Annotated in this window: 52 protein-coding genes and 1 tRNA gene (2 of these 53 cut by a window edge); 19 read left to right on the forward strand and 34 right to left on the reverse strand. The window is 60.6% G+C overall.

Annotated features, from left to right (window positions below):
• The 3 genes in view from AC4CWH_RS08210 to coaD are tightly spaced (at most 32 nt apart) and all read right to left on the reverse strand, a layout consistent with a single transcriptional unit that may run on beyond the window.
• Positions 1-130 carry the beginning of a peptidylprolyl isomerase gene (locus AC4CWH_RS08210; protein ID WP_491321162.1) on the reverse strand. It extends 380 nt beyond the left edge of the window, so 130 of the gene's 510 nt are visible here — the first part of the coding sequence; it begins with the start codon at positions 128-130; the stop codon falls past the left edge of the window.
• A 32-nt stretch (positions 131-162) separates the two neighbouring features.
• Positions 163-729, reverse strand: coding sequence for a peptidylprolyl isomerase (locus AC4CWH_RS08215; RefSeq protein ID WP_491281581.1), 567 nt, complete (start codon positions 727-729; stop codon positions 163-165).
• 29 nt (positions 730-758) lie between these two features.
• Entirely contained in the window at positions 759-1,253 is a 495-nt protein-coding gene (coaD, locus tag AC4CWH_RS08220) for a pantetheine-phosphate adenylyltransferase (protein WP_491281582.1), read from the reverse strand.
• Positions 1,254-1,645: 392 nt separating this feature from the next.
• Here coaD and AC4CWH_RS08225 point away from each other — a divergent pair, with 392 nt between their 5' ends.
• A complete protein-coding gene (locus AC4CWH_RS08225; protein ID WP_491281583.1) occupies positions 1,646-1,825 on the forward strand; it encodes a hypothetical protein in 180 nt (59 codons plus the stop codon).
• Positions 1,826-1,858: 33 nt separating this feature from the next.
• Positions 1,859-1,987: a hypothetical protein gene (locus tag AC4CWH_RS08230; protein WP_491321482.1), complete on the forward strand. Its 129-nt coding sequence runs from the start codon at positions 1,859-1,861 to the stop codon at positions 1,985-1,987.
• A gap of 238 nt (positions 1,988-2,225) precedes the next feature.
• On the opposite strand, the gene gyrA is transcribed toward AC4CWH_RS08230, so the two are convergent.
• Positions 2,226-5,075: a DNA gyrase subunit A gene (gene gyrA / locus AC4CWH_RS08235; RefSeq protein WP_491321163.1), complete on the reverse strand. Its 2,850-nt coding sequence runs from the start codon at positions 5,073-5,075 to the stop codon at positions 2,226-2,228.
• A gap of 207 nt (positions 5,076-5,282) precedes the next feature.
• Here gyrA and AC4CWH_RS08240 point away from each other — a divergent pair, with 207 nt between their 5' ends.
• On the forward strand, positions 5,283-5,912 hold the full coding sequence (locus AC4CWH_RS08240; RefSeq protein ID WP_491281586.1) for a MarC family protein: 630 nt from the start codon (positions 5,283-5,285) through the stop codon (positions 5,910-5,912).
• Positions 5,913-6,027: 115 nt separating this feature from the next.
• Positions 6,028-7,203, forward strand: coding sequence for an HPP family protein (locus AC4CWH_RS08245; RefSeq protein ID WP_491321164.1), 1,176 nt, complete (start codon positions 6,028-6,030; stop codon positions 7,201-7,203).
• An 18-nt stretch (positions 7,204-7,221) separates the two neighbouring features.
• On the opposite strand, the gene AC4CWH_RS08250 is transcribed toward AC4CWH_RS08245, so the two are convergent.
• Complete coding sequence (locus AC4CWH_RS08250; RefSeq protein ID WP_491321165.1) at positions 7,222-7,773, reverse strand: single-stranded DNA-binding protein; 552 nt, start codon at positions 7,771-7,773, stop codon at positions 7,222-7,224.
• 266 nt (positions 7,774-8,039) lie between these two features.
• Between AC4CWH_RS08250 and uvrA the strand changes: the two genes are divergently transcribed.
• From uvrA to AC4CWH_RS08265, 3 genes are read left to right on the forward strand one after another with little or no spacing between them, the layout of a single operon-like run.
• Positions 8,040-10,961, forward strand: a complete 2,922-nt coding sequence (gene uvrA, locus AC4CWH_RS08255; protein WP_491321166.1) for an excinuclease ABC subunit UvrA — start codon at positions 8,040-8,042, stop codon at positions 10,959-10,961.
• Positions 10,962-11,006: 45 nt separating this feature from the next.
• On the forward strand, positions 11,007-11,813 hold the full coding sequence (locus AC4CWH_RS08260) for a DUF72 domain-containing protein (protein WP_491321167.1): 807 nt from the start codon (positions 11,007-11,009) through the stop codon (positions 11,811-11,813).
• Positions 11,810-12,352, forward strand: a complete 543-nt coding sequence (locus tag AC4CWH_RS08265; protein WP_491321168.1) for a GNAT family N-acetyltransferase — start codon at positions 11,810-11,812, stop codon at positions 12,350-12,352. Before AC4CWH_RS08260 ends, AC4CWH_RS08265 begins: the two co-directional genes overlap by 4 nt.
• An 8-nt stretch (positions 12,353-12,360) precedes the next feature.
• Here the strand turns inward: AC4CWH_RS08265 and AC4CWH_RS08270 are convergent, their stop codons facing one another.
• The gene (locus AC4CWH_RS08270) at positions 12,361-13,884 is read right to left on the reverse strand and encodes an NAD(P)H-hydrate dehydratase (RefSeq protein WP_491321169.1); all 1,524 of its coding nucleotides are present in this window, start codon (positions 13,882-13,884) and stop codon (positions 12,361-12,363) included.
• A 329-nt stretch (positions 13,885-14,213) separates the two neighbouring features.
• Between AC4CWH_RS08270 and AC4CWH_RS08275 the strand changes: the two genes are divergently transcribed.
• The 3 genes from AC4CWH_RS08275 (at position 14,214) to hspQ (ending at position 16,562) form a co-directional block, all read left to right on the forward strand.
• Positions 14,214-14,552 (forward strand): P-II family nitrogen regulator, encoded by a 339-nt coding sequence (locus AC4CWH_RS08275; protein WP_062554525.1) that lies wholly within the window; start codon positions 14,214-14,216, stop codon positions 14,550-14,552.
• 67 nt (positions 14,553-14,619) lie between these two features.
• Complete coding sequence (gene glnA / locus AC4CWH_RS08280; RefSeq protein ID WP_491281593.1) at positions 14,620-16,029, forward strand: type I glutamate--ammonia ligase; 1,410 nt, start codon at positions 14,620-14,622, stop codon at positions 16,027-16,029.
• 203 nt (positions 16,030-16,232) lie between these two features.
• A complete protein-coding gene (gene hspQ, locus AC4CWH_RS08285) occupies positions 16,233-16,562 on the forward strand; it encodes a heat shock protein HspQ (RefSeq protein ID WP_491281594.1) in 330 nt (109 codons plus the stop codon).
• A gap of 104 nt (positions 16,563-16,666) precedes the next feature.
• Here the strand turns inward: hspQ and AC4CWH_RS08290 are convergent, their stop codons facing one another.
• Positions 16,667-17,302, reverse strand: coding sequence for an invasion associated locus B family protein (locus AC4CWH_RS08290; RefSeq protein WP_491281595.1), 636 nt, complete (start codon positions 17,300-17,302; stop codon positions 16,667-16,669).
• A gap of 262 nt (positions 17,303-17,564) precedes the next feature.
• Between AC4CWH_RS08290 and AC4CWH_RS08295 the strand changes: the two genes are divergently transcribed.
• The 3 genes from AC4CWH_RS08295 to AC4CWH_RS08305 all read left to right on the forward strand — a co-directional run bounded on the left by AC4CWH_RS08295 (position 17,565) and on the right by AC4CWH_RS08305 (position 21,145).
• The gene (locus AC4CWH_RS08295; RefSeq protein WP_491321170.1) at positions 17,565-19,388 is read left to right on the forward strand and encodes an extracellular solute-binding protein; all 1,824 of its coding nucleotides are present in this window, start codon (positions 17,565-17,567) and stop codon (positions 19,386-19,388) included.
• 37 nt (positions 19,389-19,425) lie between these two features.
• Positions 19,426-20,097 carry a DsbA family oxidoreductase gene (locus AC4CWH_RS08300; RefSeq protein ID WP_491321171.1) on the forward strand — a complete coding sequence of 224 codons (672 nt, stop codon included), beginning with the start codon at positions 19,426-19,428 and terminating at the stop codon, positions 20,095-20,097.
• A 103-nt stretch (positions 20,098-20,200) separates the two neighbouring features.
• On the forward strand, positions 20,201-21,145 hold the full coding sequence (locus AC4CWH_RS08305) for a DMT family transporter (protein ID WP_491321172.1): 945 nt from the start codon (positions 20,201-20,203) through the stop codon (positions 21,143-21,145).
• Between the two features lie 9 nt (positions 21,146-21,154).
• Here the strand turns inward: AC4CWH_RS08305 and mfd are convergent, their stop codons facing one another.
• Positions 21,155-24,676 carry a transcription-repair coupling factor gene (gene mfd, locus AC4CWH_RS08310; RefSeq protein WP_491321173.1) on the reverse strand — a complete coding sequence of 1,174 codons (3,522 nt, stop codon included), beginning with the start codon at positions 24,674-24,676 and terminating at the stop codon, positions 21,155-21,157.
• Positions 24,673-25,002 carry a succinate dehydrogenase assembly factor 2 gene (locus AC4CWH_RS08315; RefSeq protein WP_491321174.1) on the reverse strand — a complete coding sequence of 110 codons (330 nt, stop codon included), beginning with the start codon at positions 25,000-25,002 and terminating at the stop codon, positions 24,673-24,675. The genes mfd and AC4CWH_RS08315 overlap by 4 nt, the downstream gene beginning before the upstream one ends.
• A 94-nt stretch (positions 25,003-25,096) precedes the next feature.
• On the opposite strand from AC4CWH_RS08315, the gene recG reads away from it, so the two are divergent.
• Both recG and AC4CWH_RS08325 read left to right on the forward strand, forming a co-directional pair.
• A complete protein-coding gene (gene recG, locus AC4CWH_RS08320) occupies positions 25,097-27,211 on the forward strand; it encodes an ATP-dependent DNA helicase RecG (RefSeq protein ID WP_491321175.1) in 2,115 nt (704 codons plus the stop codon).
• 167 nt (positions 27,212-27,378) lie between these two features.
• Positions 27,379-29,670 (forward strand): FdhF/YdeP family oxidoreductase, encoded by a 2,292-nt coding sequence (locus AC4CWH_RS08325; RefSeq protein ID WP_491321176.1) that lies wholly within the window; start codon positions 27,379-27,381, stop codon positions 29,668-29,670.
• A gap of 66 nt (positions 29,671-29,736) precedes the next feature.
• Here the strand turns inward: AC4CWH_RS08325 and AC4CWH_RS08330 are convergent, their stop codons facing one another.
• The 9 genes from AC4CWH_RS08330 to pcsA form a co-directional block, all read right to left on the reverse strand.
• Positions 29,737-31,185 (reverse strand): esterase-like activity of phytase family protein, encoded by a 1,449-nt coding sequence (locus AC4CWH_RS08330; protein ID WP_491321387.1) that lies wholly within the window; start codon positions 31,183-31,185, stop codon positions 29,737-29,739.
• Between the two features lie 206 nt (positions 31,186-31,391).
• Positions 31,392-32,090: a DUF502 domain-containing protein gene (locus tag AC4CWH_RS08335; RefSeq protein ID WP_491321177.1), complete on the reverse strand. Its 699-nt coding sequence runs from the start codon at positions 32,088-32,090 to the stop codon at positions 31,392-31,394.
• Positions 32,091-32,247: 157 nt separating this feature from the next.
• Positions 32,248-34,074, reverse strand: a complete 1,827-nt coding sequence (glmS, locus tag AC4CWH_RS08340; protein WP_491321178.1) for a glutamine--fructose-6-phosphate transaminase (isomerizing) — start codon at positions 34,072-34,074, stop codon at positions 32,248-32,250.
• A 106-nt stretch (positions 34,075-34,180) separates the two neighbouring features.
• The gene (gene glmU, locus AC4CWH_RS08345; RefSeq protein WP_491321179.1) at positions 34,181-35,542 is read right to left on the reverse strand and encodes a bifunctional UDP-N-acetylglucosamine diphosphorylase/glucosamine-1-phosphate N-acetyltransferase GlmU; all 1,362 of its coding nucleotides are present in this window, start codon (positions 35,540-35,542) and stop codon (positions 34,181-34,183) included.
• A gap of 187 nt (positions 35,543-35,729) precedes the next feature.
• Positions 35,730-36,803, reverse strand: coding sequence for a BMP family ABC transporter substrate-binding protein (locus AC4CWH_RS08350; protein WP_491281607.1), 1,074 nt, complete (start codon positions 36,801-36,803; stop codon positions 35,730-35,732).
• 47 nt (positions 36,804-36,850) lie between these two features.
• On the reverse strand, positions 36,851-37,771 hold the full coding sequence (locus tag AC4CWH_RS08355; protein WP_491321388.1) for an ABC transporter permease: 921 nt from the start codon (positions 37,769-37,771) through the stop codon (positions 36,851-36,853).
• The gene (locus AC4CWH_RS08360) at positions 37,768-38,958 is read right to left on the reverse strand and encodes an ABC transporter permease (RefSeq protein ID WP_491321180.1); all 1,191 of its coding nucleotides are present in this window, start codon (positions 38,956-38,958) and stop codon (positions 37,768-37,770) included. The genes AC4CWH_RS08355 and AC4CWH_RS08360 overlap by 4 nt, the downstream gene beginning before the upstream one ends.
• A complete protein-coding gene (locus AC4CWH_RS08365; protein WP_491321181.1) occupies positions 38,948-40,522 on the reverse strand; it encodes an ABC transporter ATP-binding protein in 1,575 nt (524 codons plus the stop codon). Before AC4CWH_RS08365 ends, AC4CWH_RS08360 begins: the two co-directional genes overlap by 11 nt.
• Before the next feature lie 151 nt (positions 40,523-40,673).
• Positions 40,674-41,408 carry a phosphatidylcholine synthase gene (pcsA, locus tag AC4CWH_RS08370; protein WP_491281610.1) on the reverse strand — a complete coding sequence of 245 codons (735 nt, stop codon included), beginning with the start codon at positions 41,406-41,408 and terminating at the stop codon, positions 40,674-40,676.
• A gap of 209 nt (positions 41,409-41,617) precedes the next feature.
• Here pcsA and AC4CWH_RS08375 point away from each other — a divergent pair, with 209 nt between their 5' ends.
• Positions 41,618-42,832, forward strand: coding sequence for a UbiH/UbiF family hydroxylase (locus AC4CWH_RS08375; protein ID WP_491321389.1), 1,215 nt, complete (start codon positions 41,618-41,620; stop codon positions 42,830-42,832).
• Here the strand turns inward: AC4CWH_RS08375 and AC4CWH_RS08380 are convergent.
• The 5 genes from AC4CWH_RS08380 to AC4CWH_RS08400 form a co-directional block, all read right to left on the reverse strand.
• Positions 42,797-43,759, reverse strand: a complete 963-nt coding sequence (locus AC4CWH_RS08380; protein ID WP_491321182.1) for an AEC family transporter — start codon at positions 43,757-43,759, stop codon at positions 42,797-42,799. The genes AC4CWH_RS08375 and AC4CWH_RS08380 overlap by 36 nt on opposite strands.
• A 45-nt stretch (positions 43,760-43,804) precedes the next feature.
• Positions 43,805-44,551, reverse strand: a complete 747-nt coding sequence (locus AC4CWH_RS08385) for a cytochrome c biogenesis CcdA family protein (RefSeq protein ID WP_491321183.1) — start codon at positions 44,549-44,551, stop codon at positions 43,805-43,807.
• A 157-nt stretch (positions 44,552-44,708) separates the two neighbouring features.
• Positions 44,709-44,861, reverse strand: a complete 153-nt coding sequence (locus tag AC4CWH_RS08390) for a hypothetical protein (RefSeq protein ID WP_491321184.1) — start codon at positions 44,859-44,861, stop codon at positions 44,709-44,711.
• 143 nt (positions 44,862-45,004) lie between these two features.
• Positions 45,005-45,080: transfer RNA gene (locus tag AC4CWH_RS08395), tRNA-Lys, on the reverse strand.
• Positions 45,081-45,190: 110 nt separating this feature from the next.
• On the reverse strand, positions 45,191-45,451 hold the full coding sequence (locus AC4CWH_RS08400; protein ID WP_491281614.1) for a DUF2171 domain-containing protein: 261 nt from the start codon (positions 45,449-45,451) through the stop codon (positions 45,191-45,193).
• 278 nt (positions 45,452-45,729) lie between these two features.
• Here AC4CWH_RS08400 and AC4CWH_RS08405 point away from each other — a divergent pair, with 278 nt between their 5' ends.
• The gene (locus AC4CWH_RS08405; RefSeq protein ID WP_491321185.1) at positions 45,730-46,371 is read left to right on the forward strand and encodes a GntR family transcriptional regulator; all 642 of its coding nucleotides are present in this window, start codon (positions 45,730-45,732) and stop codon (positions 46,369-46,371) included.
• Between the two features lie 88 nt (positions 46,372-46,459).
• On the opposite strand, the gene sufA is transcribed toward AC4CWH_RS08405, so the two are convergent.
• From sufA to AC4CWH_RS08455, 10 genes are all read right to left on the reverse strand, one after another.
• A complete protein-coding gene (gene sufA / locus AC4CWH_RS08410) occupies positions 46,460-46,852 on the reverse strand; it encodes a Fe-S cluster assembly scaffold SufA (RefSeq protein WP_491321186.1) in 393 nt (130 codons plus the stop codon).
• A 109-nt stretch (positions 46,853-46,961) separates the two neighbouring features.
• On the reverse strand, positions 46,962-47,249 hold the full coding sequence (locus AC4CWH_RS08415; RefSeq protein ID WP_491321187.1) for a type II toxin-antitoxin system RelE/ParE family toxin: 288 nt from the start codon (positions 47,247-47,249) through the stop codon (positions 46,962-46,964).
• Positions 47,249-47,527: a ribbon-helix-helix domain-containing protein gene (locus AC4CWH_RS08420; protein WP_491321188.1), complete on the reverse strand. Its 279-nt coding sequence runs from the start codon at positions 47,525-47,527 to the stop codon at positions 47,249-47,251. The genes AC4CWH_RS08415 and AC4CWH_RS08420 overlap by 1 nt, the downstream gene beginning before the upstream one ends.
• 45 nt (positions 47,528-47,572) lie before the next feature.
• A complete protein-coding gene (locus tag AC4CWH_RS08425) occupies positions 47,573-47,953 on the reverse strand; it encodes an SUF system Fe-S cluster assembly protein (RefSeq protein WP_491321189.1) in 381 nt (126 codons plus the stop codon).
• Between the two features lie 10 nt (positions 47,954-47,963).
• Positions 47,964-49,184 (reverse strand): cysteine desulfurase, encoded by a 1,221-nt coding sequence (locus AC4CWH_RS08430; RefSeq protein WP_491321190.1) that lies wholly within the window; start codon positions 49,182-49,184, stop codon positions 47,964-47,966.
• Positions 49,185-49,294: 110 nt separating this feature from the next.
• Entirely contained in the window at positions 49,295-50,569 is a 1,275-nt protein-coding gene (sufD, locus tag AC4CWH_RS08435; protein WP_491321191.1) for a Fe-S cluster assembly protein SufD, read from the reverse strand.
• Between the two features lie 24 nt (positions 50,570-50,593).
• The gene (sufC, locus tag AC4CWH_RS08440; protein ID WP_491321192.1) at positions 50,594-51,349 is read right to left on the reverse strand and encodes a Fe-S cluster assembly ATPase SufC; all 756 of its coding nucleotides are present in this window, start codon (positions 51,347-51,349) and stop codon (positions 50,594-50,596) included.
• A gap of 108 nt (positions 51,350-51,457) precedes the next feature.
• Positions 51,458-51,799 carry a GIY-YIG nuclease family protein gene (locus tag AC4CWH_RS08445; RefSeq protein ID WP_491321193.1) on the reverse strand — a complete coding sequence of 114 codons (342 nt, stop codon included), beginning with the start codon at positions 51,797-51,799 and terminating at the stop codon, positions 51,458-51,460.
• A gap of 157 nt (positions 51,800-51,956) precedes the next feature.
• Positions 51,957-53,426: a Fe-S cluster assembly protein SufB gene (gene sufB, locus AC4CWH_RS08450; RefSeq protein WP_491321194.1), complete on the reverse strand. Its 1,470-nt coding sequence runs from the start codon at positions 53,424-53,426 to the stop codon at positions 51,957-51,959.
• Between the two features lie 163 nt (positions 53,427-53,589).
• Positions 53,590-54,756: a cysteine desulfurase family protein gene (locus AC4CWH_RS08455; RefSeq protein WP_491321195.1), complete on the reverse strand. Its 1,167-nt coding sequence runs from the start codon at positions 54,754-54,756 to the stop codon at positions 53,590-53,592.
• A gap of 211 nt (positions 54,757-54,967) precedes the next feature.
• On the opposite strand from AC4CWH_RS08455, the gene AC4CWH_RS08460 reads away from it, so the two are divergent.
• A complete protein-coding gene (locus AC4CWH_RS08460; RefSeq protein ID WP_491281626.1) occupies positions 54,968-55,645 on the forward strand; it encodes an alpha/beta hydrolase in 678 nt (225 codons plus the stop codon).
• Between the two features lie 72 nt (positions 55,646-55,717).
• On the opposite strand, the gene AC4CWH_RS08465 is transcribed toward AC4CWH_RS08460, so the two are convergent.
• On the reverse strand, positions 55,718-56,893 hold the full coding sequence (locus AC4CWH_RS08465; protein ID WP_491321196.1) for a GGDEF domain-containing protein: 1,176 nt from the start codon (positions 56,891-56,893) through the stop codon (positions 55,718-55,720).
• A 409-nt stretch (positions 56,894-57,302) separates the two neighbouring features.
• Here AC4CWH_RS08465 and tyrS point away from each other — a divergent pair, with 409 nt between their 5' ends.
• A protein-coding gene (gene tyrS / locus AC4CWH_RS08470; protein ID WP_491321197.1) for a tyrosine--tRNA ligase crosses the window boundary here: on the forward strand, positions 57,303-57,399 show its start. It continues 1,160 nt past the right edge of the window; the window shows 97 of its 1,257 coding nt (coding positions 1-97); the start codon lies at positions 57,303-57,305; the stop codon falls past the right edge of the window.

The following is a 57,399-nucleotide window of genomic DNA, read 5'->3' on the forward strand; positions in this document are numbered from 1 at the left end:
CGCCTTCGCGTGCCAGTTCCTTGATGCGGGCGACATGGCCAGGTGCCAGGTCCGGCATCAGGGCGATAACGACCTGGCCCTTGGTGGTTTCCAGGATGATGGTGTTTTCCGGATCCTTGATCTCGGCCATGTTTCTCTCCTTCTTGACGGGCGTTGCGCCCTTTACTTTCCGACGGTGACCTTGATCATCCGGTCGGGGCTTGAAACTTCTCCATTGCCGCCCTGCCCGCGCTTGATCTTGTCGACATTTTCCATGCCCGACACGACCTTGCCGACGACGGTATATTGTCCGTTGAGGAACGAGCCCTGGTCGAACATGATGAAGAACTGCGAATTGGCGGAATTGGGATCCTGCGACCGCGCCATGCCGACGGTGCCGCGCTCAAACGGAACCTTGGAAAACTCGGCGGGAATGTTGGGCAGGTCGGACTGGCCGGTGCCGGCACGGCGGGCGTCAAAACCCTTTTCCATATTGCCGAACTGCACGTCGCCGGTCTGCGCCATGAAGCCGTCGATGACGCGGTGGAAGGCGACATTGTTGTATTTGCCTTCCGTGGCGAGCTTCTTGATCTGCGCCACATGCTTGGGCGCGACCTCCGGCATCAGCTGCACGACGACGGGGCCGCTCTTCAGCTGGATGGTGAGGAAATCATCGGCTGCCGCCAGCGCCGTCGAGGCAAAGGATACGGCGGCCATGGCGCCGGCAAAGGCAAGGGTGAGAAGTTTCATCGGGTGAACTCCGTGTTGGACTTGGCGCCTCAGCGCTTGAACTTCCTGGAAAGGGCATCGAGAACGGGGGCCGGCACAAAGGCCTTTACATCTCCGCCCATGGCCGCGATCTGACGAACCAATGTGGCCGTAATAGGCCGCGAAGCCGTACCGGCCGGCAGGAAGACGGTCTGGATGTCAGGCGCCATCGCCGCATTCATGCCCGCCATCTGCATTTCGTAATCGAAATCGCTGCCATCGCGCAGCCCGCGGATCAAAAGGGTGGCACCCTTCTGGCGCGCGGCTTCCACCACAAGACCGTCGAAGGCCACCACGGTCAGCTGGGCTGCCCGCTCCGGCAGCACCTCTTGCAGCGAAAGACGAATAAGCTCCGCCCTCTCCTCGAAGCTGAACGTCGGCGCTTTGCCCGGATGCACGCCAATCGCCACCGTGACCGCATCGGCAACATTCAGCGCCTGGATGAGAACATCCAGATGACCATTCGTCATGGGGTCGAAAGATCCCGGATAGAAGGCTGTCCGCATTGCACCTCGCCTGGCGATTTGACGCCTTGTGTCATGGAAGACGCCTGTTCGCAAGCGTCCACCCGGATGAACGGCAGATGAACGCGGCGTTCAAGACCGTTTCAGGCGATCTATGATTATCTGTCACCATTCAAACGGCGCGATAGAAGGTTGCGTCCCGAAGATGAACAAAAACAAGGCTGGCGAGCCTGATGACCGGCAAAACCCTTCCGCATTCTGCGGTTGACGTTCTTTCGATCAACGCCAGCAAGGGTCGAACCTTAACGAATTCTGAACGCCAGATGAACGGCGCCTTCAGGCAGGCTTCAGAGGCCACACGTTAGGGTCTCTTCATAATCGGGTGGAACCCATGAGCGCGATGCGCGTTCTGGTCAACGAAAAGGAAGTTGGAAATGTTTGCCAAGAAAAAGACGGCCATGCCGGACACCATCACCATGATCAATGTGGTGTGGACGGCGGTGATTGCAGTGATGATGACTGCAACGGTCACGCTTTATCAGGGGAAGTCCAACGTCAATGAAGTCAATTATACTCAGATGACGGGCAGCTACGTGGAGCAGCCGTACTACTGAGTTTCATCCGTCAAGGAAGGAATGCATATGTACGTGACGATGATTGTTCTTGCTGGCCTGATCAGCACCATGTTCGTGGCAACTGTGACTTCCACCGTGACGGAACTTCGGCGTGAACACGCCAACCTGCGCGATTTTGCCAAACGCCACAGCGCGTTCTAAGGCAAACGCCTGCGGAACGGATGGAGAGGTCAAAACCGCTCATCCGGAATAAAAACTTAATCCCAAGACTGACAAGCCGGGTTCACCCGGTCCTGAAAAAAGCCGGTGGCGAAAGCCCCGGCTTTTTTCATGCGCGCTTTTTTTTTGCACAGTCCTGTTCTCCATCATTCTTTGAGAGCAACAAAAAGGCCGGGCGATGAAGTTGCCCGGCCTTTCAAATTCATCAGAGAGAGAGGCCTTACTCGGGCTGCCCCTCGCCGCCTTCGCCGGACGCGCCGTCTTGCGACGGTGCAGCTGCCCCGAGATCACCGGTTTCGGCCAGAACCTCTTCCGGCAGACCTGCGGTATCCTCGTCACCTTCCGGTTCGCTGATCCGTTCCACCGACACGACCTTCTCATCCTTGGCGGTGGAGAATATGGTGACCCCCTTGGTGGCGCGGCTGGCGATGCGGATGCCATCAACAGGCACGCGGATCAGCTGGCCACCATCGGAGACGAGCATGATCTGGTCCTTGACCTCGACCGGGAAGGCGGCGACCAGCTGGCCGATTTCCGCCGTCTTGGAGGTATCGGTGGCGCGGATGCCTTTGCCACCGCGACCGGAGGTGCGGAAATCATAGGTGGAGGACCGCTTGCCAATACCCTTTTCGGAAATCGTCAGCACGAACTGCTCGCGTGCCTTCAGTTCCTGGTAACGCTCGTCCTTGAGTTCGCCGACTTCGCCGACCTCTTCACCGACAAGCGCGATATCCTCCTCGTCGACACCGCTGGCGCGGCGCTCGGCAGCAGAGCGCTTCAGATAGGCGGCGCGCTCCCACGGCTCGGCATCCACATGGCCAACGATCGTCATCGAGATGATGCGGTCGCCGGATGCAAGGGTGATGCCGCGCACACCGATGGAATTGCGGCCGGCAAAGACACGCACTTCATCGACGGGGAAGCGGATGGCCTGGCCAAGTGCCGTCGTCAGCAGCACGTCGTCACCTGCGTCGTTGTCGGCAGCGCCCGCACCATTGCAGGTCTCGACGGAGAGGATTTCATCGCCCTCTTCCTCGAGTTTCATGGCGATCTTGCCGTTGCGGTTGACCTGGATGAAGTCCGACAGCTTGTTACGGCGCACGGTTCCGCGCGTCGTGGAGAACATCACGTCGAGGTTCTCCCAGCTCTTTTCATCCTCGGGCAGTGGCATGATGGTGGTGATACGTTCACCCGGCTCGAGCGGCAGCATGTTGATGAGCGCCTTGCCGCGAGACTGCGGCGTGCCGATCGGCAGGCGCCAGACCTTTTCCTTGTAGACGATGCCACGCGAGGAAAAGAACAGAACCGGCGTATGGGTATTGGCAACAAATAGCCGGGTAACGAAATCCGTATCCCGGGTAGCCATTCCCGACCGTCCCTTGCCGCCACGGCGCTGGGCGCGGTAGGTGGTAAGCGGAACGCGCTTGATGTAACCCAGATGCGACACGGTGACGACCATGTCCTCGCGGGCAATCAGGTCCTCGTCGTCCATGTCGGGGCCGCCATCCATGATGACGGTGCGGCGCGGCGTGCCAAACTCGTCGCGCACGGCGATGAGTTCATCCTTGACGATGGTCTGGATGCGCAGGCGCGATGACAGGATATCGAGATAATCGCTGATTTCGGCGCCGATCTTGTTCAGCTCGTCGCCGATTTCATCACGACCGAGCGCCGTGAGGCGTGCCAGGCGCAGTTCGAGAATGGCCCGCGCCTGCTCTTCCGAGAGGTTATACGTGCCGTCCTCGTTGATGCGATGGCGCGGATCGTCGATTAGACGGATCAACGCTTCGACATCCATGGCCGGCCAGCGGCGGGTCATCAGCTGCTCGCGCGCCGTCTGCGGATCGGGCGCACGGCGGATGAGACTGATGATCTCGTCGATATTGGCGACCGAGATCGCAAGGCCGACCAACACATGGGCGCGATCACGCGCCTTGCGCAGAAGGTACTTGGTTCGCCGGCTAACCACTTCCTCGCGGAAGACGGCAAAGGCGCGCAGCATGTCGAGCAGCGTCAGCTGTTCCGGCTTGCCGCCGTTCAGCGCCACCATGTTGCAGCCGAACGAGGTCTGCAGCGGGGTGTAACGATAGAGCTGGTTGAGGATCACATCGGCATTGGCATCGCGCTTCAACTCGATGACGACGCGGTAACCCTGGCGGTCGCTTTCGTCGCGCAGATCCGAAATGCCCTCGATGCGCTTGTCACGCACCAGTTCGGCGATCTTTTCGATCATCGTCGCCTTGTTCACCTGAAAGGGAACCTCGTCGATGATAATCTGCTCGCGGTCGCCGCGCATCGGCTCGATACGGGCGCGTCCGCGCATGATGACAGACCCGCGGCCGGTCTCATAGGCCGAGCGGATACCGGAACGGCCAAGAATCAGCGCGCCGGTCGGAAAGTCCGGGCCGGGAATGATCTGCATCAGTTCCGGAAGTTCGATGGCCGGATTATCGATGAGGGCGATGACCCCATCGATCACTTCCACCAGGTTGTGCGGCGGAATGTTGGTCGCCATGCCGACGGCAATGCCGCCCGCACCGTTAACCAGCAGGTTCGGGAACTTTGCGGGAACAACGACCGGCTCCGACATGGTGCCGTCGTAGTTGTCGCGGAAATCCACTGTTTCCTTGTCGAGATCGTCGAGCAGCGCATGCGCCACCTTCTGCAGGCGGCACTCGGTATAACGCTGGGCTGCCGGCGGATCGCCATCGATGGAGCCGAAATTGCCCTGACCATCGATCAGCGGCATGCGCAAAGACCAATCCTGCGCCATGCGGGCCAAGGCGTCATAGATCGCGGAGTCGCCGTGCGGATGGTATTTACCCATCACGTCACCGGTCACGCGCGCCGACTTGACGTATTTCTTGTTCCAGTCCAGCCCAAGTTCATTCATCCCGTAAAGGATGCGTCGATGGACCGGCTTCAAACCGTCACGCACGTCAGGCAGCGCGCGGCTCACGATAACGCTCATGGCGTAGTCGAGATAAGACCGCTGCATCTCCTCCATGATGGAAATAGGTTCGATGCCGGGAGGCAGCTTTCCGCCGCCGGGGGTGCTCTGCTCAGTCAAATCGGATACGATCTCTGTTCGGAATCAGTTGGTTCTGTATAGCCGAAAGGCCGGTTCAACGCCAATTTACCGGCAGGTTTTGAACAGGCTTTTGCGACGTTTGCGGGGCAAATGCACGAAAGTCAGTGCATCTGGAACTTTCCTCGCCCGCAGAACTGTCCTAACAATGTTAACGGGCCGCCGCAAGCGGCGTCAGGGGGAAGACGGATGGCGAGCGCAGATACCATCATGAGCGCGTTCACGACGCTGCTGGTCACCCTTGATCCGCCGGGGTTGGCGCCGATCTTTCTCGGCCTGACAGCGGGGCTCACACGGGCGCAGCGACGCCAGGTGGCCTGGCGCGGCTCGGTGATCGCCTTTTTCATTCTTGCGGTGTTTGCCCTCTTCGGTGCTGGCATCCTGTCGCTGCTCGGCATTTCAATGGGCGCGTTTCGGATTTCCGGCGGTCTGCTGCTGTTCTGGATTGCCTTCGAGATGATTTTCCAGAAGCGCAACGACCGCAAGGAAGAGACGTCCAAGACTGCCATCACCATCGACCACATCCAGAATATCGCCATTTTTCCGCTGGCGCTGCCACTGATTGCCGGCCCCGGCGCCATTTCGGCCACTGTGCTGCTCGCCGGCTCCTTTGCCGAACCGCTCGACCGGGCGCTGCTCATCCTGATGCTGGCGATTGCCATGGCAACCGTACTGATCGCGCTGATGATTGCCGACCGGCTCGACCAGTATCTCGGCGTCTCCGGCCGCGCGCTTCTAACGCGTCTCCTCGGCGTGCTGCTCGCCGCCCTCTCGGCGCAGTTTGTCGTCGATGGCGTCAAATCCGCTTTTGCGCTCTGACTGTTCTGTCGACACACGCCTCCTCCCGATGCAGCGCTGTGAGCGCGTTGCTGCTTCCTCTGCTGCCGGAAAGAGGGTCTTCACACCGCCTTCTTCCGCACCCCAGGCCCATGACATGAAACCCATTTTCGACCTCCGCCGCTTTCTGCCCACGCCGCCGCCGCTCAGCCTCAAGGAACGCATCCGCGCGCCGATGGGCGCGCTTGTCGGAATTGCCGTCACGGCTGTTGCAAGCCTTCTTGCCCTGAAGCTCGGCCTTGCCGCCCCCGCGCTGATTGCCCCCATGGGTGCCTCGGCCGTGCTGCTGTTTGCCGTGCCCTCCAGCCCGCTGGCGCAGCCCTGGTCGGTGGTCGGCGGGAACGGGCTTTCGGCATTGATGGGTGTGGCAGCGACGGTTCTGGTAGCAGACCCAGTTCTCGCCGCAGCGCTTGCCGTCAGCCTCGCGATCGCTGTGATGACGGCCTGCCGCTGCCTGCACCCTCCGGGCGGCGCCGTGGCGCTGACGGCCGTCGTTGGCGGTGCTGCCGTTCACGATCTGGGGTTCGGTTTCGTGTTATGGCCGGTTCTTGGCAATTCGCTGCTGCTGCTTGCAAGCGCGCTTGTCTTTCACCGTCTGACCGGAGGCATCTATCCGCACCGCCTGCAGCCTTTTTCCCGCGTAACGGCCGATCCAGCGCCGCTCTCGCGTATCGGATTTCTGACGGAAGATCTGGACGAGGTGCTGAAGGACTATGACCGGTTTCTGGATATCGACCGCGGCGACCTCGAAACCATTTTGCGGCGCACCGAACTGCGCTCTTATCGCCGCCGCGCGCAGCATGCCGATTGCGCCAGCATCATGTCACGCGATGTCGTGGCGGTGGCGCCCGATACCAGTCTTCGCGAAGCCTATGCCCTGATGCATCGATACCGGTTTCATGCGCTCCCCGTGACCAACGACCGGGCAGAAGTTATCGGCATCGTCACGCAGAGCGATTTCCTGCACAAGCCGCGCTGGGTGGCGGGGCGTCCGCGCATCGCGTTCAGACAACGGCTGAGCCTGATCCTGTCCGGCGCGTCGGCGCCGAACGATACGGTCAAGGACATCATGACGGCGCCCGTGCGCACGGTGCGGGGAGACACGCCCATCGCCGAGGCTATCATCGCCTTTGCCGAAGGTGGCCTGCATCACCTGCCGGTGGTGCGCGAGGGCAACCGACTGACCGGCATCATCTCGCAATCCGACGCGTTGGTCGCCATGCTCGAAGACAAAACGGCCGGCGAAACATCCGCTTCGCCGGCCGCATCCTGAACGATAGCTATAGAAGAATCAGAATGGGATGTCGTCATCGAGATCGCGGGCAAAACCGCCGCCGGCAGCGCCACCGGAAGGCTGGCCGCCGCGGCTGGACGATGCCGGCGCGCGATCATAATCGTCGCCATAGCCGCCACCGAAATCACCACCGCCAGCCGGCTGGCCGCCGGATCTGCCGCCGCCAAAGCCAGCGCCCTGCCCGCCGCCGCCTTCACCACGACCACCCAGCATGGTCAGCGTGGAGTTAAAACCCTGCAGCACGACTTCGGTGGAGTAACGGTCATTGCCGGTCTGGTCCTGCCACTTGCGGGTCTGCAGCTGGCCTTCGATATAAACCGTGGCGCCCTTTTTCAGGTACTGCTCGGCCACCTTGCAGAGACCCTCATTGAAGATCACCACACTGTGCCATTCGGTCTTTTCCTTGCGCTCGCCGCTGTTGCGGTCGCGCCAGGTTTCAGACGTTGCGATGCGCAGGTTGGCAATCGGCCGGCCGTCCTGCGTCCGACGGATTTCCGGGTCGGCGCCGAGATTGCCGATCAAAATTACCTTGTTGACGCTGCCAGCCATTTTTTCACCTTGTCTGCTGCCGCATGCGGCGCGCGAATTTTAAAAACCTTTCCCACTCTACCCCATTGCCGGCGGCGAATGGGTTTTGGAGATCGGTAATCCACAAGCAAATTTGTTCTTTCTTTGTTCTAGTATTCCGCTATGATCCTGTCAACGCCCGGATGCGTAGGACGAATCGAAAAGCCACTCGGCAACGCCTTTCGCCTCGACACCAGCCGTTGGATCACTAGATAAGGGACTTGTCCTCCCACAGAGCCTTTTTCACGATGAGCGAACTCAAGACGATTTCCATTCGCGGTGCCCGCGAGCACAATCTCAAGGGCATCGATCTCGACCTGCCCCGCAACAGCCTGATCGTGATGACCGGCCTGTCCGGATCGGGAAAATCATCCCTGGCCTTTGACACCATCTATGCGGAAGGCCAGCGGCGTTATGTCGAAAGCCTTTCGGCCTATGCGCGCCAGTTCCTGGAAATGATGCAGAAGCCGGATGTCGACCAGATCGACGGCCTGTCGCCGGCTATTTCCATCGAGCAGAAAACCACCTCGAAAAACCCGCGCTCGACGGTTGGCACCGTCACCGAGATCTACGACTACATGCGCCTTCTGTTTGCGCGCGTCGGCGTTCCCTATTCGCCAGCCACCGGCCTTCCTATCGAAAGCCAGACGGTGAGCCAGATGGTGGACCGGGTTCTGGCCTTCGAGGAAGGCACCCGCCTCTATATCTTGGCGCCCCTCGTGCGCGGCCGCAAGGGCGAGTACAAGAAGGAACTCGCCGACCTCATGAAGAAAGGTTTTCAGCGCGTGAAGGTGGATGGCACCTTTTACGAGATCGCCGAAGCCCCGACGCTCGACAAGAAATACAAGCACGATATCGATGTGGTGGTTGACCGCGTCGTGGTGCGCTCCGATATAGGGGCGCGTCTGGCCGACAGTCTGGAAACCTGCCTGCGGTTGGCGGATGGTCTGGCGATTGCCGAATTTGCCGACAAGCCGTTGCCGCCGGAGGAAACCTCTGCCGGCGGTTCGGCCAACAAATCGCTCAACGAGACCCATGAACGGGTGCTGTTTTCGGAAAAATTCGCCTGCCCCGTCTCCGGCTTCACCATTCCGGAAATCGAGCCGCGGTTGTTTTCCTTCAACAATCCCTTCGGTGCCTGCCCGACCTGCGACGGTCTGGGGTCGCAGCAGAAGGTCGATGAAGCGCTCATCATCCCGGAGACGGAGCGCACACTGAAGGATGGCGCCATCGCGCCCTGGGCCAAATCCTCCTCGCCCTACTACAACCAGACGCTGGAAGGATTGGGCAAGGTCTATGGCTTCAAGCTGTCGGACCGCTGGGCTAAACTGTCCAAGGAAGCGCAGGGCGCGATCCTCCACGGCACGGACGAAAAGATCGAGTTTCATTACGTCGATGGCGCGCGCGCCTACAAGACGACGAAGAATTTCGAAGGCATCGTGCCCAATCTCGAGCGCCGCTGGAAGGAAACCGACAGCGCCTGGGCGCGCGAGGAAATCGAACGTTACATGTCGGCGGCACCCTGCCCGGCCTGTTCCGGTTTTCGCCTGAAACCGGAAGCGCTGGCGGTCAAGATCGATAAGATGCACATCGGTCAGGTCACGCAGATGTCGATCAAGGTGGCGCGCGACTGGTTTGAGGATCTGCCGGAGCGGCTGAACGCCAAGCAGAACGAGATTGCCGTGCGCATCCTCAAGGAAATTCGCGAGCGGCTGCGCTTCCTCAACGACGTCGGGTTGGATTATTTGAGCCTGTCGCGCAATTCCGGCACGCTGTCGGGCGGAGAAAGCCAGCGCATCCGGCTCGCCTCGCAGATCGGCTCGGGCCTCACCGGCGTGCTCTATGTGCTGGACGAACCGTCGATCGGTCTTCACCAGCGCGACAATGCCCGCCTTCTCGACACGCTGAAACACCTGCGCGACATCGGCAACACGGTGCTGGTGGTCGAGCATGACGAGGACGCGATCCTGTCGGCCGATTATGTGGTCGATATCGGCCCGGCTGCCGGCATTCATGGCGGCGAGGTCATTGCCGCCGGCACGCCGCAGGAGGTGATGGCGCATCCGAAATCGCTGACGGGCAAATACCTCTCCGGCGAACTCGGCGTGCCCGTTCCCGCCGAACGGCGCAAGCCGAAGAAAGGCAAGGAGCTGAAGGTTTTCGGCGCCCGTGGCAACAATCTGAAGAATGTCACGGCCGCCGTGCCGCTTGGCCTGTTCACCGCCGTCACCGGCGTGTCCGGCGGCGGCAAGTCGACCTTCCTGATTGAGACGCTGTACAAGGCCGCCGCACGCCGTGTCATGGGCGCGCGCGAAATTCCGGCCGACCATGACCGCATCGATGGTTTTGAATTCATCGACAAGGTGATCGATATCGACCAGTCGCCGATCGGGCGCACGCCGCGCTCGAACCCCGCCACCTATACCGGCGCGTTTACGCCGATCCGCGACTGGTTTTCCGGCCTGCCGGAGGCAAAAGCGCGCGGTTATCAGCCTGGCCGCTTCTCGTTCAACGTCAAGGGCGGTCGTTGCGAGGCCTGCCAGGGTGATGGTGTCATCAAGATCGAGATGCACTTCCTGCCGGACGTTTATGTCACCTGCGATGTCTGCCACGGCAAGCGCTACAATCGCGAAACGCTGGATGTCACCTTCAAGGGCAAGTCGATTGCCGACGTGCTCGACATGACGGTGGAGGAAGGTGTCGACTTCTTCTCGGCGGTTCCGGCGGTGCGCGACAAGCTGCAGGCGCTGTTCGATGTCGGCCTCGGTTATATCAAGGTCGGCCAGCAGGCCAATACGCTGTCGGGCGGCGAGGCGCAGCGCGTGAAGCTGGCCAAGGAATTGTCAAAACGCTCGACCGGCCGCACGCTCTATATTCTGGATGAACCGACAACCGGGCTGCACTTCCACGATGTCGCAAAACTGCTGGAAATGCTGCATGAACTGGTCAACCAGGGCAATTCGGTCGTCGTCATCGAGCACAATCTGGAAGTCATCAAGACGGCAGACTGGGTCATCGATATCGGCCCGGAAGGTGGCACCGGTGGTGGCGAGATTGTGGCAACAGGAACGCCGGAAGCCATCGTCAAGGAAAAGCGCTCCTATACGGGCCAGTTCCTGAAAGACCTGCTGGAGCGCCGGCCGGTCCGCAAAGTCGAAGCGGCAGAATAAGGCTCTGCCGCCTGCCCTGCCACCATGGATCGAAAGGACCAACGCATGAGCACATCCGGCATAATCCGCACCGGCATCGGTGGCTGGACCTTCGATCCCTGGGAGGGCACATTTTATCCGGAAAAGCTCACCAAGAAGCGTCAACTGGAATTTGCCAGCCGCGAACTGACGGCCATCGAGGTGAACGGCACCTATTATTCCAGCCAGAAGCCGGCCACCTTTGCCAAATGGGCGGCTGAGGTGCCGGAGAGTTTCGTGTTTTCCCTGAAGGCCAGCCGCTACTGCACCAACAGAAAGGTGCTGGCGGAAGCCGGGCCGTCGATCGAAAAGTTTCTCGGCCAGGGCATTGCCGAATTGGGGCCCCATCTCGGACCCATTCTCTGGCAGTTCATGGGAACGAAGAAATTCGAACCGGAAGATTTCGAGGCCTTTCTCCAGCAATTGCCGAAAACGCTCGACGGCCTGCCGCTTCGCCACGTGGTGGAGCCCCGTCATGAGAGTTTCTGCACGCCCGAGTTTGTCGATCTCCTGTCAAAATACCAGGTTGCCGCCGTCTGCGCCGATCATCCCGACTACCCGATGTTTGCCGATGTCACCGCCGATTTCGTCTATGCCCGCCTGCAAAAGGGAACGGACGACACGCCGACCTGCTATCCGCCAGAAGACATCGACCTCTGGGCCGAGCGGTTCAAAAACTATGCGAAAGGCGGCGTGCCAAAGGATCTGCCACGCAATGCACCGGACCATCAGGGGCCGGTAAAACCGCGCGATGTCTTTGCCTTCTTCATCTCCGGCGGCAAGGTGAATGCGCCGAACGGTGCGCGCCATCTGCAAAAATCAGTGGCGCCGTGAAGGCGGTAACGCAAACAGATGCGTTTACGGTTCGCATTGCCGCAGCAGGCAGGGCGGATTTTGAAAGCCTGCGAGCCCTAGAACTTGCCGCCTTTGCCACCCTTCAGGCGGCAGGTGCCGTCACTGGCGAAGCATCAGCAGCCACGTTGGACGAATTGCAGACCTACCTCGATGCGGGCATGCTGGTCGCGGCTTTCCTTGATGCAGAGCCGGTCGGCTATGCCGGTGGTTCTATCGCAGATGGTGATTGGCTGCATATCGGTGAGATGGATGTTCACCCCGACTTCCAGCGCAAGGGCATTGGCCGGCGTCTGGTGCAGGCCCTTCTCCTTGAAGGTCGGTCGCACAAGCTTCAAGGTGCAACGTTGACCACGGATCGGTTCGCCCCATTCAATGCACCATTTTACGCGACGCTTGGCTTTCGCATCGTGGAGAAAGAAGCCTGCACCAAGCGTTTGGCGCACATTCTGGAGGAAGAGGTACGACAGGGGCTTGATCCCGCCCGCCGCGTGGCGATGCTTCTCGACTTTCTGCCGTAAAGGCGGGTTCAGGAAGACGCCTTGCGCAAGGCCTCGATCGGGCGGACGTGTTGGACAAGGGTTTCGGCCGTCAGGCCAAGCCCGGCTCTCATGCCTGCCTCTCCATGCAGGAAAACACCGGCCGCGGCAGCCTCGAAGGCCGGCATGCCCTGCGCGAGAAGCGCCCCGATCAGCCCGGCCAGTACATCGCCGGAACCTGCCGTCGCAAGCCAGGGCGGGGCGTTCTCGTTGATCAGCGCGCGACCGTCCGGATGCGCCACCACCGTGTCTGCTCCCTTGTAGACGATGACGGCATGCGCGCGCAGAGCCGCCGCCCTTGCTTTTTCCATCTTGCCAAGCCTCGCATCGCCGGCAAGATCGGGAAAAAGCCTCCCGAATTCACCTTCGTGCGGCGTCAGCACCAGCCGCGTCTCGCCCCGCTCAAACAGCGAAAACAGGTCCTCGGGCGCTGACCCGCCAGTGCCTGCAGCAAACGAAGTGATGGCATCAGCATCGACCACCACCGGCTTTTCTGCAATCGCGCGCACAAAATCGCGGACTTTCTCGCCAATGCCAAAACCCGGGCCGATAACGAAGGCGGCAAGTTTTCCCGCAGCCAGCCAGTCCTGCAGATCGCCGCTCGTGTCGATCTGTCTGAGCATGACGGCCGTCAGCGCCGGTGCCTGTTCCGACAGCGCCTCGGTGGGCGAGGCAATGGTCACCAGCCCTGCGCCCATGTGGAGGGCTGCGGCTGCCGAAAGGCGGGCGGCGCCTGTGTGACTTTTCCCGCCGCTGAACACGACGAGATGGCCGCGACGGTATTTGTGCGTCTCGCTGCCAAGCGTCGGAGCCGATGCGCGCCATGCAGAGGGAACGTTGACGGCCAGTTGGCCTAAGTTCTGCGCAAGGATGCGTTGGGGAATGCCGATATCGAACACCTCCACCGCGCCGCAGAGCGCCCGTCCCGGCATCAGCAGGTGGCCGGGCTTGCGCGTCATGAAGGTGACCGTGCGCTCCGCCTTAAAGGCAGCACCCAGCACAAGGCCACGGGCGCCGCAGACGCCGGAGGGAAGATCGATCGACAATACGGGGATGCCCGCCTTTTCGACGCGCGCAATGATATCGGCCACGCCGTCTGGCACGTCCCGCGACAGGCCCGCGCCGAAAATGCCGTCGATCACCAGATCGCCCTCTGCCGGTCGATAAAGATGAAGCGGCTGGGGAAAAACAGCGGGCGCTTCGCCCGCATAGAGGTCGAAGGCATGTCTGGCGTCTCCCGTAAGGCACGCCGGGTCTGCCAGCGCATGGATCTCCACCTTTGCTCCGGCGCCGCAAAGCGCACGTGCGGCCACATAGGCATCGCCGCCGTTATTGCCGGGCCCTGCCAGCACGAGGAAGCGCTGCGTGCCGGGATAAAATTTCAGCGCGGCCGCTGCGACCGCCTGCCCTGCCCTCTCCATCAGCGAAAACGACGAAAGGCCGGAGGCGGCCGCCGCCGTATCGACGGCCGCCATCTCGTCCGGTGTGAGCAGAATTGGTGCATTTGGAAACATCGCGCCATTCAAGCCCAGGCAGCCGAAAACGCAACCCCGAAAATTGAACAGAAAATGTCTATATTTTGGGCATTTGAACAAATAAAATCCACATCGAAACAAAGGCAGGCTTTACGCGCGAAAAGCAGGAGGTGAAGTTTCCAGACACCTCTTGCCACCGGCATCGCGAAACCATAGCCTGCCATATGCATACCGGCTGAGCGACCAGGGCTCGGCAACCGGTAAAGGATTTCTGCCAAACTCAGTCCTGGTTTGGCACGATACCTGCATCAACAAGGGCGAGCGGGCAATGGCCTGCTCCCAAGGGAGAAGCGGAGAGACATTTTCTCATGAAAAAGATCGAAGCGATCATCAAGCCTTTCAAACTCGACGAAGTTAAGGAAGCGCTTCAAGAGGTCGGACTGCAGGGGATCACGGTGACGGAGGCCAAGGGCTTCGGACGCCAGAAGGGACATACGGAGCTTTACCGCGGCGCTGAATACGTCGTGGACTTTCTGCCGAAGGTGAAGGTCGAGGTCGTGCTGGCTGACGAGAATGTCGACGCTGTGATCGACGCCATCCGCAACGCGGCCCAGACTGGACGCATCGGCGACGGCAAGATATTCGTATCCAACGTGGAAGAAGTGGTTCGTATCCGCACCGGCGAGACCGGCGTGGACGCCATCTGAACCTGCGTCATAAATCCGGCTGCAAAGAACCGGATAACGCCATTATTTCATATCCAAGGGAGAGACCATGACGACCGCAAGCGACATCATGAAACAGATCAAGGAGAACGACGTCAAGTTCGTCGATCTGCGCTTTACCGACCCCAAAGGCAAGCTGCAGCACGTGACGATGGATGTCGTGGCGGTCGACGAGGACATGTTCGCCGATGGCGTCATGTTCGACGGCTCGTCCATCGGCGGCTGGAAGGCCATCAACGAGTCCGACATGGTGCTGATGCCGGATCCGGCAACCGTCCACATGGACCCGTTTTTTGCCCAGTCGACCATGGTTGTCATGTGCGACATTCTCGACCCGGTGTCCGGCGAAGCCTATAACCGCGATCCGCGCGGCACGGCCAAGAAGGCCGAAGCCTATCTGAAGGCCTCCGGTATCGGCGACACGGTCTTTGTTGGCCCCGAGCCGGAATTTTTCGTCTTCGACGACGTGAAATACAAGGCAGACCCTTACAATACCGGTTTCAAGCTCGATTCGTCGGAACTGCCGTCGAACGATGACACCGACTATGAGACGGGCAATCTTGGCCACCGTCCGCGCGTCAAGGGCGGCTATTTCCCGGTTCCTCCGGTCGACAGCCTGCAGGACATGCGCTCGGAAATGCTGACGGTGCTGACCGAAATGGGCGTCGTCGTCGAAAAGCATCACCACGAAGTGGCATCAGCCCAGCACGAACTCGGCGTCAAGTTCGACACGCTGGTGCGCAATGCCGACAAGATGCAGATCTACAAATATGTCGTGCATCAGGTGGCCAATGCTTATGGCAAGACGGCAACCTTCATGCCGAAGCCGATTTATGGCGACAACGGCTCGGGCATGCACGTGCATCAGTCGATCTGGAAGGACGGCAAGCCGACCTTTGCCGGCGACGAATATGCCGGCCTGTCGGAAACCTGCCTCTATTACATCGGCGGCATCATCAAGCACGCCAAGGCGATCAACGCCTTCACCAACCCGACGACCAATTCCTACAAGCGTCTGGTTCCCGGTTATGAAGCGCCGGTTCTGCTTGCCTATTCGGCTCGCAACCGTTCGGCCTCCTGCCGCATTCCGTTCGGCTCCGGCCCGAAGGCCAAGCGCGTGGAAGTACGCTTCCCCGATCCGGCACAGAACCCCTATCTCGGTTTCGCCGCCATGCTGATGGCCGGTCTCGATGGCATCAAGAACAAGATCCATCCGGGCAAGGCCATGGACAAGGATCTCTACGACCTGCCGCCGAAGGAACTGAAGAAGATCCCGACCGTCTGCGCCAGCCTGCGCGAAGCGCTCGACAGCCTCGACAAGGACCGCAAGTTCCTGACGGCCGGCGGCGTGTTCGATGACGACCAGATCGATGCCTATATCGAACTGAAGATGCAGGAAGTCATGCGTTTCGAAATGACCCCGCATCCGGTCGAATTCGATATGTACTACTCGATCTGATCGACGCTCGATCGCGATCTGGAATTGGAAACCGGCAGGTCTCACCTGCCGGTTTTTTTCATGGACGCGAGAGATCCGCCTGACTGCGCCTTGAGATTGAAAATGCGATTTCCCTTGCAGAACCCTGATTTCTCATGGACCTGCCAGCCACTTGATGTCAGTTTGATGAATAACCACATGTCATGCGAAAGGAAGTTCGCATCATGAAACAGAGAAACGCAAAATTCACGATCGGCGAAGTCGTTCGCCACAAGGTGTTTCCGTTCCGCGGTATTGTGTTCGATGTGGATCCCGAATTCGCCAATACCGAAGAATGGTGGAATTCTATCCCGGCAGAAATCCGTCCGCACAAGGACCAGCCTTTTTACCATCTGCTCGCTGAAAACGACGAGACGGCCTACGTCGCCTATGTCTCGGAGCAGAACCTGATGCATGACGAGAGCGGTGAACCGCTGCGCAATCCGCATGTATCGCAGATCTTTGATCGGGCACCGTCCGGGCAGCTGCGCCCGAAAGCGATACTTGCCCACTGAAGGCAAGCCGGCCGATCGCCCGAAGGGCTCAACAAAAAACGACGCTGCGATGATCCGCAGCGTCGTTTTTCATTGAGACGAATGACCTTTCAGCCAGTCGTTTATCAGTTACCAGCCTTGGCAGCGTTCTGGGCGTCTTCCAGCTTCTTGCGTGCTTCTTCGGCCTTCTTCTGCATGCTTTCCTGCAGGCTGCGCTGGCTTTCAGCCAGCTGCGACTGCGAAATTGCCGGGCCGTCGAAAACGCCGGTGAAGCCGCCGAGAGAAACCTTGATCGGGTTCGGCGCGCGGCGGAAATTGATCGAGGTGAAGACCACCTCATTGCCCTTCTTGAGGCTTGCGATCATTGCATCGCTCAAAGGCACTTCAGCCGTGCAACGGTCGGGAATGCAAAGCACGTAATCGAGCTTCTGGCCCTTGCCGCCATCGATCTGCATCATCACGCCGGGCTGGATGAGCCGAGCGGACGGAACCGAAACCTGCAGGATCTTGCGGTTGACCTTGCCTTCCACGGTGATCAGGCCAACGGCCGTGATGAGCTGGCCGTTCTGCGACAGAAGCACGTTCTGCACGGCGCAGACATCGCTGTCGTCCTGCTTTTCGCACGTCTTGAACCAGCCAAGCGGCGGAGCGCCAGCCGGGGCGGCAGCGTTCTGGGCGAAAGCTGCGACCGGAAGAGCGCCGATGGAAAGTGCGAGAGCGGACATTGCCGTCCGCAGAACGTTGTTTGCCTTAAGCATCATACCAGAATCCGTCTCCTGAAAGCGGTTTTTCGAAGCAGTTGTGCCGCTCCGTGCCGGGGTCGTGGTCCCTCACCTGTCGTTTAAATAAGGCAATTGAATGACCCGCGTGTTCGGCCAAATCTGTTACATCGCAGCGCCTGCGATATCCAGCACTACTTTTGAAATTCGCTCCGCCCTTTCCAAGTTTCGCGGCGCTATATTGGTTTTTGACGGTCCTATGCGTTAGTTTGAGCCGAATCGCGAAGAGATAATGAGGTAGAGGATGCGCCATCTGATCACCCTGTCGCTGGCAGCACTCCTGCTGGCCGGCCCTTCCCTTACGGGTTCTGCAGGTGCCGCCCCCCAGCATGGACTTGCCATGCATGGGCAGCCGGCACTGCCGCCTGGTTTTCAGCATTTCCCTTACGTCAACCCGGCGGTGAAGAAGGGCGGCAGCATTGCCTATGGCGTCGTCGGCACCTTCGACAGCCTCAATCCGTTCAACCTGAAGAGCATCCGCACCACGGCGCGCGGCATCTGGGACAATATCTTCGGCAACCTGATCTACGAAACGCTGATGGTGCGCTCGTCCGACGAACCGTTCACGCTCTACGGGCTTCTGGCGGAAAGCGTCGAGACGGACGAGGCACGCAGTTTCATCCAGTTCAACCTCAATCCCAAAGCACGCTGGTCCGACGGCGAGCCGGTGACGCCGGAAGATGTCATCTTTTCGCTGGAGGTGCTGCGCGACAAGGGCCGCACCCCGTTCAGCAACCGCATGCTGCCGATCGAGAAGATGGAAAAGGTCGGCGAACACGGTGTCCGCATCACCTTCAACGGCAAGGCGGATCGTGAGTTTCCGTTGATATTGGCGACGGGCACGCCGATCCTTCCCAAACATGCCGTGGACGTGGACAGCTTTGACCAGTCTACCTTAAAAATTCCAGTCGCCTCCGGCCCCTATCGCGTCACGTCGGTCCAGCCCGGCCAGAAGATCGTCTACGAGCGGCGCGCCGATTACTGGGGCAAGGACATTCCCTCCAAGGTCGGCTTTGACAATTACGACCAGATTTCGGTCGAATATTTCCTGCAGGAAAACACCCTTTTCGAGGCCTTCAAGAAGGGCGCGATCAACGTCTATCTTGAGGGCAACCCCACCCATTGGTCCCGCGCCTATGATTTTCCGGCCGTGACCAGCGGCGAGGTGGTGAAGGACGTGTTCAAGCCGGAATTGCCGACCGGCATGCTGGGCTTCGTCTTTAACCTGCGCCGTCCGATGTTTGAAAACCCGGATGTGCGTGCAGCGCTGACGCTGGCCTTTGATTTTGAATGGGCCAATCGCAACCTCTTCGATGGCGCCTATACCCGCACGCAAAGCTACTGGCAAAATTCCGAGCTTTCCTCGCTTGGCCATGCCGCCGACGACAAGGAACTGGCGCTGCTCGGCCAGGCGAAGGATCGCATCCCCGCCGACATCCTGGCCGGCAAGACCGTCCTGCCGCAAACCGACGGGTCCGGCGGTGACCGCAAGGTGCTGCGCCAGGTGGTGGAGCGATTGAAGAAGGCCGGCTACAGCATCGACAAGGGCCGCATGGTGGATGGTAGCGGCCGCCCGCTTGCCTTTGAAATCATGACGCAGAGCCAGGACCAGGAAAAAGTCGCCATCGCCTTCCAGCGCACGCTGAAGATGATCGGCGTTGACGCCGCGATCCGCACCGTTGATGACGCGCAGTACCAGAGCCGCTCCGGCAGTTTCGACTATGATGTGATCATGAAGTCCTATCCCTCGTCGCTGTCTCCGGGCATCGAGCAGGTCGGGCGCTGGGCGAGCGATTCGAAAAACCGGCAGGGAAGCTTCAACTTTGCAGGCCTTGGCGATCCCGATGTGGACCGCGTGATCCAGGCCATGCTGAATGCCCGATCGAAAGAGGACTTCACCACCGCCGTGCGCGCCTATGACCGGCTGCTGCTTGCCGGCTTCTACATGGTGCCGCTCTACCATATCCCCGAGCAATGGGTGGCGCGCTGGCGCACCATTGCCCATCCCGACACGGTGCCGCTCTACGGCTACCAGTTGCCAACCTGGTGGGATGTTCGCGCGCAGTAGCGCCAGCCCCACCTCGCCTGACCAAAGGACCTTTGCGATGGAAAAACTGACAATCGACCTCGTTTCGGACGTGGTCTGCCCCTGGTGTTATCTCGGCAAGGCGCGGCTGGAACTGGCCATCGCCGAAGTTCAGGACGAGGTGGGCATCGACATCAACTGGCGCCCCTATCGCCTCAACCCGGACTATCCGGCAGAAGGTGTCGACCAGAAGGCAGCACTGGAGGCAAAGCTCGGCGGCGCAGAAGCCGTCAAGCGCGGCCACGAGATGCTGACCGGGCTTGGCCGTGAAGTCGGCATCGCTTTTGATTTCGATGCGATCCGCATTGGCCCGAACACGCTCGATGCCCATCGGCTGATCCACTGGGCGATGATCGAGGGCCGCGTGATCCAGGACAAGCTGGTCGACCTGCTGTTCAAGGCCAATTTCGAAGAGGGACGCAATGTCGGTGATCACGCAGTCCTGCTTGACATCGCTGAACAGGCGGGGCTCCAGCGTGCCGTCATCGCTCCGCTGCTTCAATCAGACGCAGACAAGGACACGGTGATTGCCGAGATCGAGGCCGCCCAGACGATGGGCGTTAATGGCGTGCCCTTCTTCATCATCGACCAGCAATATGCGGTGAGCGGTGCGCAGACGCCGGATGTGCTGGCCAATGCTTTTCGCGAGATTGCCAAGGCGAAAGCGGAGGCCCGTGCCGGCATGAACTGACCGACACACGGGTGTGCGTCCACCGCGGCATGACATTGCGAATTGACGGACAGGCGCATCGGACCTATCCCGGCAGGACAAGAACCTCGCCGGGATATTTCGTTTGCGTGCTTCCGATTCGACCTTGAAGGGCGTTCTGATCGCCTTTGCCTGTTTTGCCGCCTATTCCTTCAGCGATGCCGCCATCAAGATGGTGGAGGGGCGCGTGCCGCCGTTCCAGGCGGGCTTCCTTGGGACGCTTGTCGGTGTTCTCGCCGTGCCCTTCCTGCTGAAGTCCGGCGATCGCTGGACCGACATGGTGCGCACCACCAACCGGCCGCTCTGGCTGTTGCGGTTTTTCTGCTCGGCCATCGGCACGGTCGGCAGCATCGTCGCCTTCACGCATCTCTCCATGGCAGAAGCCTTCTGCCTGATTTTCCTGCTGCCGTCCTTTGCCACGATCATGTCGGTGATCTTCTTGAAGGACAAGGTCGGGGCAAAGCGCTGGACGGCGGTGGCTGTCGGCTTTCTGGGGGTTCTGGTGGTGCTTCGGCCAGGTTTTCGCGAGCTATCCTTTGCCCACCTGACGGCCCTCGCCTCCGGCTTTACCGGGGCCGTTTCCGTCATCATCTATCGTTATCTCGGCCCCAGCGAAAAGAACATCTCGATGTATGGCGCGGGGCTTCTTGGCGGCCTCATCGTCTGCGCCATCGCCATGCTGCCGAACCTGATGGTGCCTTCAGCCTATGATGTTTTTCTGATCGTTATTTTCGGGCTTCTCGCGGCGGTCGGCACCGTGCTGCTGATGGTCGCCTCCTTTTATGCGCCAGCCGCCATCGTCACACCGATCCAGTACAGCCAGATGCTCTGGGCCATCCTCCTCGGTTATCTGATCTTCGGCGATCACGTGGATCTCTGGATGGGCCTCGGCATTGCCCTCATCGTGGGCTCCGGCCTGCTCACCCTGTCACGTGAACGCATCCGCGGCGTGACGCTTCCTCCACCCGTTGCCGGGCAGAGTGAAGCCACCATTGCCGTGAAGCCGGAGGATGCCGACACGCGGGGCTGAGGCGCGACCTCAGCCCTTCCTTGCAAGCTCCGCCAGCTGCGTCATGATCTGGGCTGCCGTCGTCAGGCGCTTTTCCGGCGTCGGCAGGTCGCGCAGCAGCATGATCGAGTGGTCGGGGCGGATTTTTGCCATCGAGCCCTGTTTGGCGATATAACCGACGAGGCCTGCCGGGTTCGGGAACAGCTTGTCGCGCAATTGCAGCACGATGCCCTTCGGGCCTGCCTCCACCTTTTCGACATTGGCCGTGCGGCAGAGCGACTTGATGTAGACGACCTTCAACAGGTTCTGCACCTCGACCGGCATCGGGCCAAAACGGTCCATCATTTCGGCGCCGAAACCATCGATTTCGGAGAGATCCGTCAACTCGCCAAGGCGGCGATAGAGACCCATGCGCAGGTGAAGATCCGGCACGTAGTTTTCCGGGATCATCACCGTGATGCCGACGGAAATCTGCGGTGACCAGCCGGTGTCGAGAATTTCGTCGTCGCCCTTCACTTCGGCAACCGCTTCCTCCAGCATCTGCTGGTACAGCTCGAAACCGACCTCCTTGATGTGGCCGGACTGTTCTTCGCCCAGAAGATTGCCGGCGCCGCGAATGTCGAGGTCGTGGCTTGCCAGCTGGAAGCCGGCGCCAAGTGTGTCGAGCGATTGCAGCACCTTCAGCCGCCGCTCGGCCGTCGTCGTCAGCGTCTTGTTGACCGGCAGCGTAAAGAGCGCAAAGGCGCGCACCTTGGAGCGCCCGACGCGGCCGCGCAGCTGGTAAAGCTGGGCGAGACCGAACATATCGGCGCGGTGAACGATCAGCGTGTTGGCTGTCGGCACATCAAGGCCCGATTCGACGATGGTGGTCGACAGAAGTACGTCATACTGGCCGTCATAGAAGGCATTCATGATGTCTTCCAGCTCGCCCGCCGCCATCTGACCGTGGGCGATGGCGACCTTCAGTTCGGGAACGTCCGACTGGAGAAAAGCCTGGATTTCCGGCAGGTCGGCGAGACGCGGGCAGACATAAAAACTCTGGCCACCGCGATAATGTTCGCGCATCAGGGTCTCGCGGATGACGAGCGCATCGAACGGCGAGATAAAGGTGCGCACAGCCATGCGGTCAACCGGCGGCGTGGTGATCAGCGACAGTTCGCGCACCCCGGTCATCGCCAGTTGCAGCGTGCGCGGAATGGGCGTCGCCGAGAGCGTCAGCACATGTACGTCGCTCTTCAGTTCCTTGAGCTTTTCCTTGTGCTTGACGCCAAAGTGCTGCTCCTCATCGATGATGAGAAGGCCGAGATTGGCAAACTTGATGCCGGTGCCGAGAAGCGCATGGGTGCCGACGACGATATCCACCTTTCCGTCAGAGATATCCTTCTTGGTCTGGTTCAGCTCCTTGGTGGTGACCAAGCGCGAGGCCTGTTCCACCCGGATCGGCAGCCCGCGAAACCGCTCGCGAAAGGTCTTGAAATGTTGGCGGGCAAGAAGCGTTGTCGGCACGACGACCGCCACCTGTGCGCCATTCATGGCAGCGAAGAATGCGGCGCGCAGCGCCACTTCCGTCTTGCCGAAACCGACGTCGCCGCAGACGAGGCGGTCCATCGGGCGGCCGGCGGCGAGATCGCCGCGCACCGAATCGATGGCGCTCGCCTGATCTTCCGTCTCGTCATAGGGGAAGCGGGCGGCAAATTCGTCGTAGAGCCCTTCCGGCGTTTCGAGAACCGGCGCGCGGCGCGTGATGCGGGTGGCAGCAAGCTTGATCAGGCCATCGGCCATGTCGAGCAGGCGCTTCTTCAGCTTGGCCTTGCGGGCCTGCCAGGCGCCGCCGCCGAGCTTGTCGAGCTGGGCTTCCGCCGCATCCGAACCGTATCGCGACAAAAGATCGATGTTTTCGACCGGCAGGAACAGCTTTGCCTGATCGGCATAATGCAGTTCCAGACAGGCGCGCGGCGCACCGGCTGCCTCGATCGTAATGAGGCCGACGAAACGGCCGATGCCGTGTTCGGCATGCACCACCAGCGACCCCTCGTCGAGGCCCGCCACTTCTGCAATGAAATCGGCACCGCGCTTGCGGCGCTTGGAGCGGCGCACCATGCGGTCGCCAAGAATATCCTGTTCGCCGATGACGACGAGATCGCCCGTCTCAAAGCCGCCCTCGATGCTGAAGACGGCAGAGGCCGCCTCGCCTTTCTGGAGCGTCTTGATATCGGCGAATTTTTCGATCTGACGGATGCGCTTCAGGCCGCGCTCGTCCAGCACCTGCAGAAGGCGGTCGAGCGAACCGGCGGACCAGCCGGTGATGAGAACCTTTGACCCCTCAGCGCGCTTGTCGGCAATATGCTTGACGACGAGATCGAAAACGTTGACGCGCTCTTCGCGGTTTGCCCGCTCCGCTTCGGCCTCAGCCTGCGCCTTTGCCCAGCGCGGCCCGGCATGGGCATCGAGCGTCACGACGCGGCGCGCCTGCCCGTCATGCTCGTTGAACGGCGTCAGGCGCAGAGCGCCGGCGGCATCCAGCAGATCGGCAAAGGCACCGCCCGTCAAGTAAAGCTGGCCCGGCGACACCGGCTTGTAGGGCGCCGATTGCGCCGTCGTGCCCTTGCCTGTGGTCACCGTGTTCTGGCGCGCATCAAAATAGTCGAGGATCAGCTTGGAGCGTTCCTGGGCTGCCTCGCGCGCCGTATGATCGGTGACGATGCGAAACCCCTTGAGATATTCAAAGGCTGTTTCCAGATGCTCGTAGAACAACGGCAGCCAGTGCTCCATGCCGGCATAACGCCGACCTTCGGAGACGGCCTGATAAAGTGCATCGTCGCGGGTCGCCGCGCCAAAGGTGGAGAGGTAGGATTTGCGGAAACGGCTGATCGTATCCGGCGTCAGCGTCACCTCACTCATCGGGTTGAGATCGAGCGAGCGGGCTTGCCCCGTCGTGCGCTGGCTTGCCGGGTCGAAGGTACGGATCGTCTCCAGCGTATCGCCAAAGAAATCGAGCCGCACCGGCTCTTCTGTGCCGGGCACGAAGACATCGAGAATGCCGCCGCGCACGGCAAATTCACCCACTTCGCGCACCGTCGACACCCGGTCGAACCCGTTGCGCTCAAGGCGAGCGGCAATATCGTCCATGCGGATGACGTTGCCGGGACGGGCCGAAAACGCCAGGCTGTCGATCACTTCGGCCGGCGCGATCTTCTGCATCATCGCATTAACGGTGACGAGTACGATGGCCGGATGCGGCTTTTTCGCATGGGCAATGAGGCCAGACAGGGCCGTCAGACGGCGTGCCGAGACATAGGCGCTGGGCGACACACGGTCATAGGGCAGGCAGTCCCAGGCCGGCAGCGTGAGCACCGGAATATCGGGCGCGACGAAAGACAGCATCTGCTCGATATCGGCCATGCGCTGGCCATCGGAGATGACATAGGCCACCGGCTGGCCGGTGCGCGCCAGTTCCGCAAGCAGCAGCGGCTCCATGCCGGCCTGAACATTGGCAATGGTCAGCCCCGCCGCGGAGGCAGCGATCTTCTTCGCGTCGAAACCTGAAATCATTCGCTCAGTCCGTGCTTTGCTTTCAAAGCCTCGACCGTCACGATGTCGAAGTCCGGGCGATAGGCGGCAAGCCGCGCAAACATCATCTGGGGCAAATACTCCGGCACGGGATCCGCGCCGGTGATCCAGCGGTTCAGATCCTGGTCCTCTTCCGCCATGATCGTCTCGAACTCGTCGAGTTCGGTGTCCGACAGCTCGGAAATATTGTTCTCGGCAAATTCGCCGAACACGAGATCCATTTCGCGAATGCCACGGTGCCAGCAGCGGTAGAGAATCCGGCGGCGGCGGGGATCGAGATCAGCGCTGGTGCGTGTCAGTCCAGTCATGGAATTCAAACCTTTGTTGAGCCGCTGATATAGGATGAAAACTTCTCCGTGTCAGCCTTGCCAAGCGGCCAAATTCCAGCGCATTTTGCCGGCCATGCGTCCTGCCCTGCTTGATCCCCTGTTTGCCCCCGTCGGAAGCCTGGCCGGTATCGGCCCGAAACTCGCCGATCTGATCGCCCGCGTCACCAATCGCGAGGACGGAGAGGACTGCCGTGTGGTGGATGTGCTCTTCCACGCGCCGTCCTCGATCATCGACCGGCGCAACCGTCCGGGCATTGCGCTTGCCCCGCAGGGCGCCATCGTCACAATCGAAGGCCGCGTCGACCGTCATCAGCCACCACCGCCGGGCTCCAACATGCCCTACCGCGTTTTCCTGCATGACGAGACCGGCGAGCTGGCGCTGACCTTCTTTCGCGCCAAGGGCAATTGGCTGGAAAAGGCGCTGCCGATCGACGAACAGGTGATGGTGAGCGGCAAGGTGGACTGGTTCAACGGCCGTCCCTCCATGGTGCATCCGGACCTGATGATGAAAGTGTCCGAAGTCGGTGACATGCCCTTGGTCGAGCCTGTCTATCCGATGACGGCCGGCCTGATGCCGAAGGTCTTGCGCCGCGCCATCGAAGGATCGCTTGCCCGCCTGCCGGAATTTCCAGAATGGATGGATCTGGCGCTGCAGCAGAAACAGGGGCTGCCTTCCGTTTCGGATGCCTTTCGTCAGTTGCACGATCCACGCGACGCCCATGACCTCGATCCGCAGACGCCATCGCGCCGCAGGCTGGCCTATGACGAGTTTCTGGCAGGCCAGGTATCGCTGGCGCTGGTGCGCCAGAAATTGCGAAAAGTCGCCGGCCGGCCGATCCGCGTCGAAGGCCGGCTCTCCGCCGCGATCAAGGCTGCCCTTCCCTTTACGCTCACCGGCAGCCAGCTTCAGGCAATTGCTGAAATCCGCGCCGATATCGCCAGAGACGAGCGCATGTTGCGGCTGGTGCAGGGTGACGTCGGCGCCGGCAAGACGCTGGTGGCGCTGATGGCCATGGCCGATGCAGTGGAGGCCGGCGGCCAGGCGGTGCTGATGGCGCCGACGGAAATTCTGGCGCGGCAGCATTTTGCGACGATCAGCCGTTTTGGGCTAGCGGTCGGCCTGAAGGTCGAGGTGCTCACGGGCCGCGTCAAGGGCCGCGAGCGCGACGCGCTGATGGAGCGTATTGCGTCTGGCGAAGCGCAGATCATCGTCGGCACGCATGCGCTGTTCCAGGATGCCATCGTCTACAAGGATCTCATGCTGGCGGTGGTGGATGAACAACACCGATTCGGCGTGCATCAACGCCTGCGCCTCACCGCCAAGGGCATTTCCCCGCATATGCTGGTGATGACGGCAACGCCCATTCCGCGCACACTGGTGCTCGCCGCCTTCGGCGACATGGACGTATCCAAACTTACCGAAAAGCCGGCCGGCCGCAAGCCGATCCAGACGGTGACGGTGCCGACAGAGCGGCTGGATGACATCATCGGGCGCCTGCGTGCGGCGATTGCCGATGGCAAGAAAGCCTACTGGATCTGCCCGCTGGTTGAGGAATCGGATGCCTCGGAGCTGATGTCGGCGGAAGAGCGTCATACGGTTTTGGTCAAGGCGCTTGGGCCGCAGATGGGATCAAAGGTTGGCCTTGTCCATGGCCGCATGAGCGGCACGGAAAAGGACACGGTGATGGCAGCCTTCAAGGCCGGAGACCTGCGCCTGCTTGTTGCCACGACCGTGGTCGAAGTCGGCGTCGATGTGCCGGATGCCACCATCATGGTCATCGAGCATGCCGAACGGTTTGGCCTTGCCCAGTTGCACCAGCTGCGCGGGCGCGTCGGGCGCGGCGACGAAGCCTCGTCGTGCATCCTACTCTACAAGGGGCCGCTCAGCGAAACCGGCAAGGCCCGCCTTTCGATCCTGCGCGACAGCGAGGACGGTTTTCTGATTGCCGAGGAAGACTTGAAACTGCGCGGCGAAGGCGAATTGCTGGGCACCCGTCAATCCGGCACGCCGGGTTTTCGCATCGCAAGTCTGGAAGCCCATGCGGATCTTCTGGAAATCGCCCGCAAGGATGCGGCCTACCTGTTGGAAAAGGATCCGGATCTCACCGGTGAACGGGGCCAGGCTCTGCGGGTGCTGCTCTATCTGCATCGACGCGACGAAGCGATCCGCTTCCTGCGTGCCGGCTGACCTTGCCGCTACCACCCCCTCGCAGTATCGCGGCAAAAAAGCCGGGTCCACTCTCAAAATTTTTAGGAAATTGACAAGACGACATGCAGCTTCGCCGTTTAGATTGATGAAAGCCAAGTTTTGACATTTTTCGCGCCTGCGGTTGCAGCAAACATTTGGAGTTACTCATGTCCAGCAAAAGACCCACAGGCATCAAGGAATACGATGCGCCGGCCGGTGGTTGGGGTGCGCTCCGCGCTGTCGCAAAGGCCCTTTCCCAGCAGCAGATTGTCGCTCAAGGCAGCGCAACACTGCTGAAGGCCAACCAGGCGGAAGGGTTCGATTGCCCCGGCTGCGCCTGGCCCGACCCGAAACACACCTCGTCCTTCGAATTCTGCGAAAACGGCGCCAAGGCGATCACCTGGGAATCCACCGCAAAACGCATTGGCCCGGAATTTTTCGCAGAGCATACAGTGAGCGAATTGTGGACCTGGACCGATCATCAGCTTGAGGATCAGGGACGCCTCACCCACCCGATGATCTATGACGCCAAGCTGGATCGTTACCAGCCGATCGACTGGGCAGACGCCTTCGCGCTGATCGGGCAAGGCCTGAACGCGCTGGAAAACCCGCATCAAGCAGAATTCTATACGTCCGGCCGCGCCTCCAACGAGGCAGCCTTCCTGTTCCAGCTTTTTGTGCGCGCCTATGGCACCAACAATTTTCCCGACTGTTCGAACATGTGCCACGAGGCGACCAGCGTCGGCCTGCCAAAATCGATCGGCGTCGGCAAGGGCACGGTGCTGCTGGAGGATTTCGACCATTGCGACGCCATCTTCAGCTTCGGCCACAATCCCGGCACCAACCATCCACGCATGATGGCGACACTGCACGAAGCCGCACGGCGCGGCGTGCCGATCATCGTGTTCAATCCGCTGAAGGAACGGGCGCTCGAAAAGTTTGCCTCGCCGCAAGACCCGGTGGAGATGGCGACGTTCTCTTCCACACCGATTGCCTCCGCCTACCATCAGGTAAAGGCCGGCGGGGATCTCGCCGCCCTCAAGGGCCTGATGAAAGCCGTTTTCGAGCGCGACGATGCCGACCGTGCCGCCGGTGGACCGGGCGTTCTCGACCGGGATTTCCTCGCCGAACACACGATCGGGCTTGAAGCGTTGCGGCAGGATATCGATGCAACCTCCTGGCGGGCCATTGTTTTGAAGTCGGGCCTCACGCAAGAGGCTCTGCGTGGCGCAGCGGATGTCTACATCAAGGCGAAGAAGGTGATTGCCTGCTACGGCATGGGCATCACCCAGCATGCGCATGGCACGGAAAACGTCCAACAGCTCGCCAATTTCCTGCTGCTGCGCGGCAATATCGGGCGCGAAGGCGCCGGCATCTGCCCCTTGCGCGGCCATTCCAACGTGCAGGGCGACCGCACTGTCGGCATCACCGAAATTCCGACTCCCGCCCTCCTCGATGGCATCGAACGGGCTTTCGGCTTTCGCCCGACCGGCGACAAGGGCCACAATGCCGTGGAAGCGGTGGATGCGATCAATGACGGCACATCGAAGGCCCTGATCTGCCTCGGCGGCAATCTGGCCGTTGCCATGCCCGATACCGAGTACACGTTCGAGGCCATGCGCAAGCTGGATCTCTCCGTCCACATCGCCACGAAACTCAACCGCTCGCATCTGCTGACCGGCAAGACGACAATCGTCCTGCCCTGCTTCGGGCGCACCGACCTCGATGTGCAGGCATCGGGTCCGCAATCGGTGACGGTCGAGGATTCCATGTCGATGGTGCATGCTTCGCGCGGCTTCCTCAACCCGCCGGGCGAGCTGCTTTTGTCCGAACCGGCCATCGTTGTCGGCATGGCGAAGGCGACGCTCGGCGACCGCTACGGCATCGACTGGGACGGCATGCTCGCAAACTACGACCGAATCCGCGACAAGATCGAGGTCGTGTTTCCCGATTTTGCCGATTACAACGCCCGCGTCCGCGTCAAGGGTGGTTTCCGCCTGACGGTCGGTGCGTCCAACCGTGTCTGGAACACGCCATCGGGCAAGGCAACTTTTCTGGTCGCGCGCGGTCTTGAGGAAGACGGCACCGGTCTTTCCGCGGATGCGCTGGTGCTGACGACACTTCGTGCCCACGACCAGTATAACACCACCATCTACGGCATGGACGACCGTTATCGCGGCGTGTTCGGCCGTCGCGACGTGGTGCTCATGAACGCCGAGGATCTGGCCGCTCGCGGTCTTGCCGATGGTGACCGCATCGACATCCGCTCGCTGTTTGCAGGGGACGACCGCCCGCGCGGCGTGACCGGCTACACCGCCGTCGCCTACGATATCCCCAAGGGCTCGATTGCCGGTTATTATCCCGAAATGAACGCGGTGATTGCCATGGCCGATCACGACAGGCGCTCCGGCACGCCAGCCTACAAGGGCGTGCCGGTGCGGGTCTTGCGCTCAGCCTGATGCAAAAGGCCCCGGCGAGACAATCGCCGGGGCCTTTCACAACGTGCCGGAATTGCCGGAAAAGCTTTACTTCTTCATGCCCGGCAGGGTCACGCGGAACACCTGAAACATGGTGTCGACATCGGCGCCACCTTCGGCCTTGTAGGCCGCGCCCACCTGGAAACCATCCTGCGTCAGGAAATCGTTGTCATTGGCAACGAAGAGGAAATAATCATCGGGTGCGGCCGGATCGAGAGCGCTTGCGATCGACATCGCCTCCCACTTTTCAGAGAGGTTGTTGCGGTCGTTCGGCGCGCCGTTGTGCAGGCCGAAACGGGCCAGCTGTGCCGCATCGTTGAGGTCGATAAAATCGGAGAGCTTGGCCGGCGTGACGGAGGCATCCACCACGCCCTTGGGGGCGACCGGTTTCATGGCGTCAAAGTCACCGTTTGCGATGTCGGTGGCATCAGACAGATCGACAAGATCGATCTTGCGATAGACGGAGGTATCGCCCTTCAGGCCCTGGCCATTGTTGCTGTCGCGGGCAATCATCAGGAAGGCCTTGTCGGAGAGCGCGAGGATCTCGCTCTGGGCGGCAACGGCCACCTTGCCCTTGTTGTCGAAGGTCGGCAGCGGCACGACATATTCATGCACCAGCTTCAGCTTGGACACGTCGCTGGCATCATAGACCAGCGCGCGGGTGTTCATGCGGGTCGAGGACGAATCGCCGCCATCCTGGCGGGTGGCCGATTGCAGAACGGCAATCGCAAACTTGCCATCCGGCGTCAGCGACATGCCCTCAAGGCCCTGGTTGTTCTGGCGGCCGGTATCGGGATCCTTCGGGTCCGGCTTCTTGCCGCCGGCATCGACATTGTTGGAGGAGAAGTTCAGCGCATCCTTGCGCATCGGCAACAGCGCCTTTGGCGGCTGCGTGGCGGAGAGAAGCTTGCCGTCCGCACCGAAGCGGTAGATGTAGGGGCCGTATTCGTCGCTGATCAGCATCGAACCGTCATTCAGAAGCACGACGGCTTCGGGATCGAGCGAAACCTTGCCGGTGCGCGCTTCAGGAAGTGCCGGCAGCGTGCCCGCGGCGGCGCGAACGCCCGATTCCGGATCAAGCCCGGTCATGCTCTTGCCCTTGTCGTCGAGAAGCAGAACCGTGTCGGCAAGCTTTGCTTCAAGGCCCGTTTGCTGCTTGTCAGCGGCAACGGCCGCACCTGCCGCTGCCGGTGTCAGGCGCAGTTCGATACGGTTGATGCGGGTGTTGTAGTCGGTCGTGCCTTCGACGTTATAACCACGGTCGGGCAGCAGCCACAGCGCGCCGGTATAGGCATCGCCGTCCTTCTTCCAGCTCTTCATGTCCACGGCCATGCCGGAACCGGAGCCAAACGTTTCGCCGAACTTGTCCTTGAGATTTGCCGGCATGCGGCCGATGGCCACAAGGCCCTTGTTGGTAACGGTCACGCCGGGGGCGCTGACGCTGCCTTCGGCGAATGCCGCAACGGGCAAAAGGAAGATCGAGGCGGCAAGCGCCATCTTCAGGCAATGCAAAACACGGGTGTTGGAAGTGCGCATGGATGCGGCCCTCTGGAAAAATTTCGGGAGGGGATCCGTTCGCCACGCCCTTGGACCCGGTAAAGGAGCCTTTTGGCCCTTCATCCTCCAGCAGTCGAACACCCCCAGCCCTTGTCTCTAGGCGGCCAATATGACGGCTGGATGAAGCCTGGCACCGCTTGCGATGCTCAGGCGGGTTGCGGTGCGATTTCGCTTGGTGGCTGCGGTTCCACCGGTGCCTTCGGCGTCCAGGGCGGGGTGATAAGCGCGCCTGAGATCAGGAGCTTTGCGGCATCTTCCGGCGTCATGTCCAGCATGACGATCCGGCTTTTGGGCACGAACAGCAAAAAACCGGCAGTAGGCACCGGCGTCGGCGGCAGGAAGACGGCGATCATCTCTTCGCCGGTCTCGTTGAGGCGCGCGGCCACCTCGCCTTGCGCTTCCGCCGAGATGAACACCAGCGCCCAGGTGCCGGGCCCTGGAAATTCGATGAGCCCGACCTTCTTGAACGAAGTCGACTGGTCCTTCAGCACCGTCTCGAAAATCTGCTTCAGGCTCTTGTAGAGAGTGCGCACCAGCGGCGTGTGATGCAGGATCGATTCGCCGAACTTGACGACCGAGCGGCCGATGAGATTCTTGCCGAGAAAACCGATCACGGTGATGAACACCATGGCGATCACAAGCCCGGTGCCGGGGATCGCAATATCGAAATAATACTGCGGGTTGTAACGCTCGGGAATATAGGGCGTCACCCAGCTGTCGGCCCAGTCGATGAAGGCAAATGTCAGCCAGATGGTGATGGCAAGCGGCGCGCAGATAATGAGGCCGGTGAGGAAATTGTTCCGCAGCCGGCCGGCCAGCGTAATTCTTTCCGGGATATCCGCCATTTCAATCCGTCATTTTATGCTGCAATGCCGTAAACGGCCGGGTGAACCCGGACAATGCCGGAGGCATCCCTTCCCCGCAAGCGCATCGCCATTAAATAATCGCGTGCGCGTCAACGACGGGAGAAGCCGGCATCGGTGACGATGCCGGCCAAAGATCTCATTCCACCGTCACCGACTTGGCAAGGTTGCGCGGCTGGTCGACATCTGTGCCCATGAAGACCGCCGTGTGATAGGCCAGAAGCTGGATCGGCAGCGCAAAGATCATCGGCGAAATCACCTCATCCACGACAGGCAGAACGATGGTCGCCATGGTCGGGAGTTTGGAGGCGGCCGCTCCCTTTTCGTCGGTGATGAAAATGATCTTGCCGCCGCGCGCTGCCACTTCCTGCATGTTGGAGACGGTCTTTTCAAAAAACCGGTCATGCGGGGCAATGACGATGACAGGCATGTTTTCATCGATCAGCGCAATCGGCCCGTGCTTCAGCTCGCCCGCCGCATAACCTTCGGCGTGGATATAGGAAATTTCCTTGAGTTTGAGCGCGCCCTCGAGTGCCAGCGGATAGCTGGTGCCGCGCCCGAGATAAAGCACATCCTTGAAGCGCGACAGGTCGCGTGACAGCGTTTCCATCTGCGGCTGGATGAGGTTCAACACATGGCTCATCACGCGGGGCATCTCGATCAGATGGCGCACCATGGCCTTTTCATCCACCTCGGACAACGTGCCACGCGCCCGGCCGGCCTGAATGGCAAGCGAGGCCAGCACCGCCAGCTGGCAGGTGAAGGCTTTTGTCGAGGCAACGCCGATTTCGGGACCGGCCAGAATCGGAAACACCGCATCGGCTTCCCGCGCAATGGTCGATTCGCGCACGTTGACGATGGCGCCGATGGGCAGCCCCGCCTCCTTGCAATAACGCAGCGAGGCCAGCGTATCGGCGGTTTCACCCGATTGAGAGATAAACAGCGCCGCCTGATCGGAGGACAGCGGCATTTCACGGTAGCGGAACTCGGAGGCGACATCGATTTCCACCGGCAGGCGCGCATAACGCTCGAACCAGTATTTGCCGATGAGACCAGCGAGATAGGCCGTGCCGCAGGCGGAAATCGCAAGGCTTCTGACCTTGGCAAAATCGATGGCAGGGCCTTGCGCCTTCACCGTGCCGCTTGCGAAATCCACATAGTGGCTGAGCGCGTGCGAAATGATTTCCGGCTGCTCGTAGATTTCCTTTTCCATGAAATGGCGGTGATTGCCCTTGTCGACCATCAGGGCTGCGGCCTGCGAAATCTGCATCGGCCGCGAGACCGGCTTTCCGGCATAATCCATGATCGACACGCCGCGCGCCGTCATCACGGCGCAATCGCCATCCACGAGATAGGTGATGCGGTTGGTAAAGGGTGCGAGCGCAATTGCGTCGGAGCCCAGAAACATTTCGCCCTGGCCATGGCCGATGGCGAGCGGCGGCCCGAAGCGGGCGCTGAAAATCGTGCCGGGATCATCGGCAAACATCACCACCAGTGCATAGGCGCCGCTGACGCGGTTCAGCATGGCCAGCATCGCCGCCTGATGATCCATGCCCGCACGGATAAATTTGGCCAGCAGATGCGCCACCACTTCCGTATCCGTCTGGCTTTCGAAGTTAGCCCCTTCGGTCAGCAACTCGTCGCGCAGCTCGGAAAAATTCTCGATGATGCCGTTATGAACGACGGCAACGCCTTCGACGAAATGCGGATGGGCATTGGTCTCGTTCGGCACGCCGTGCGTTGCCCAGCGGGTATGGGCAATGCCGATTTCGCCCGGAAGCGGTTCCAGAGACAGCTTCTTTTCGAGGTTGAACAGTTTTCCCTCGGCGCGGCGGCGCTCCATCATACCGTCATGGATCGTGGCAACGCCGGCCGAATCATAGCCGCGATATTCCAGCCGCCGCAACGCATCGACCAGCCGTTCCGCCACCGGTGCCTTGCCGACGATGCCAACGATACCGCACATATGAACCTCTTTCGTTTTCTCGAATGCGCGAATTCCTACCGCACCGCACACAATGTGCAATTGGCGCGCCGGTCAAATTCGATTTGTTACGGTAATCTATCTGAGTTTACCGGATGTTCTTCCGCGACGCCTTCAACGCCTGCGCCCGTTCGCGCACGGCTTTCGCCCGGTCCGCCTTCACCTCCTGGCGGGCACGACCAAAGGCCAGCGCATCATCGGGCACATCCTGCGTGATCACGCTGCCCGAGGCGATATAGGCGCCGTTTCCGATGGTGACAGGGGCGACCAGCGCGGAGTTGGAGCCGATGAAGGCGTTTTCGCCGATCCGCGTCTCGCTCTTGTTAAAACCATCGTAATTGCAGGTGATGGTGCCGGCCCCGATATTCGTGCCCGCGCCAATGAAGGCATCGCCGATATAGGTGAGATGGTTCACCTTGGCGCCAGCCCCGATCTCGGCCTTCTTCACCTCGCAGAAATTGCCGACCTTGGAGCCCTCGCCGAGATTTGCGCCGGGACGCAGGCGCGCGAACGGGCCAACCGTTGCACCGGATGCCACGTGGGCTCCTTCCAGATGCGAAAAGGCATGGATCACCGCGCCCGATTCCACCGTCACCCCGGGGCCGAAAACCACATTCGGCTCGATCAGCACGTCGGGCTGAAGCTCGGTGTCATGGGCAAGAAACACCGTTTCCGGCGCAACCATCGAAACGCCTGAAAGCATCGTTTCGTGACGGCGGCGCTGCTGCCAGCTTGCCTCCAGTAGCGCCAGTTCGGCGCGCGTGTTGCAGCCGGCAAGTTCGGCCTCGGGTGCATCGATGGCAACCACCCGGCCACCGTGGGCACGCGCGATTTCCACCAGATCCGTCAGGTAATATTCGCCCTTGGCATTGCTGTTGCCGATCTTGTCCAGCCATTCCAGCGCACGCGCGCCATTGATGGCCATCAGCCCGCTATTGCACCAGGTAACCTTGCGCTCCTCGTCGGTTGCGTCCTTTTCCTCGCGGATCGCCACCAGTTGACCATCCTCGACCAGAAGCCGACCATAACCGGACGGCTTTTGCGTGTGAAAACCGATCACCACGACATCGGCGCCTTCGGCCAGTTTCTCACGGGCTGACAGGAATGTTTGCGGGCGCACCAGCGGCACGTCGCCATAGGTCACCACCACATCGTCGAAGCCTTGCGCAATGGCCTCGCGCGCCGTCAGCACCGCGTGGCCTGTGCCGCGCCGCTCCACCTGCAGAAATGTGGTAATCTCGATGCCTCCGGTGACGGCAGCCTTGGCGACCGCCTCCGCATCTCGCCCGAGCACAAGGGCTGCATTTTCCATGCCGGCATCGCCGACCGCGCGCATGACATGGCCGATCATCGGCAGCCCGGCAATCGGATGCAGAACCTTTGACATCGACGACTTCATCCGGGTGCTGTCGCCGGCGGCGAGGATCACGGCAAGGCAGGTGCGAGGCATTGAGGTCTCCATGAAAGTCTTCGGCGCGCTTCATATCAGCAGTTGCGCCGACACGCCAACAGGCAGTGCATCAAGCCGCCGCATCAGCCTCTGCCATTGCGACAAAATGCAAAAAGGGCGCCACGGTGGCGCCCTTCGCATTCCTGTTCGACAGCCGGCCCCAAAGCCGAGCCGTCGTCACGATGCTTTACTGCGGCAGCTTGTCGTCGACGCCCTGCACGTAGAAATTCATGCCGAGCAGCACGCCGTCTTCAGCCTTTTCGCCAGCCTTCAGCCAGGGCGAACCGTCCTGCTTGTTGATCGGGCCAGTGAAGGGATGCAGTTCGCCGGACTTGATCTTGGCTTCGGTTTCTTCCGCCATCGCCTTCACGTCATCGGGCATGTTGGTGTAGGGCGCCATGGTCAGGATGCCGTCCTTCAGGCCGTCCCAGATCTGTTCCGACTTCCAGGTGCCGTCCAGAAGCGCCTTGGTGCGCTTGATGTAATAGGCGCCCCAGGTGTCGACGATGGCGGTCAGCTGCGTCTTCGGGCCGGCAGCAATCATGTCGGAGGCCTGGCCGAAGGCCATGATGCCACGCTCGGCGGCAACCTGCATCGGAGCCGTCGTGTCGGTGTGCTGCGTCATCACGTCGACGCCCTGGTCGATCAGAGCCTTGGCGGCATCGGCTTCCTTGCCCGGGTCGAACCAGGTGTTGGCCCAGACGACCTTCAGCTTGAATTCCGGATTGACCGACTTAGCGCCGAGTTCAAAAGCGTTGATGCCCATGACGACTTCCGGGATCGGGAAGGAGGCGATGTAGCCGGCCACACCCTTCTTCGACATTTTCGCGGCGATCTGGCCCTGGATATAACGGCCTTCGTAGAAACGCGAATTGTAGGTGGCGAGGTTTTCCGCCGCCTTGAAGCCGGTGGCGTGCTCGAACTTCACCTTCGGGAACTTTGCCGCAACCTTCACGGTCGCATCCATGAAGCCGAAGGACGTGGTGTAGACGAGAGCGCAGCCGGAACGGGCCATGCGCTCGATAGCACGTTCGGCATCGGGGCCTTCCGGCACGCTTTCCAGATACGGCGTTTCGATCTTGTCGCCGAGCGCCTTCTGCAGCTCCTGGCGGCCGATGTCATGCGCCTGCGTCCAGCCGCCATCAGTCTTGGTGCCGACATAGATGAAACACACCTTGGTTTTTTCCTGCGCCTCAGCGCCCACGGTAAAACTGCCCAGCGTGGCAGCCGTGGCGGCGAGTGCGATAATCAGCTTCTTCATTGTACAACCCCTGTTTGGCTCGAAGCTACGGTATGGATGGTGCCGCCTCAGCGGTCCGGAACGAAGGGTTTCCCCAGGCAAGCCGGCGTATTGATGAGCGTTGTGCGGCGATTATGCGAGATCACGATGAGAACGACAATAGTCACGGCGTAAGGCAGCATCGAGAGAAATTGCGAGGGCACACCGATGCCGAGCGCCTGCGCATGCAATTGCAGGATGCCGACCGCCCCAAAGATATAGCCGCCGGCCAGAACCCGCCACGGCCGCCAGGAGGCAAACACCACGAGCGCCAGCGCAATCCAGCCGCGACCTGCTGCCATGTTCTCCACCCATTGCGGCGTGTAGACGAGCGACAGCTGCGCGCCGGCAAGACCGGCACAGGCGCCACCGAACATCACCGCCAGATAGCGCGTGCGCACCACATGGATGCCGAGCGCATGGGCCGAACCGTGATTGTCGCCGATGGCGCGCATTTTCAGGCCCGTGCGGCTCTTGAACAGGAACCAGTGGACGCCGATGACGAGCGCAATCGAGAGGTAGAACGTGATGTCCTGCGCAAACAGCAGGCGGCCAATGAAGGGGATGTCCGAGAGGATCGGAAACACGATCGGCTGCAGCTTGACGCCGGGAATGCCGACGAAACTTTCGCCGATCTGGCCGGAGAGGCCAAGCCCGAGCAAAGTCAGCGCAAGCCCCGTCGCCACCTGGTTTGCCACCAGTGTCAGCGTCAGGAAACCGAAGAGAAGCGAAAACGCCGCCCCACCCAATATGCCGCAGAGCACGCCGAGAAGCGGTACGCCGGTGAGGTAGGAGCCCGCAAAGGCGCAGACCGCGCCCATGATCATCATGCCCTCGACGCCGAGGTTGAGCACGCCGGCCCGTTCGGTGACCAGTTCGCCGACGGCGGCAATCACCAGCGGCGTGGCGGCCGTAACGATGGTCAGAAGAATGGCTTCAAACATCGTCAGGACCTCGCTTCAACATTGCGGCCGGCGCCGAAGACCAGGCGCACGCGGTAGAGAATCAGCGTGTCGCAGGAGAGCACGAAAAACAGCAAAAGGCCCTGGAACACCCGCGTGACCTTGTCCGACACGCCGATGGACAGCTGCGCTGCCTCGCCGCCGAGATAGGTGAGTGCCAGCACGAAGCCGGACGCAATGATACCCAGTGGATTGAGGCGTCCCAGAAAGGCAACGATGATGGCGGTAAAGCCGTAACCGGGCGAAATGCTCGGCTGCAGGTGGCCGATGGAACCGGAGACTTCGGAGATGCCGGCAAGACCGGCAAGTGCCCCCGACAGCATCATCGAAAACCACACCATGCGCCGCGCCGAAAAGCCGGCAAACCGCCCTGCCCGCTCCGAGCGCCCGAGAACCGTCACTTCAAAGCCTTTCAGCATGAAGCGCATCATGAACCAGATGGCGACGGCAGCCACGAGTGCAAAGACGATCGACCAATGGGCACGGCCCGATTCCAGCAGTTCCGGCAGCACCGCTTCCGGCGCAAAGCTCACCGTCTGCGGAAAATTGAAGCCCTTTGGATCGCGCCACAGGCCGCGCGTCAGCCAATCCAGGAACAGCTGGGCGATATAGACCAGCATCAAGCTGGTCAGGATTTCGTTGGTGTTGAAGCGGGTCTTCAGGAGCGCCGGGATACCAGCGTAGAGCGCGCCCCCCAGCATGCCCATCAACAACATGAGCGGCAGCACCATCGGCGAATGCCACTGCGGCACCATGACCGGCAGGATCGAGCCGCAGATGGCACCGATGGTGAACTGTCCCTCGGCGCCGATATTCCAGTTGTTGGAGCGATAACAGACGGACAGGCCAACCGCGATGAGGATCAGCGGGGCTGCCTTGATCGCCAGTTCATGCAGTGACCACACTTCCAGCAGCGGATCGATGAAGAAGCTGTAGAGCGCGTGGCCGGGAATGTCAGCAAAATAGTGAAATGTTAGCACCGGATGCTTGATAGCAAACTCTAAAGTGGCAACAGGATGGGAAACAAGCTGTGTGAAATCAGCCAGCAAATTTTCCTTCAGCGTGAAGAAAAACATCAACGCGCCAGCCAGAAGCGTCAGCGCCAGCGCCAGCAGCGGTGATACGACGGAAAACAGGCCGGATGCGCTGGCGCGCCGTTCCAGTTCAATGCGCATGGACGGCCTCCCGACGGCTGGTGGAATCATGAACGCCGCCCATCAGCAGGCCGATCTTTTCAAGGGTCAGTTCGCTCGCCGCATAAGGGCGCGACATGCGCCCCTCGGAAATCACCGCAATGCTGGTTGCCACCTCGAAAATCTCGTCGAGATCCTGGCTGATCACCACGACGGCAGAGCCTGCCCGGGCAAGATCCACCAGCGCCTGACGGATGCGGCTCGCAGCGCCTGCATCGACACCCCAGGTCGGCTGGTTGACGATGAGGACTTGCGGCTTGCGGTCCAGTTCGCGGCCGATGATGAACTTTTGCAGATTGCCGCCCGACAGCGAACCGGCGGGCGGATTATCCCCGCTCTTGCGCACATCCATCTCGCCACAAATACGTTTCGCGATCGAGCGGATCACGTCATGGCGGATGACATTGGCAAGACCGCCCGACAAAAATGTCTTGCGGTCGGACTGGCTGCGCGACAGCAGAAGATTGTCGGAAAGCGCCATGTCGGAGACCGCGGCATGGCCGTGGCGTTCTTCCGGCACAAAACCTGCCCCCAGCAGCCGGCGCCCGTTGATACCCTTGCGCCCGACCGGTTTTCCACAAAGCATGATCGCGTCATCGTCTGCGACAGGATATTCCCCCGAGAGGGCATCGAACAATTCTCCCTGCCCGTTGCCCGCAACGCCTGCAATGGCCAGGATTTCACCGGCACGCACCTGCATGGAAATGCCCGACAGCGTGATCGCAAACGGCGTGCGGGCGGGAACGGCAAGGTTCTTCACATCCACCAGCACGTCACCCAGCGGCGTGTCAGCCGCGCGTTCGACACCGGCGACATCAGATCCCACCATCATGCGCGCAAGCGAGCCCGGCGTTTCCTGTCTGGGATCGCAGGCGCCTGTCACCTTGCCGTGACGCAGCACGGTTGCGCGGTCGCAGATGCGCTGCACCTCTTCCAGCCGGTGGCTGATATAAAGCACCGAGCGCCCCTCGGCCTTCAGCTTGAACAGCGTCTCGAACAGCCGGTCGGCCTCCTGCGGCGTCAGCACAGACGTCGGTTCATCCAGAATGATCAGCTTGGGGTTCTGCAGCAGCGCGCGCACGATTTCGATCCGCTGGCGCTCGCCAACCGACAGATCGGCCACATGCGCCTTCGGATCGAGCGGCAGGCCATAGGCGCGCGACAGGTTTTTCGCCTCTTCGGCAATCTTTGTCAGCGGGATTTTAGGATCGAGCGAGAGCGCGATATTTTCGGCAACCGTCAGCGCCTCGAACAGCGAGAAATGCTGGAAGACCATGCCGATGCCGAGCGTTCTTGCATGGCCGGGCGACTGGATGGTGACCGGCTTGCCGCCCCAGACGATCTCACCGTCGCTCGGCTGCAGAACGCCGAACAGCATCTTGACGAGGGTGGATTTACCGGCGCCGTTTTCGCCGAGCAGGGCATGGATCTCGCCCGGAGCAATCGACAGGTCAATGCCGTTACAGGCAGCAAAACTTCCGAAATATTTGGTTAGTCCCCGGACCTTCAGAAGCGTTGCCGCCTCCGGAACCTGCGCTTCACTCACTCGCATCCCCTCATGCACCTCGCGCCCACCTTCTGCGAGGTTTTGATGGCTGCCAAAGTGTCCTGTGTTTGCCGTTCACTCCCGGCGCTTGACTAGATTGATACTCGTTTTGGTGCCGCGCACAACAGGAAAGTCCAGCTTTCCCGGCGCTTTACTTGGATTTCCCAAGGTTTGGAAAAAGTTGCAGCACACCGCCCACCGCATAAAGATAAAGGCCCGTCACCACCACGCCCCAGACCAGCCAGGCGGGCGATTCGAAATGCAAAAGCAGCGAATAGGCCGACAGAGCGCACCACAGCAGGAAGATGCCGAGATTGAGCCGCCGCAGCCGTTTCACGCGCACCGGATGCAGGAAATTGATCGGCAGGAAGGTGAAGAACACCGACACCATCACCACGATCAACGCCGTGATCTCGCTTGCCTCGATGACAAAAAGGGTGAGGATGACCATGTTCCAGACGACAGGGAAGCCGGAGAAGAAATATTCGTCCGTCTTCATGCCCGTATCGGCGTAATAGATGGCGCTGGAGACGACGATCATGCCAGCCGCCACAAAGGACCAGGTCTCGCCGATCATGCCGCTCTGGTAAAGCGCAAAGGCCGGCAGCAGGACATAGGTGACGTAGTCGATGATGTTGTCGAGCGTATCGCCCGACCAGTTGGGCAGCACTTCCTTGACGCGCACCTTGCGGGCAATCGGCCCATCGATGCCATCGATCAGAAGCGCAAGCCCCAGCCACCAGAACATGTCGACGAACCGGTGTTCTGCCGCCGCCACCACGCCGAGAAAGGCGAGGAACGACCCGGATGCGGTCAGCACATGCACCGAAAACGCCCGGATCTCGGCATAGGGCACTTTGCGGTAATTGAAGATTCGCCTGATCACGCCCTGCTCCGGAGCTTAAAAATCGAAGGGCTGATATGCGGCCAATCGGCGCGCATTGCAACATCTGCGTCGCAAACGGAGGACGCCCATGGATAAGTGTTACAAGTTTGCCTAAATAGGAAGCGCGCGACAATGTCCCTTTAACGGGTCTGGACACCGCGTTTTCGGGTAGGCCGCAAGCGGCATTGGACATGAAGAAGATCGAGGCCATGAACGAGTTCGACATCGCAGTTGTGGGTGAGGGTCTGGCGGGGTCTGTGGCAGCGCTTGCGCTCGCCCGCGCCGGCCGCAAGGTGGCGCTGGTTGCACCGCAGACCACCCGGCAGGACCGGCGCACGACGGCGCTGATGGATCAATCGGTGCGGTTCATGGACAGCCTTGGCCTGTGGGAGAAAATTGCGCCGGATGCCTCCGCCTTGTCGACCATGCAGATCCTGGATGGCACCAAGCGGTTGTTTCGCGCACCGCCCGCGCAGTTTCGCGCCGCCGACCTCGGGCTTTTGGCTTTCGGCTATAACATTCCCAACCGCGCGCTGATGGCAGTGCTCGGCGAGGCACTTTCCGCTGAACAGAACGTCACGCGGGTCGATGCAAGCCTCGCGCATCTCGACCTGCCGGGTGACCGCGCCGTTTTGACGCTTTCCAGCGGCGAAACGCTTGAGACTGCTTTTGTGGTCGGCGCGGACGGACGATCCTCCACCGTGCGGGAAAATGCCGGCATCGGCACGCGCCGTTGGGCCTATCCACAGACCGCCGTCGTCCTCAATTTTTCCCATGAGCAGCCGCATGGCAATGTCTCCACCGAGTTTCACACCGAAACCGGTCCCTTCACGCAGGTGCCGCTTCCCGGCAGCCGCTCCAGCCTTGTCTGGGTGGTAAAGCCCGCGGAAGCCGAGCGGCTTCTTTCCCTGCCTCTCGACGTGCTGTCGCAGGAGTTGGAGCAGCGCATGCAATCCATGCTCGGCAAGGTGACAGTGGAAGAGGGTGTCGAATCCTGGCCGCTGTCGAGCCTGATGTCGGACCGTTTTGGAAAGGGCCGTATCGCGCTCATCGGCGAAGCGGCGCATGCCTTCCCGCCGATTGGTGCGCAGGGCCTCAACCTGTCGCTGCGCGATGTGATGGAGCTGGCGGACCTTCTGAAGACGGATGGCACCCGGGCGATTGCCGCCGATACCGGCGACCGCTTCAACCGTCACCGCCGGCCCGACATCATGACCCGCACCTTCGGCGTCGATCTTCTCAACCGCTCGCTGCTGTCGGATTTTTTGCCGATGCAGGTGGCACGCGCCGCGGGTCTCCACATGCTGACCGCCATCGGGCCACTGCGCAACGTGCTGATGCGCGAAGGCATAGAGCCTGGCCGCAGCCTGCGCGAATTTGCACAGACCCTACGGCATCCCTTCGGCTCCAAGAAAACCGGATGAGATGAGATAAAGCACCACCGGCAGCGTGGCGATGGAAAGAACTGTCGTGATGAGCACCGTTGCCGAGGCCCGCTCCTGCCAGACGCCATAATGCTGGCTGATGACGAAGACATTGGTTGCTGTCGGAAGGGCCGCCAGCAGAACGGCCGCCTGGATCCACGACGGCTCGATGCCGCCCACGGCTGTCAGCGCCAGATAAACGACGGCCGGCAGAGCGACGAGCTTTGCCACGGCAATCACACCGATTTCCGCTGGAATGCGCGTCAGCGGCCGCAAGGCAAGCGTCACGCCCATGGCAAACAGCGCGCATGGGGCGGCCGCCTGCGCCAGGTAATCCACCAGCCGCATGGCGGCAAGCGGCGGCTGAACGCCAAGTGCGGCCACCAGAAAGCCGGCCGCGGTGGACAGGATGAACGGATGCAGCGCCACCTTGCGCAGCACGTCGAAAGCGAGTGCCAATGGCGGGCGTCTGTCACCGCCGGCAAGCGCCATCATGGCGGGGGCTACGATGAAATGCATGGCGTTCTCAAAGCAGACGATGAGCGCCACGGGCACCGAGACCGTATCGCCGAGGACCAGCAGCGCAAGCCCAGGCCCCATATAACCGATATTGCCATAGGCGCCGCCAAAGGCCTGGATGGTGGAGGCCGCCGTGCCGGCCTTGCGGATGAAAAAGCCGAAGGCAAACACCAGCGCATAGACCGCATAGACGGCCACCAACTGCGTGACAATGAAATCCACCCTTGTCAGATCTTCAATCGGCGTGCGTGAGACAAGCTTGAAAAACAGCGCCGGCAGCGCCGCATAAACGATGAACGTGTTCATCCAGCCCAGCGCCTCGGCGCCCTGCCCGCTTGCCTTTGCCGCGATATAGCCGATGAGAATCAGCCCGAAAAACGGAAGCAGCAAAGCAAGAATGGCAGTCATCTCAACCCTCCGCCCCGGCAGCGGTCCGATGGGGCAAGGTCTCGCTTAGCCGATTTGCATGAGGATTGGAAAGCTCTGCTGAAACCAGATCGCCATGTCGCTGACAAAACCGAAGATGAAGGCAAGGCCGGTCAATACCAGGAAGGCGCCCATCAGCTTCTCCACCAGGCCGAGATGGCGACGGAATCGCGTCAGAAAGCGCATGAAGGCCCCGGAAAATGCGGCCGCAATCCAGAATGGAACGGCAAGCCCGAGCGAATAGATGGCAAGAAGCAGCGCGCCATCCCCCACCGTCTGGCGCGAGGCGGCAACGCCGAGGATCGCGCCCAACACCGGGCCGATGCAGGGCGTCCAGCCAAAGGCAAAGGCGAGGCCCATCACATAGGCGCCGGAGACGGTTGCCGGCTTTCCGCCCGACTGGAACCGCGCCTCACGCGAAAACAGGCCGATGCGAAACAGCCCGAGAAAATTCAGGCCCATGATGATGATGATCACGCCGCCGACCTTGGCCAGGAGATCAATATGCTGGCGCAGCAGCACGCCAATGGTCGTGGCACCGGCGCCCAGCGCAATGAACACAGTTGCAAAGCCAAGCGTGAAGAAGAGCGACGACAACAGCACTGCCCGCCGCACGGAGAGCGTTTCCACCTTCGCCTCGCCGCGAAACTGATCGACAGACACGCCCGCCATATAACAGAGGTAAGGCGGCACCAGCGGCAGCACGCAAGGCGACAGGAACGACAGGGCGCCGGCGATCAGGGCGCTGAACAGCGATATTTCGGCAATCGACAAGGCACTCTCCGCATCCGCATCAGCCTCTTCCTAAAGCAGGCTCAGCCCCGTCTGCCAATGACCTATCACGCCCGTCGCGCAAAAGTGTGCGGAGGGACAAGTACAAGCGAGCACCGCGCCGGCGCCTCGGGCGTGATGTTCGACCTAGCCATTGGGCCTATAGAATATGCGACAGCCGAGCCCGGATATGCTCGTTCGGGATCACATGCGCATATTTGGCGGCATGATAGGCATCGCGGGCTGCGTCAAACGACAGCACCCACATGATCATACTCAGCAGAAAGGCGATCAGGAAATATTGGACACGCATGCCACATGGCTCGGGCTAGGCGGTGGCAAAATTATGGCGCAACTGGAAACTGGAAACTGGAAACTGGAAACTGGAAACTGGAAAAGTGAAGACACCACATCCGCAGTGCAAGAGGTTGAAGCTTTCGAGAAAAATCTGGAAAGTGGTGAGAGCGCAGGGGTTCGAACCCTGGACCTACTGATTAAAAGTCAGTTGCTCTACCGGCTGAGCTACGCTCTCCCGAAAAGGGCTTTGGCTGCCCTTCGAAAGTGCGCGGAACATAGGCAGGTCGCCCCCCGCGGTCAACCCGCGAAAGGCGAAAATTTGGCATGTTTCAACAGCCCCATGCCTCAATGGGCATTGCTGCCGTTTTCTTCCTGCTCGTAGGACACCGAAACCGAACCATTGGACGAAAGCCGCACCACGCCCTCATCGGCATAGGCGACCAGCGAGAGCGGGATAAAATGATGGTGCCCTTCATGGCTGCCTTCGCCGCTGTCGCGCTTGGTGAGTTTGATTCGGCCGTTTTCCACACGATCCACCGTTCCGACAGGAATGCCATCGGCACCGATGACCTTTGCATGTTCCTGGATGCGTTCTGCCTCGATCATGACCATCTCCATGTTTGAATTCGATACTGGTCAACGCCTGGCTGCTGGAAAGGATGCATGGCGATCGCAGCCGGCGCATGCGCTGTCGGACATACGCTGAAAACACATCGCGCACCGCAGTTGCCGCACACCGGCTAGTCTCCTCACGCCGTTCAGCCGTAGTGCCCCGTATGCGCCGTTCAGAACAGAGATCCGGGCCGTCCCGAGAACAATCTGATATATCAGCGACCATCAGGGTCGGATTGCGTGCGCTGGCTATCTGATATATCAGCTACACGATGGAAACCTTCGATACACCTTCGCTTTCCGACTCGCTGGCACGCCAGGCCTACCGCGTCCTGGAGCAGATGATCGTCATGCTGCATCTGGCGCCCGGCGTATATGTGACGGAAAAGCACCTGATCGACGTGTCAGGCCACGGCCGAACGCCGGTGCGCGAGGCGATCCAGAAACTGGAATGGCAAGGGCTGATGCTGGTGCGTCCGCGCGTCGGGCTACAGATCAGCGACATCGCCGCGTCCGACCATGCCGACATCATGACCGTGCGATGCAGGCTGGAACCGCTGGCGGCAGCGCTCGTCGCCACCCATGCCGATGACCGTCAGCGCGAACGGCTGGTGGACTGCGCCCGCGATATGAGTGCCGCCGCGGCCACCGCGGACATGGCCGGGTTTCTGGCAGCAGACAAACGATTCGACGATATCGTGGAAGAAGCCTGCCCCAACCGTTTCGTCACCGGCGCGCTTGCGCCTTTGCGCAGCCATTCGCGGCGCCTCTGGTTTTCCACCGCAACCGTAGAGGCGATGGACCGGTCGGTGAGCCTGCATGTCGGGGTCATCCGCGCCATCGGGCGAAAGGATGCCGCAGGCGCCGCTGCCGCCACGGAAAAGTTGCTGGATGATCTTTCTCACTCCGCCTGACGTCGGAGATGTCGAGGAGAGTGAGCAGCAAGGGCGGCAATCGCCCCGCATCCCGGCGCGCCAAAAGATCGGCGCGCGATATAGGTCCTCAGGCCGAAGGCGCCTGCCCTGCCCTTTCCTTGGCAAGTGCTGCCAGATCGGCAGGCTTCAGTTCCACCGATTCGCCGCAGCCGCAGGCAGACGTCTGGTTCGGATTGTTGAAGGTAAAACCGGAGCGCATCTTGGTGATCTCAAAATCCATCTGCGTGCCGAGAAGATAAAGCACGGCCGACGGCTCAACCCAGACCTTTGCTCCGCCATGCTCGATCAGGTCGTCCTTGGCATTCGGCTCGGTCACCAGATCGATCGTGTATTCCATACCGGCGCATCCGCCCTTCTTGATGCCGACACGGATGCCGAGCGCCTGAGGTCCGGAATTGTCAACGATCGCCTTCACGCGATCTGCGGCGGAATCGGTCATGGTCATCACTGCAAAGCCCATCGGCTCATTCTCCTTCACACAACCGGGGTCAAGGCCCGGCGGTTTTCTTCCGTCAATGTAGGCGCCACGGCGATTTCAATCAAGAAGCCTATCCCGGGCGTAGCCATCGTCAGGTGATCAACTTCGTCCAGTCTCGGGCAGCATGGAGAACGCGGACGATGTCGACCTTGTCCTCGTCCACCACGAAGAAAATCAGGTAACTGCCCCTGCTGAACATCCTGATGTCATCCGGCAGGACACTCACATGGTGCCCCATGCCGGGCATATCCGAAAGTGCCCGGCAGGTCGCTTGAATGGAGTGCCGCCACTGTCTGGCTGCTGCCGGGTTGAAATCCGCGATATACTGCGCGGCGCGTAAAATGTCCTGCTTCGCCCTGGGGCGGATGATCAGGACCATCAACGTGCTTTTGCGGCGATATAGAGTTCCAACTCGTCTTCGATTTCGGCAAACGCCTTATCGCCGTCGATGGGTTCGCCGCTGTCGAGGCCTTCCTGCAAAAGTGCCTGAAGCTCGCCGGGTACAAAACTTGAAAGCAGCCTCTGGACCTTCCACTGCGTCAGCGCCGCTGCAACCACCTCGTCCGGCGATTGGAAGTCGCCTGACTGCACGACGCTCTCAACCAATTCGCTCATGTCTGGCGAAAGCTCGATACGAATGGTGTGTGCGCGCGCCATAAAAGGTCTCTCCGCTTCGGACACGAGATTAGCGCATCGCCGCCCTCAATACCAGCCGACGGACACCTGCGCCTCTTCCGACATGCGCTCGGGCGTCCACGGCGGATCGAACGTCATCGAGACCTCGACGCCGGACACACCTTCGACGGCGCCGATGGCATTTTCCACCCAGCCCGGCATTTCACCGGCCACCGGGCAACCCGGCGCGGTCAGCGTCATGACGATCTTCACCATGCGGTCATCTTCGATGTCGATCTTGTAGATCAGCCCGAGTTCAAAGATATCGGCGGGGATTTCCGGATCGTAGACCGTCTTCAGCGCCGAAATGACGTCGTCGGACAGGCGCGCCAGTTCCTCCTGCGGAATGGCAGATTGGATCAGCCCCTCGCGGGCATCCCATTTCAGTTCTGGTTCGTCGATAGCCATGGCAAAATCCTCAGGCAAAGAAGTTTCGCGCGTAATCGAGCGCATCGGCCAGCGCGTCCACTTCGGCGCGCGTGTTGTACATCGCAAAGGATGCACGGCAAGTGGAGGTCACGCCGAAGCGTTTCAAGAGCGGCATGGCGCAATGGGTGCCAGCACGCACGGCCACACCCTTGCGGTCGATGACCATCGACACATCATGCGCGTGAATGCCGGCAAGCTCGAACGAAAAAATCGCACCCTTGCCCGGCGCATTGCCTATGATGCGCAACGAGTTGATCGCCGTCAAACGCTCGGTGGCATAGGCTGCAAGATCCGCCTCGTGGGCGGCAATCTCGGCACGGCCGATGCTTTCGATATAGTCGAGCGCATAACCAAGACCAATTGCCTGCACGATGGGTGGCGTGCCGGCCTCGAAACGGTGCGGCGGGTCGTTATAGGTGACGAAATCCTGGTCCACGTCGATGATCATCTCACCGCCGCCCTGGAAGGGGCGCATCGCAAACAGGCGTTCCGTCTTGCCATAGAGCACGCCGATGCCGGAGGGACCGTACAGTTTGTGGCCGGTCATCACATACCAGTCGCAGCCGAGATCCTGCACGTCGACGGGCATATGAACAGCACCCTGGCTGCCATCGACCAGAACCGGAATGTCGCGCTCATGCGCCACGCGGCAGACATCCTTGATCGGCACGACAGTGCCGAGTGCATTGGACATCTGGGTGATCGCAATCAGCCGTGTCTTTTCCGTCAGGCAGTTTTCCAGATCTTCCAGATGGAAGGCGCCGTCCTCGTCCACGGGCACCCAGACCAGCTTGACGCCCTGCCGCTCGCGCAAGAAATGCCAGGGCACGATGTTGGAGTGATGCTCCATGATCGACAGAACGATCTCGTCGCCCTCCTTCAGGTGCGTCATGGCCCAGCCATAGGCAACCGTATTGATGGCTTCCGTGGAGTTCTTGGTAAAAACGATCTCGTCAACGGTCGGCGCGTTCAGGAAGCGCCGCACCTTTTCGCGCGAGGATTCATAGGCTTCCGTCGCCGCATTAGAGAGATAATGCAGGCCGCGATGCACATTGGCATATTCAGCCGAATAGGCATGCGAAATGGCGTCGATCACGCTTTTCGGCTTCTGCGCCGAGGCACCATTGTCCAGATAGACCAGCGGCTTGCCATGGACCATGGTGGAGAGGATCGGAAAATCCCGGCGGATTGCTTCGACATCATAGGCCATAGGCGGTGATCTCTGTGCTTGCCCGCCGTTCCTGCGGATGCCGCAGGTCAAAGGGGCGAAAAACGTCACGATGCGATGCTCCGGCAATGGGCGCCGGAGCATCGGTCTGATCAGGCGTGCTTTTCGAGCCAGCTGGAAATAATGGCTTCCAGCGCCTCGACAAGCTGCTCGTCTTCCAGTTCCTCGACGATTTCGGCAACGAAAGCGTTGACCAGCATGGCACGTGCCTTGTTGCGCGGCACGCCGCGCGCCATCAGGTAATAGAGATGGTTGGCATCGATATCGGCAACGGTTGCGCCATGGCCGCACTGCACGTCGTCGGCAAAGATTTCCAGCTCCGGCTTTGCCGAAAACTCGGCTTCATCCGACATCAGAAGTGTGTTGCAGGCCATGCGGGCATCGGTCTTTTGCGCATCGAGCGCCACCTTGATCATGCCCTGGAACACGCCCCGGGCGCGATCGAACACCACGTTGCGGAAAATTTCCGTAGACGTGGTGTTGGGCACATGGTGGCCGAGAACCAGCGTCACATCGGTATGCGTCTCGCCACCGAGAAGGTTGACGCCGCGCAACTGCAGGTCCGAGCCTTCACCGGCCACGTCAATGCGCAACTCCTGGCGCACCAGCTTGCCACCGGCATTGATGACGTAGAGCCGCAGTTTTGCATTGGAGCCGACGCGCACCCGCAACTGGCCAAGATGCGTATCGGATGCGCCCTGCTGCTGCAGGATGATCCAGGTCACATCGGCGCCGTCCTCCAGCGAGATATCGCTGACGGAGGTAACGAAGGCATCGCCCTTGCCGGTTGGCAGATGCCGCTCGATCACGGTTGCCCTGGATCCGGCACCGAAGCTGACCGGAAAGCGCGTATGCACCTGTCCATCGCCATGCAGGACCTGGATTTCCACCGGCTTTTCGATCTGGGCACCGGCTGGAAATTCCAGCACGAAGCCATCGCGGACAAAAGAACCGTTGATCTTGCCGATCGTGTCGTCACGGTCGATCACCGAAAGGCCAGGCGCGGCCGTGCCTTCCGACAGCATGTCGGAAAACGCATTCACCAGCACGTCGCTGATGCTGACCTTAGGGTCGGCATGGCCGTGGCGGGTGGTGATGACGGCAGATCCCTCCACCAGCGGTTCCGGTGTATCGCTCACGGCGGCCGGCACTGCAGCCGGGATGGCGCGCAGCAGCGTCTTCAGGTCCGTATAATGCCAGGCCTCGACGCGGCGCGTCGGAAACCCGTTGGTCTTCAGGTCGTCGACCAGGCGGTCGCGGGCGCTGATCACCGCGCCATTGCCGGGCAGGTCACCCAGCTGGGCATTGTAGGCCTCGATCAGCGCAGATTCGGCGGCGGTCTGCCGGCTTGTCGTCTGCATGTTCATGGCAAGACTCCTCTTACTGGCGCCTTACGCCGCTTCACCGATGATGTCGGCATAGCCATTGGCTTCCAGTTCGTGCGCCAGGCTCTTGTCACCGGTACGGATGATCTGGCCCTTGTAGAGAACATGGACCGTATCCGGCACAATGTAATCGAGCAGGCGCTGGTAATGGGTAATGACGATGACGGCACGATCGGGTGAACGCAGCGCGTTGACGCCATCGGCAACGATCTTCAGCGCATCGATATCAAGGCCCGAATCCGTCTCGTCGAGCACGCAGAGTTGCGGCTCGAGCAGGGCCATCTGCAGAATTTCGGCGCGCTTCTTTTCACCGCCGGAGAAACCGACATTGAGCGGGCGCTTCAGCATGTCAGGGTTGATCTTCAGTTCGGCAGCAGCTTCCTTGACGCGGCGGATGAAATCCGGCGTCGTCAGTTCCGCTTCACCGCGCGCCTTGCGCTGCTCGTTCATCGCAACCTTGAGGAACTGCATCGTGGCAACGCCCGGGATTTCCACCGGATACTGGAAGGCCAGGAAAATGCCCTTGGAGGCACGCTCGGCCGGGTCGAGTTCCAGAATGCTTTCGCCGTTATAGAGGATCTCGCCCTCGGTGACTTCATAGTCCTCGCGGCCGGATAGGATATAGGACAGCGTCGACTTGCCCGATCCGTTGGGGCCCATGATAGCCGCCACTTCGCCCGCCTTCACGGTGAGGTTCAGGCCACGGATGATTTCGGTGCCATCTTCGGCGATGCGGGCGTGCAGGTTTCTGATCTCAAGCATTTTTCGTCGTCCTGTCCAAAAGCGGTTCAAGGGCCGCTTGTTACCATCTGCGCCATCTTGGCGCTTGTACCGTCATCCTCGGGCTTGACCCGAGGATCTGCCTGCTACTCAATTGTAGTCAGACCATTTCGTCGTATTCCGATGTGGTACGTAGGCGTTATCGATCTCATCGATCTTTTCGAAAAAATCCAACCATGTCGGGTTCATCCCCTCGATCAACTTGATCTTCCACTCCCTGTTGTACCGTTTCAGCGATTTCTCCCGCTGGATAGCCAGAACAATATTCGGGTGCCGTTCAAACCAAACCAATAGCTTTGCCTTGTAGCGCTCGGTAAATCCCTTGTGGATCTCATTGCGGTGTTCCCAAACACGTCCATGAATGTCACTGGTGACGCCGGTGTATATGACCCCACGAGGCTTGTCCGACATCATGTAGACGAAGCCTGTCATGCCAGGCGCCCTTTCGTCATCCTCGGGCTTGTCCCGAGGATCTGCTAGGTTTACTCCGCCGCTCCGTTCATGGCCCACCGCATTCCTGTCGTAACGCAGAACTCACAGTTTCGTCGGTAGATCCTCGGGACAAGCCCGAGGATGACGACTTTCAAAATCAGCCGACAGACCCTTCCAGCGAAATCCCGATCAGCTTCTGCGCTTCCACGGCAAACTCCATCGGCAGTTCCTGAATGACTTCCTTGACGAAGCCGTTGACGATCAGCGCAATCGCCGCTTCCGTCGGAATGCCGCGCTGCAGGCAATAGAACAGCTGGTCTTCCGAAATCTTCGACGTGGTCGCCTCGTGCTCGAACTGGGCAGACGAATTTTTTGCCTCGATATAGGGCACGGTATGGGCGCCGCAGCGGTCACCGATCAGAAGCGAGTCGCACTGGGTGAAGTTGCGGGCGTTGGTGGCCTTGCGATGCGCCGAAACCTGGCCGCGATAGGTGTTTTGCGACACCCCGGCGGCAATGCCCTTCGAGACGATACGGCTCGACGTGTTCTTGCCGAGATGGATCATCTTGGTGCCGCTGTCGATCTGCTGATGGCCGTTGGAGACGGCGATCGAATAGAATTCGCCGCGGCTGTCGTCGCCGCGCAGAATGCAGCTCGGGTATTTCCAGGTGATGGCCGAACCGGTTTCCACCTGCGTCCAGGAGATCTTGGAACGGTCACCACGGCAATCGCCGCGCTTGGTGACAAAATTGTAGATGCCGCCCTTGCCCTGCGCATCGCCCGGATACCAGTTCTGCACCGTCGAATACTTGATCTCGGCGTCGTCAAGCGCGACCAGTTCGACCACGGCCGCATGCAGCTGGTTTTCATCGCGCTGCGGCGCCGTGCAGCCCTCGAGATAGGACACATAGGCGCCCTCTTCGGCGATGATCAGCGTGCGCTCGAACTGGCCGGTGTTCTTTTCGTTGATGCGGAAATACGTCGACAATTCCATCGGGCAACGAACGCCCTTCGGCACGAAGACGAAGGAGCCGTCCGTGAAGACCGCCGCATTCAGCGTTGCGTAATAATTGTCGGTGGTCGGCACGACGGAGCCGAGATATTTCTTCACCAGCTCCGGATATTCGCGAACGGCTTCGGAGATCGACATGAAGATCACGCCAGCCTTGGCCAGTTCCTTCTTGAAGGTGGTGACGACGGAAACCGAATCGAACACGGCGTCAACCGCCACGCGCGGCTTTTCAACGCCGGCGAGGATTTCCTGTTCCCGCAGGGGAATGCCGAGCTTCTCATAAACCTTCAAGAGTTCCGGATCGACGTCTTCAAGCGAGGTCGGGCCAGGCGTCGTCTTCGGCGCGGCATAATAATACAGGTCGCTGAAATCGATCTTCGGGTAATCGACGCGCGCCCAGGTGGGCTCTTCCATCGTCAGCCAGCGGCGATAGGCGTCGAGACGCCATTCCAGCATCCACTCCGGCTCCTGCTTCTTGGCGGATATGAAGCGGATGATCTCTTCGGAAAGGCCCTTTGGAGCCTTGTCGACTTCGATAACGGTTTCGAAGCCATACTTGTACTGATCCACATCAATCAGGCGGACCTGATCGATCGTCTCCTGCACAGCAGCCATGTTCATTCTCCAATCTCGCCGGAATCAAGGGTCCGGCAGCTTGTCGGTCGTGGCGGGGGTCCGCCTCTATGTAGGCGCCAGAAGGCGGTTTTCACACCTTTTGGCAAGCAAATTTTGCGTTTGCGCAATTACGCAGAGTTTGCGTCTGCGCAAGCCGCCCGCTTTATGCGGCCTGTCCGGGCAGCCTGCGCCGCCCGGCAATTCTCTCGAAGGCAACAAGCGCCTTAGTCATGTCTTCCCGCGTCGTATCAGGGCCAAGCGATATCCGCAGCGCGCCAAGACCCGGATCGCATCCCATGGCCGCCAGCACATGGCTCTGACCGAGTTTTCCGGATGCGCAGGCGGAGCCTGCCGAAAGCGCCACACCTTCGAGGTCAAAGGCAATCTGGCCCGTCTCGGATTTGAGGCCCGGCAGAGTGAAAAACGTCGTATTGGCGACCCGCGCCACGTCGGCGCCGTGGATGATCACGTCAGGTGCCGCCTCGGCCATGCCGGTCTCCAGAATGGCGCGCAATTCCGCAATGCCGGCATTTCGCGAATCGAGATCGGCAACCATCCGTTCGGCCGCCGCACCAAAGCCCAGGATACCCGGAAAATTTTCCGTGCCGGAACGATGCCCCTTCTCCTGTCCGCCGCCCCGGATCAGCGGTTTGGGCATCATCACCTCGCCACGCGCCACCAGAGCCCCGACACCCTTCGGGCCTCCGATCTTGTGCGAGGACAGAATGAGGAAGTCGGCATCCAGCGCCCCGATATCGACAGGGATGCGGCCTGCTGCCTGCACGGCATCCACCATCAGAAGCCCGCCCTTGGCATGCACCAGCTTCGCCACATCCGCCACCGGCTGGATCACGCCCGTCTCGTTGTTGACAAGCATCACCGCCACCATGGGCAGGCCCTTTGCCGCATCGTGCTCCGCAAGGACTGCCTCAAGGGCGGACAGATCGACCACGCCTTTCGACGTCACGGCAATCTCGCTCACCTGATCCACGGCAAAACGTCCGCCTTCGCGAACAGCCGGGTGCTCGATGGCGGAGGCATAAAAATGCCCGACGACAAGCGGCGCGCGGCCCATGCGGTAATCCGGCGTCAGCGCCAGATTGGCAGCTTCCGTCGCCCCGCTGGTAAAGGTCACATGCTGGGGATCGGCACCGACGAGAGCTGCCACCTGACGGCGGGCGCGGTCCATGCCGGCGCGGGCAGCACGGCCCTCGGCATGCACCGAGGAGGGGTTGCCGGGCAAAAGATAGGCATCCAGCATGGCGCATCTGGCCGCATCGCTGAGCGGCGCCGTCGCATTCCAATCCAGATATGTGCGCGCCATGGCCATTGCCTGCAGAGCTTCCCGGTCTAGATCTGCATGCGCGACGCATTTTCCTTGAAATTTTCGCCGCGCATGCCGTATGAGACGACCAACTGGGTGGCACATGCCAGCCCACTTTCGAATGGTTCTAAACTGTTTCTAGAAAAGATGAGCGACTTCGTCAAGTCAAAGCCATCATGAAACAGCTGGAAACATCAAAAAGCTGACCGGAGTACCGATGCCCGAAGTGATTTTCAACGGCCCTGCGGGCCGCCTCGAAGGACGTTACCAGCCCTCCAAGGAAAAGAGCGCACCGATCGCCATCATCCTGCATCCGCATCCGCAGTTCGGCGGCACGATGAACAACCAGATCGTCTACCAACTCTTCTACATGTTCCAGAAGCGTGGCTTCACGACGCTGCGCTTCAACTTCCGCAGCATCGGCCGCAGCCAGGGCGAATTCGACCACGGCGCCGGCGAGTTGTCGGATGCGGCATCGGCGCTCGACTGGGTGCAGAGCCTGCATCCCGACTCCAAGAGCTGTTGGGTCGCCGGTTATTCCTTTGGCGCCTGGATCGGCATGCAGCTTCTGATGCGCCGCCCGGAAATCGAAGGTTTCATGTCGATTGCGCCGCAGCCGAACATCTATGACTTCTCGTTCCTTGCCCCCTGCCCGTCGTCCGGCCTGATCATCAATGGCGACGGCGACAAGGTGGCACCGGAAAAGGATGTGAACGGCCTCGTGGAAAAGCTGAAGACGCAGAAGGGTATTCTCATCACCCACCGCATCGTCGAAGGCGCCAACCATTTCTTCAATGGCAAGGTGGAGCCGCTGATGGCCGAATGCGAGGATTACCTCGACCGTCGCCTGAACGGCGAACTGGTGCCGGAACCGGCCGCCAAGCGTATCCGCTGAAGGTTTTAGGTCCTCTTCGAAATCTCGATCATCAAACGGCCCTGCGGGGCCGTTTGGCATTTGGGGGGCTGGTCAGACGAGTGTGAGCGATATCGGCGTGTGCTGGCGATACAGGCGCACGCAGTTGCGCCCGGCCTCCTTGGCCTCGTAAAGCGCACGGTCTGCGTGGCGCAACGCCGTCGACAGGTCTGCGGCAGAACTGAAGGTCGTGACGCCGAAACTCGCGGTTGCCCGAAACACCGGCGGCAGGCCAGGCACGGCCTGCAGGGCAAAAGAGCCACGCAGCGCCTGCGCCAGCATCAGCGCCGCATCGGCCTGTTGCCCCGGCAGAAGCACACAAAACTCCTCGCCACCAATTCGCCCGATAACGGCATCCTCGGGAGCGCTCGCGCTCAACAGCTGACCGAACAGGCTGATGACGGAATCACCACTCAGGTGGCCGTAGGTATCGTTGATTTTCTTGAAGTGATCGAGATCGCACAGGATCAAGGCGTGCGGCCCATTGGGCAGGCGCTGCAGCACCCGGCTGCAGTGATTGTCGAAACCGCGCCGGTTCAAGAGCGATGACAGCGCATCCACTTCGGAATTGGTGCGTTCATCCGCCATGATCTGCAGCACAAGAACGGCAAGCAGCATCAGACCGGTCATGACCATGAGCACGGCAGTCATGCTCTGCGAGATCAGCGCGTAATTGGAACCGATATAGTCCTTGGCCGTCACGCCGGCCCCCACGACCACGGCAATACCTGATTTCACGGGAAAATGTGCCGCGGTGACGATAAGCAGTGTCAGCAGTGCCCGATCGACGGCAGCCCGATACGGCGAGCGCAGGACCGCAAAAACACTGAAGAGAAGCGCAATGGCAAAGGGCATCTGGTAGGTGAAGGCATGGCCGATACTTCCCCTCGGCAGCGGATAGATCAGCGCATCGCTGACGAGTGCTGCGCAAAAAAAGATGATCAGCATCCGCCCGTCGGCCGGCGCGCCGTAAAGCTTGCCGATCCCGACGCGCAACAGCAGGAGGCCGGCGAGCACAGTGACGAAGGCAAGTGACGCGCCGAACCAGACGAAATGCGTATGAGCAACCAGAAGTTCGGCGGGTGCGGACAAGGACGCGACGGCAAAACCTGCAGCAAACCAGCGAGCCGCCTCGCGCGAGCGGCTGCGGGTGGAAACCACGATAAACACCACGGCGAAAGACATCGCGATGAAGAAATTCATGACGAGGAAAAAGTCGGCGCCGTTCATCATCCTCGTCCTTCCTCCATCGTCTTCGTCGCCTTCGTCCATAGAACAGACCCACGGCCGGACACCATGAATGCTTCTGTTTGCTGCCGTAGACCGCAGCCACCTCAAGGCGACACCCGAGGGCCGGCATAGCGTCGCACCCCCTGCGCTCGCCAATCGCCACGGCGCAGAAGATGACACTGCCTTTTGTTTGATACAGTGCATTATCGCCACGTTTCAATGTGCAACGCACACAAAACAATGGAATTTCCAGTCGTGCTCATAAAAGAATCGCAGCGCCTGGCCGCTTGTCCTCCGCACCGAACCAGGAGCACTTCAACTTTTGGAGTGATTCCACGGACAAAGAGTGTTAGAGGCCCGGCACGCAAACAAGCCAATCGTGAAAAGCAACATCTGCCAGAGATAGATCATGTCCAGGTTCAAGTCCGATTTCCTCCGCACCCTCGATGAACGCGGCTTCATCCACCAGGTTTCCGATGAAACCGGGCTGGATGACCTGCTGGCGA

It is taken from the genome of Neorhizobium sp. PAMB6716, from assembly GCF_058242805.1.

Excerpts from the sequence above, each read along its gene's own strand:
- AC4CWH_RS08215 (WP_491281581.1), bottom strand. The coding sequence starts at position 729 with ATGAAACTTCTCACCCTTGCCTTTGCCGGCGCCATGGCCGCCGTATCC.
- coaD (WP_491281582.1), bottom strand. The coding sequence starts at position 1,253 with ATGCGGACAGCCTTCTATCCGGGATCTTTCGACCCCATGACGAATGGT.
- AC4CWH_RS08225 (WP_491281583.1), top strand. The coding sequence starts at position 1,646 with ATGTTTGCCAAGAAAAAGACGGCCATGCCGGACACCATCACCATGATC.
- AC4CWH_RS08240 (WP_491281586.1), top strand. The coding sequence starts at position 5,283 with ATGGCGAGCGCAGATACCATCATGAGCGCGTTCACGACGCTGCTGGTC.
- AC4CWH_RS08245 (WP_491321164.1), top strand. The coding sequence starts at position 6,028 with ATGAAACCCATTTTCGACCTCCGCCGCTTTCTGCCCACGCCGCCGCCG.
- AC4CWH_RS08250 (WP_491321165.1), bottom strand. The coding sequence starts at position 7,773 with ATGGCTGGCAGCGTCAACAAGGTAATTTTGATCGGCAATCTCGGCGCC.
- uvrA (WP_491321166.1), top strand. The coding sequence starts at position 8,040 with ATGAGCGAACTCAAGACGATTTCCATTCGCGGTGCCCGCGAGCACAAT.
- AC4CWH_RS08260 (WP_491321167.1), top strand. The coding sequence starts at position 11,007 with ATGAGCACATCCGGCATAATCCGCACCGGCATCGGTGGCTGGACCTTC.
- AC4CWH_RS08270 (WP_491321169.1), bottom strand. The coding sequence starts at position 13,884 with ATGTTTCCAAATGCACCAATTCTGCTCACACCGGACGAGATGGCGGCC.
- AC4CWH_RS08275 (WP_062554525.1), top strand. The coding sequence starts at position 14,214 with ATGAAAAAGATCGAAGCGATCATCAAGCCTTTCAAACTCGACGAAGTT.
- glnA (WP_491281593.1), top strand. The coding sequence starts at position 14,620 with ATGACGACCGCAAGCGACATCATGAAACAGATCAAGGAGAACGACGTC.
- hspQ (WP_491281594.1), top strand. The coding sequence starts at position 16,233 with ATGAAACAGAGAAACGCAAAATTCACGATCGGCGAAGTCGTTCGCCAC.
- AC4CWH_RS08290 (WP_491281595.1), bottom strand. The coding sequence starts at position 17,302 with ATGATGCTTAAGGCAAACAACGTTCTGCGGACGGCAATGTCCGCTCTC.
- AC4CWH_RS08295 (WP_491321170.1), top strand. The coding sequence starts at position 17,565 with ATGCGCCATCTGATCACCCTGTCGCTGGCAGCACTCCTGCTGGCCGGC.
- AC4CWH_RS08300 (WP_491321171.1), top strand. The coding sequence starts at position 19,426 with ATGGAAAAACTGACAATCGACCTCGTTTCGGACGTGGTCTGCCCCTGG.
- mfd (WP_491321173.1), bottom strand. The coding sequence starts at position 24,676 with ATGATTTCAGGTTTCGACGCGAAGAAGATCGCTGCCTCCGCGGCGGGG.
- AC4CWH_RS08315 (WP_491321174.1), bottom strand. The coding sequence starts at position 25,002 with ATGACTGGACTGACACGCACCAGCGCTGATCTCGATCCCCGCCGCCGC.
- recG (WP_491321175.1), top strand. The coding sequence starts at position 25,097 with ATGCGTCCTGCCCTGCTTGATCCCCTGTTTGCCCCCGTCGGAAGCCTG.
- AC4CWH_RS08325 (WP_491321176.1), top strand. The coding sequence starts at position 27,379 with ATGTCCAGCAAAAGACCCACAGGCATCAAGGAATACGATGCGCCGGCC.
- AC4CWH_RS08330 (WP_491321387.1), bottom strand. The coding sequence starts at position 31,185 with ATGGCGCTTGCCGCCTCGATCTTCCTTTTGCCCGTTGCGGCATTCGCC.
- AC4CWH_RS08335 (WP_491321177.1), bottom strand. The coding sequence starts at position 32,090 with ATGGCGGATATCCCGGAAAGAATTACGCTGGCCGGCCGGCTGCGGAAC.
- glmS (WP_491321178.1), bottom strand. The coding sequence starts at position 34,074 with ATGTGCGGTATCGTTGGCATCGTCGGCAAGGCACCGGTGGCGGAACGG.
- glmU (WP_491321179.1), bottom strand. The coding sequence starts at position 35,542 with ATGCCTCGCACCTGCCTTGCCGTGATCCTCGCCGCCGGCGACAGCACC.
- AC4CWH_RS08350 (WP_491281607.1), bottom strand. The coding sequence starts at position 36,803 with ATGAAGAAGCTGATTATCGCACTCGCCGCCACGGCTGCCACGCTGGGC.
- AC4CWH_RS08360 (WP_491321180.1), bottom strand. The coding sequence starts at position 38,958 with ATGCGCATTGAACTGGAACGGCGCGCCAGCGCATCCGGCCTGTTTTCC.
- AC4CWH_RS08375 (WP_491321389.1), top strand. The coding sequence starts at position 41,618 with ATGAACGAGTTCGACATCGCAGTTGTGGGTGAGGGTCTGGCGGGGTCT.
- AC4CWH_RS08380 (WP_491321182.1), bottom strand. The coding sequence starts at position 43,759 with ATGACTGCCATTCTTGCTTTGCTGCTTCCGTTTTTCGGGCTGATTCTC.
- AC4CWH_RS08390 (WP_491321184.1), bottom strand. The coding sequence starts at position 44,861 with ATGCGTGTCCAATATTTCCTGATCGCCTTTCTGCTGAGTATGATCATG.
- AC4CWH_RS08400 (WP_491281614.1), bottom strand. The coding sequence starts at position 45,451 with ATGATCGAGGCAGAACGCATCCAGGAACATGCAAAGGTCATCGGTGCC.
- AC4CWH_RS08405 (WP_491321185.1), top strand. The coding sequence starts at position 45,730 with ATGGAAACCTTCGATACACCTTCGCTTTCCGACTCGCTGGCACGCCAG.
- sufA (WP_491321186.1), bottom strand. The coding sequence starts at position 46,852 with ATGGGCTTTGCAGTGATGACCATGACCGATTCCGCCGCAGATCGCGTG.
- AC4CWH_RS08415 (WP_491321187.1), bottom strand. The coding sequence starts at position 47,249 with ATGGTCCTGATCATCCGCCCCAGGGCGAAGCAGGACATTTTACGCGCC.
- AC4CWH_RS08420 (WP_491321188.1), bottom strand. The coding sequence starts at position 47,527 with ATGGCGCGCGCACACACCATTCGTATCGAGCTTTCGCCAGACATGAGC.
- AC4CWH_RS08425 (WP_491321189.1), bottom strand. The coding sequence starts at position 47,953 with ATGGCTATCGACGAACCAGAACTGAAATGGGATGCCCGCGAGGGGCTG.
- AC4CWH_RS08430 (WP_491321190.1), bottom strand. The coding sequence starts at position 49,184 with ATGGCCTATGATGTCGAAGCAATCCGCCGGGATTTTCCGATCCTCTCC.
- sufD (WP_491321191.1), bottom strand. The coding sequence starts at position 50,569 with ATGAACATGCAGACGACAAGCCGGCAGACCGCCGCCGAATCTGCGCTG.
- sufC (WP_491321192.1), bottom strand. The coding sequence starts at position 51,349 with ATGCTTGAGATCAGAAACCTGCACGCCCGCATCGCCGAAGATGGCACC.
- AC4CWH_RS08445 (WP_491321193.1), bottom strand. The coding sequence starts at position 51,799 with ATGACAGGCTTCGTCTACATGATGTCGGACAAGCCTCGTGGGGTCATA.
- sufB (WP_491321194.1), bottom strand. The coding sequence starts at position 53,426 with ATGGCTGCTGTGCAGGAGACGATCGATCAGGTCCGCCTGATTGATGTG.
- AC4CWH_RS08455 (WP_491321195.1), bottom strand. The coding sequence starts at position 54,756 with ATGGCCATGGCGCGCACATATCTGGATTGGAATGCGACGGCGCCGCTC.
- AC4CWH_RS08460 (WP_491281626.1), top strand. The coding sequence starts at position 54,968 with ATGCCCGAAGTGATTTTCAACGGCCCTGCGGGCCGCCTCGAAGGACGT.
- AC4CWH_RS08465 (WP_491321196.1), bottom strand. The coding sequence starts at position 56,893 with ATGAACGGCGCCGACTTTTTCCTCGTCATGAATTTCTTCATCGCGATG.